Below are 57,671 nucleotides of genomic sequence, written 5' to 3' on the forward strand. Positions count from 1 at the left end.
GCGACTCGCTCAACAGCTTGCCATCGACCTTCAGGTCCTTGTCATCGAAGGCTACTTTCAATTCTGCACGAATCTCTTCCAGCGATTTCATCTTGATTCTCCATGGGATGGCAGCAACCATCGCGCCGGCGTGGCCGCCGCAACATCGGTTTTCAATGCACGGGCTGTTGCGATATTCAGGATGGTGGGATCAACAGGGTTGCGTCGGAATCCTTAGGGTTCGGCACGTCGACAGTTTCATCGGCCTCTACCCAGATCGCGCTCGCGCTGAAGTTGTCGTTGCCCGCTCTCGCGTGAGCGCGGACATGCGCGGCCAGCGCCTCCAGCCACGCGCGCGGGCTCGCGGCCTGCGCGAGCGTCTCGAGCATGGTGGCCTCTTCTACGTACTCCCAAAGACCATCGGTGCAGATCAGGAACGCGTCGCGTGCGCATAGCCCGAACGTGCCGGGCCGCGCCGCGATATTTAGCCCTTCGAGCGTGCCGAGCGCCGAGAACAGCACGTTGCGGCGCGGGTGATGGCGCGCGTCCGCGGCGCTGATGAGGCGCGCGTCCACCATGTCCTGCACCATGCTGTGGTCGCGCGTCTGCGCGACGATCTCGCCCGCGCGGAAGCAGTAGAGCCGCGTGTCGCCGCAATGCGCCCAGGCCGCGGTGCGCCGTTCGCGGTCGATCGCGAGCAGCGTGGCCGTGGAGCGCATGTCGCGCAGCGCAGTGCCGCCGTGCGCCTGCTCTTCCACGATGTTGGCGTTCGCATGCGCGAGCGCGTTGGCGAGGCGCTCGCCCGTGGGCGGCAACTCGGCAAGCGTGAGATAGCGCAGGTCGGCGAGCACTGTGTCGACCACGATGGCCGATGCGGTGTCGCCGCCGCCGTGGCCGCCCGCGCCATCGGCGACCACGCAGTAGAACAGCCGCCCGCTCGACCAGTCGCCAAGCGAGTCTTCGTTGCGCTGCCGCCCGCCCGGATCGGTCAGGCTTGCGAAGGCCAGTTGCACTTGCGCTCCCGTCTCGTTGCGGGCTTCCCCGTGGTCACTCGTGAAGTTCGTGGTTGCAATGCGGGTCATGCATCGGCGCGCACTGTTGCGCCGGGGCCGGCACCGGTGCCGCACGCGCGCCGTGCTCGTGCCGCGCGCGCGGCGCGCCCTGCGCGAGTTGCGATTGCTCCGCGAGAATGCCGAGCACGGCGAGCAGCGCAATGCGGTTCTCGACCGCGATCTCGATGCCCAGCGTTTCTTCGATCCAGCGTCCAATGCCGGTGCGCGCGAAGTCGGCGGGCATCGCCCCTTTGCGCAGCGTGACGCCCAGCTTGCGCGCGCGATGGTGATACGAGGCGATGCCGTAGCGTGCGGCGATTTGCGCAAGCCCGCCCTTTTCGGCGGAGAGCCAGCCGAGCGTGCCGGCGAGCAGCAGTCGCGCGGCTTCGTCGAGGCCGCTGATGAAGCGCACGGCCGAGGCGCGCACGCTGTCCTCGTCGAGGCCGTACTGGAACAGCGCGGCGCTGACCGGATCGGCGTGCATGGCGCTGCGCTGATCGAGTTCGGCCAGCACCTCGTTCTCGTCGATCGAAACGTTGCGCCGATGGCTCGCGCTGCGCAGGCAGTCGATCAGGTAGCGGCGGAAATAGCTGCACACGGCGTGGTTGTTCGAGGGCGCGCTATGCGCCGGAAAGCTCATTAATTCGGCTGCGGGCGTTTCGAGGCGAAAGACCTTGCTGAAGAGAAACTGCGAAATGAGCTCTTCCTTGTCTTCGGCCAGCGCTTGAAGCTCGAACGGGTGATAGCCGGTCAGTGCGCGCTGCACGATGGTATAGAGCGAAGCCATTTCTGCATGGTTCAGAGCAGTGCGCCGCTGCCAGAGATCGGGCAGCGTGCACGGATTGTCCATGCCCTCCATGAGCGCTGCGCTTTCGATGTTCGACACGTTTTCCCCTCGTATCGCGTTTTTAGGCTCGCTTCGCGTGGCGCGCATCCAGCATGCATGAATCGTTGGATTGGCTGTAGCGGGTTCACGTCGAGTCTATTAGCTGGCCGTGCGTATGACAAGCGTGAAAATCTGCAATGGCGTGTTTTAAAACATCTAGCCGTTCGGTGAATAAAAATTCTAAAAGATCGGCTCTAGTGGTTTACGCGATCAGAATAATGAATTCGGATTACGTGGCGATAAAGCGCACGCGCGTTATCGAACATGTGACGGAGAAGAGTCGATCGTTCGGTATCCTTCGTTAGCGAACGTCACGTGCTTCAAGGCATGGGATGACGCCAGGCGAGACTCACTTTTATAGTCATCCTGCATGATGGTTAACCCTTGGAAAATAAGGGCTGAAAGCGTCTGTGTGGGAGCGATTCCACTGCAGTAAGATGCGTCTGGATCGCGCGCCCGGACATGCCGGACAAGGCGAGATCGAGGTTTGGACGATTGCCTGCATGTCACAACGACTACTTGAAAGACAACTGGATTAAATGCGTGGCGAATTTATGAAAAATCGGGAACATGGTTTGCATCGAGGTGCGCTTTTCTTTTGTACCCGCCGTGCTATTCTGATAGCGACTCGTTAAGCTTCGAGCACCGATGGCGCTTGCGAATTCGGACTCCGCTGTACCAGGAAATATCAGAAATAGGTTCAGCCGCGCGCCATGCAATTTTTTATCCGCCTTAATACGCTTGCCCGGGCAGTAACCAGAACATAACCAATTCCACACGGACCACGGACCATGGCCATGCTAGATGCCGGGGCGCTGCTCGCGGAAGTGTCTTCCGCGTTGCCTTGCGGCGAGGACGTCGAATACGATCCGGCGTTTCTCGAACTCGAGCGCGTCGTGCACGGCAAGCCCGACGTGCAGTATGGCAGCACTGTGGTCGAGGCCGTTCCGCCCGACTGGAAGGAGGCGCAGGCGCTCGCACTGTCCCTGCTGGAGAAAAGCCGCGATCTGCGCGTGGCCGCGCATCTGGCGCGCGCGCTGCTCAATCGCACCGGCTTTGGCGGCTTTAGTGAAGGCCTCGACCTGATCGCCGGCATGCTCGAACAACGCTGGGCGCATCTGTATCCGCAGCTCGATCCCGACGACGACAACGATCCCACCGCGCGCGTGAACGCGCTCGCGGGTCTCGTCGACTCCACCACCACGCTGGCCGAGGTGCGCGAAGCGGCGCTCGCCATTTCGCGCGCGCACGGCGAGGTGACGCTGCGCGACGTCGAATACGCAACCGGCGAGATTGCCGTGCCGGCGGGCGTGACCGCGCCCACGCTCAGCTCGATCGATCTCGCGATCAGCGATGCGGGCGAGAACGCGCGCGAATCGCTCGCTGCCTTGCGGCGTGCGCTCGAGGCTGCGACGCGCATCGAGACGGTGATCATGAACAACGTGGGCGCGGCGCAGGCGATCGACATGGACCCGCTCACGCGGCAGCTGCGCCATGCCGTGGCATTTCTTGGCGAGCGCGTGCCCGAGGAGCAGGCATCCGCGCCAGCGGAGCTCGCGCAAGACGGCGCGCCTGGCGGGGCGCCCGCCGTGGCCGTTGCCGCAGCGCCCGCGCGCGCGCCGGGCGAAGTCGAGTCGCGCGAGGACGTGCTGCGCGCCCTCGATCGCATCTGCAAGTACTACGAAACGTATGAGCCGGGGAGCCCTGTGCCCTTGCTGCTCAAGCGGGCGCGTCGGCTCGTCGACAAGAATTTCATGGAGATTCTGGAAGATCTCGCGCCCGACGGGCTTGCGCAGGCGCGCCAGATCGGCGGCGTCCAGAGCGAGGAGTGACGTTAAGGGCCTGTTGTTCGTGTGAGCAGGCGCTGGTTTATCCGCAACGCCGCCCCGCGGCGCGCCCCAATGCGCGCCGCCGCGGCATCGACGAGGGGAAAGGCCGTGGCTAAAGAAAGCAGCCAGAAGTTCATCGCGCGCAACCGGGCGCCGCGCGTGCAGATCGAGTACGACGTAGAGGTATACGGCTCGGAAAAGAAGATCAATCTGCCGTTCGTGATGGGCGTCATGTCCGATCTGTCCGGGCAGCCTGCCGAGCCGCTTGCGCCCGTGGCCGAGCGCAAGTTCCTCGAGATCGATGTCGACAACTTCGATGAGCGCCTGAAATCGATGAAGCCGCGCGTGGCCGTGCAGGTGCCGAACATGCTCACGGGCGAGGGCAATCTTGCGGTGGAGATGACCTTCGAGAGCATGGACGACTTCTCGCCGGCCGCCGTCGCGCGCAAGGTGGATTCGCTCGCGAAGCTGCTGGAGGCGCGCGGCCAGTTGCAGAACCTCTTGACCTATATGGACGGCAAGACGGGCGCCGAGGATCTGATCCAGAAACTGCTCAACGATCCGGCACTGCTGCAGGCGCTGGCCTCCGCGCCCAAGCCGCAGGAATAGCGCCGCGCGCGGTGATGCGCGCACCCACCCGTTAGCTATCGTTGGCTATTTGTTAACTATCTAGTTAGCCATCCGTCGAGAGGGAGTCTGACATGGCCGAACCCAGTACCCAACAGCAGGAAGCCCGGCAGGGCGGCGAAGCACTCGAGGCGAGCGAGTTCGCGAGCCTGCTGGAAAAGGAATTCAAGCCCCGCAGCGACAAGGCGAAGGAGGCCGTCGAGTCGGCCGTGCGCACGCTGGCCGAGCAGGCGCTGCGCGACACCAACGTCGTGTCGGGCGACGTGCTCGCGACCATCGAGTCGCTGATCGCGCAGATCGACCAGAAGCTCACTGACCAGGTGAACCTGATCATCCACACCGAGGCGTTTCAGAAGGTGGAGAGCGCTTGGCGAGGTCTGCACTATCTGGTGAACAACACCGAGACCGACGAGACGCTCAAGATCCGCGTGATGAACATCTCGAAGAACGAGCTGCACAAGACGCTCAAGAAGTACAAGGGCACCGCGTGGGACCAGAGCCCGCTGTTCAAGAAGCTCTATGAAGAAGAGTACGGCCAGTTCGGCGGCGAGCCGTATGGTGCGCTGGTGGCCGACTATTACTTCGACAACAGCGGTCCGGATGTCGACCTGCTCACTCAGGTCGCCAAGGTCGCCGCCGCCTCGCACGCGCCGTTCATCACGGGCGCCGATCCTTCGGTCATGCTGATGGAATCGTGGCAGGAGCTCGCCAATCCGCGCGACCTCACGAAGATCTTCCAGACGCCCGAGCACGCCGCGTGGCGCTCGCTGCGCGAATCGGAAGACTCGCGCTATATCGGTCTCGCCATGCCGCGTTTTCTTGCGCGCGCGCCCTATGGCGCGAAGACCAACCCGGTCGACGAGTTCGCCTTCGAGGAAGACACCGCGGGCGCGGACAGCAAGAAGTATGCGTGGGCCAACGCCGCCTATGCGATGGCCACCAACATCAACCGCTCGTTCAAGCAGTACGGCTGGTGCTCGCGTATTCGCGGTATCGAATCGGGCGGCGCGGTCGAGAACCTGCCCGTGCATTCGTTCCCGACCGACGATGGCGGCGTGGACATGAAGTGCCCGACCGAGATCGCCATCAGCGACCGCCGCGAGGCCGAACTCGCGAAGAACGGCTTCATGCCGCTCGTGCACAAGAAGAACTCTGACTTCGCGGCGTTCATCGGCGCACAGTCGTTGCACAAGCCGGCCGAGTACGAGGACCCCGACGCCACCGCGAATGCCAATCTTGCGGCGCGCCTGCCGTATCTGTTCGCGTGCAGCCGCTTCGCGCACTACCTCAAGTGCATCGTGCGCGACAAGATCGGCAGCTTCAAGGAGAAAGACGACATGCAGCGCTGGCTGCAGAACTGGATCTTGCAATACGTGGACGGCGACCCCGCGCACTCGAGTGAGGAAACCAAATCGCGCCGCCCGCTTGCCGCAGCCGAAGTCGTGATCGAGGAAGTCGAGGGCAATCCGGGCTATTACACGTCCAAATTCTTCCTGCGTCCGCATTACCAGCTCGAGGGCCTCACCGTGTCGTTGCGGCTGGTGTCCAAGTTGCCGTCCGCCAAGGCGGCATAACGTAAGTCCGTGTGCATGGCCGCGTACCGGCGCGAACTGACGCAAACTTTCCAAGTGGAGAACAGAAATGGCCGTTGATATTTTCATCAAGATTGGCGACGTGGCGGGCGAGTCGCAGGACAAGACGCATGGGGGCGAAATCGACGTGCTCGCGTGGAGCTGGGGCATGTCGCAGAGTGGCACGATGCACCTGGGCACGGGCGGCGGCGCAGGCAAGGTGTCCGTGCAGGATCTTTCGTTCACGAAGTATGTCGACAAGGCCACGCCGGTGCTGATGGGCGCGTGCGCGAGCGGCAGCCACTATCCCACCGCGGTGCTCACGGTGCGCAAGGCCGGCGGCAAGTCACCGCTCGAATACTTCAAGATCACCTTCACGAAGGTGCTGATCTCGTCGATCAGTGAAGGTGGCTCGGGCGGCGAGGACCGCTTCACGGAGAACATCTCGCTGAACTTCGAGAAGTACCACGTGGAGTACCAGCCGCAAAGCGCCACGGGCGAGAAGGAAGGCGGCGTGGTCGAGACCAAGTGGGACATCGCGAAGAACGTCGCGGAGTAAGCCGCGGGACGGTGGCGGCGCGCGCGAGGGGCGTGCGCCGCCACATGTATTGCAGCCCCCGACCGACGCCCATGAATGCTGGCTTGACGGAGCCAATCGACAATGACAGCAGAAGAGAGCTTGCGCGCCGGTGACCTCGACGCGTGCCTGAAGCAGTTGCAGGACCAGGTGCGCGGCAACCCGGCCAACGTGTCGTACCGCGTGTTCCTGTTTCAGCTGCTCGCCGTGCGCGGCGCGTGGGAGCGCGCGCTCACGCAGCTCAACGTGGTGGGCGATCTCGACGCCGCCGCGCTGCCGATGGTGCAGCTCTATCGCGATGCGCTCCAGTGCGAGGCGCTGCGCGAGGACGTATTCGCCGGGCGGCGCGCGCCGCTCATTTTCGGCGAGCCCACTGCATGGCTCGCACTCCTGATCGAAGCGTTGCGTCTCGAGGGCTCGGGCGATTCCAGGGCGGCGGCCGCGTGCCGCGCCAATGCACTCGAGCAGGCGCGCCCCACGACGGGCACGCTCAACGGCGTGCCGTTCGCGTGGATCGCCGACGCCGATTCGCGCCTCGGCCCCACGCTCGAAGTGATTCTCAACGGCCGCTATTACTGGGTGCCGTTCGAGCGCATCCGCCATATCGAGCTCGAAGCGCCGGACGACCTGCGCGACCGCGTGTGGATGCCGGCCGTATTCACGTGGGCCAACGACGGCCAGGCGGCGGGACTGATTCCGGCGCGCTATCCCGGCACCTTGACCGCGAATGTGACCCACTCGGCGTCCGATGCCAATGCACTGGCGCTCGCTCGCGCAACTGAATGGACCGACGCGGGCAGCGGGGAATTCGACGAGGCGCGCCCGGTCGGGCAGCGCATGTTCACGACCGACGAGAACGACTACGCGCTGTTCGACGTGCGCACGCTCGTGCTCGATGCAGAGGCGCCTGCGGGCGAAGCGACGCAAGACCGCGCGCAAGACCATGGCTGAGCTGACGGGACGCGACCGGCTGCAGCCCTCGCTGCTCGACCGCCTGACCGATCTCGAGCCCGGCACGAAGGTCGAGAGCCGCGAGCGCCGCGTGCTCTCGATGCGCGCGCTGCGTCTGGGCGTGCAGCGCGATCTGGCGTGGCTGCTCAATGCGAGCGGGCTCGGCAGCGTGCAGGATCTCTCGGCATGGCCGCTCGTCGAGCGCTCGGTGCTCAACTACGGCTTTCCCGATATCGCGGGCAAGACGGCATCGGGCATGAACCTCGCGCGCCTCGAGCGGCAGATACGCGACGTGATCGTGGCGTTCGAGCCGCGCATTCTGCGCGACACGGTGAAGGTGACGGCAGTGCTCAAGGAGGAAACGACCGGGCACCACAACACGGTGGTGTTCGCGATCGAAGGGGACTTGTGGGCGCAGCCGTATCCGGAGCGGCTTTACTTTCGCACCGAACTCGATCTCGAGGGCGGCGAGGTGCGCGTGATCGACCAGGGCGCGGCGCGCTGAAAAACCACCACGCACAAGCAACGCACAAGCGACGATGAACCCCGACCTGATCCGCTACTACAACCAGGAACTCGCGCATTTGCGCGAGATGGGCAGCGAATTCGCGCGCGAGTTTCCGAAGGTTGCGGCGCGCCTCGGTCTCGAAGGGCTCGAATGCGCCGACCCCTATGTCGAGCGCCTGCTCGAAGGTTTCAGCTTTCTCGCGGCGCGCGTGCAGTTGAAAATCGACGCCGAGTTTCCGCGCTTCACCCAGCATCTCATGGAGCTGGTGTATCCGCATTACCTCGCGCCCACGCCGTCGATGACAGTGGTGCGCATGCAGCCCGATCTCGCACATCCGGCGCTTGCGGGCGGCGTGACCGTGCAGCGCGGCAGCGCGCTGCACGCGGTGCTCGACAAGAACGGTTCGACGCGCTGCGAATACCGCACGGCGCATGCGCTCACGCTGTGGCCCGTGGAGATCGTCGAGGCGAAGTTCTTCACGCATACCGGCGCGCTCGGCGGCGCCGACATGGCGCTACCGCCCGGTGTGAAGGCAGGCGTGCGGCTGCGCTTGCGCACCACTGGCGGCGTGAAGTTCAGCCAGCTTGCGCTCGATACGCTCACGCTCTATTTGCGCGGCGCGGATTCGCTGCCTGCGCGAATTTACGAGCGCCTGCTCGCCAGTTCCGTGGGCGTGGCGGTGCTGCCGGTCGCGCGGCCCGCGCCATGGCACCGGCTGTTGCCGAAGAGCGCCGTCAAGCCGGTCGGCTTCGACGACAGCGAAGCGCTGCTGCCCGTGAGCGGCCAGTCATTTCAGGGATTCCGTCTGCTGCAGGAATATTTTGCGTTTCCGCAGCGCTTTTTGTTCGTTGCCATCGACGGCTTGCAGAGCGCGCTGCGCGCGTGCGCCGAAAGCGAAGTGGAAGTGATCGTGCTGCTCGACCGCGCCGACCCGCTGCTCGAACAGACGCTCGACGCGAGCCACTTCTCGCTCCATTGCACACCAGCGATCAATCTGTTCGCGCGCCGCGCCGACCGTATCGCCTTCGATCCCGCGCAATTCGAGTATCAGGTGATTGCGGACCGCACGCGGCCGCTCGACTTCGAGATTTATCGCATCGAGGAAGTCACGGGACACGGCGCGGGTTCGAACGACGAGCAACGCTTCGAGCCCTTCTATCACGCGCGCGATTTGTCGGCGGCCGAGCAGGGCAGCGCGTACTACCAGGTGCGCCGCGAACGGCGCTTGCAATCTTCGCGCGCGCGCGAGCGCGGCCAGCGCACCAGTTACCTCGGCAGCGAAACCTTCATCGCACTCGTCGATGCGGCCAATGCGCCGTATCGCGCGGATCTGCGCCAGCTCGGCCTCAAGGTGCTGTGCACCAACCGCGATTTGCCGCTCACGTTGGCCACCGGCACCGGCGCATCGGATTTCACGCTCGGCGTGGAAGCACCCGTGGAGAGCGTGCGCTGCGTGAGCGGGCCGAGCCGGCCCTTGCCGTCGTTCGCGCACGGCGCGGTGGCTTGGCGGTTGCTGAGCCATTTATCGTTGAACTACGAGTCGCTGATCGATACGAATGCCTCCACAGGCGCGCGGGCGCTGCGCGACTTGCTGAGCCTCTATTGCCCCGTCGACGATCCGGCCGCGCAGCGGCAGATCGAAGGCGTGCGCTCGGTCGAGGCCAAACCGGTCACGCGCCGGCTGCCCGTGCCGGGGCCGATCGTGTTCGGGCGCGGCCAGCAGGTGAGCGTGACGTTCGACGAAACCGCCTTCGAGGGTTCGGGGGCCTTCGTGCTGGGCGCGGTGCTCGCGCGATATTTTTCACTGTACGTCTCGATGAATTCGTTCACCGAGACGGTGGTGCGCACCACGGCACGCGGCGAGATCATGCGCTGGCCTGCGAGGGCGGGACAATGCGTGACGCTCTGACCGTGCTGAAGCTGCTCGAAGACGAGGCGTACCGCTTCGACTTCTTTCAGGCCGTGCGCCTGATCGAAAACGCGTGGGCCGCGCAGCCGCGCGTGGGCGAGTCGCTGCGCCCGCGCGACGACGCCGTGCGCTTCACGCAGCGGCCCGAACTCGTGTTTCATCCGACCACGCTGGCCGCGTTCTCGCAGCACGATCATGGGGAAGGGGGCATGGCGCCGCGCCTGGCCGTGAACTTCTTCGGCCTGCTCGGGCCGCATGGCGCGCTGCCCACGCATCTGACCGAATATATCCGCGACCGCGAGCGCAACGCCGACGATCCCACCTTCGCGCGCTTTCTGGACTTGTTCCATCACCGCATGACGAGCCTGTTCTACCGCGCGTGGGCCAATGCCCAGCCGGCGGTGAGCCTCGAGCGCCCGGGACGCGACCGCTTCGCGATGTATGTGGGCTCGACTTTCGGCATGGGCGAGGAGGCGCTGCGCGGGCGCGATACCGTACCCGATTTCGCGAAGCTCCATTTCGCGGGGCTGCTCGGTTCGCGCACGCGCCCCGCCGCGGGCTTCGCGCTGATTCTCGCGCGCTTTTTCCGGCTGCCCGTGTCGATCGAGGAATGGGTGGGCCACTGGATGCCGCTGCCCGCCGAGACGCGCACGCGCATGGGCTTGCGCGACGGATCGTCGGCGCTCGGGGTTTCCACGCTGCTCGGCGCGCGCGTATGGGATTGCCAGCATAAGTTTCGCATCGTCATCGGCCCGCTTTCGATGGCCGATTACGAGCGTTTCCTGCCCGGCGGCGACAGCCTCAAGCGGCTCGCCGACTGGGTTTGCAACTATGTGCGCGACGGCCTCGACTGGGACGTGAACCTGCAATTGCGCGAGGCCGAGGTGCCGCGCCTGAAGCTGGGCCGCCACGCGCGGCTCGGGCTCACGAGCTGGGTGCTCAGCGGGGCGGCGCAAGGCGATCAGAAGCAGCTGAAACTCAATCCCGCAAGCGGCGCTGCCGCGCGCGAGCGGAAGCAGGAAGACGTGCAACGAGCGACGGAACACGCCGCAGCGCTCGACCTTCACCCGGGAGAATGAAGACATGGCCGAAATCAAGCGGGCAGCGCTCTTTGGCAAGCTCAACCAGCTAGGCTTTCGCGCGCTCGAAAGTGCGAACATGTTTTGCCGTTTGCGCGGCAATCCGTATATCGAGCTTGTGCACTGGTTTCATCAGATTCTCCAGTTGCAGGACTCGGACCTGCACCGGCTCGCGCGCCACTACGGGATCGATCCCGCGCGGCTCGCAAGCGATCTCACGGCGGCGCTCGACCGGCTGCCGCGCGGCGCGGGGTCGGTCACGGACATTTCCTCGCAGGTGGAAGAGGCCGTCGAGCGCGGCTGGGTGTTCGGCTCGCTGATGTTCGGCGAATCGCAGGTGCGCACCGGGCATCTAATGGTTGGACTCCTGAAGACACCTTCGCTGCGCAATACCCTCTATGGCATCTCGCGGCAGTTCGAGTTGATCAAGCTCGATGCGCTGTGTGAGGAATTCGACCGCCTGCTGCGCGATTCACCCGAAGCGGCAATGGGCGCGAGCGACGGCTTCAATGCGAACGCCAGCGCGGGAGCGGGCGCTGGAGCGGATGCTGCAGGCATGCCCCCGGCGGCGATGGGCAAGCAGGAAGCGCTGCGCCGCTTCACGACCGATCTCACCGAGCAGGCGCGCAGCGGCAAGCTCGATCCCATCGTGGGCCGCGACGAGGAAATCCGCCAGGTGGTGGACATCCTCATGCGCCGCCGCCAGAACAACCCGATCCTCACGGGCGAAGCCGGCGTGGGCAAGACGGCGGTGGTGGAGGGCTTTGCGCAGCGCATCGTTGCGGGCGACGTGCCGCCTTCGCTGCGCGATGTCGAACTGCGCGCGCTCGACGTGGGCCTGTTGCAGGCCGGCGCGAGCATGAAGGGCGAATTCGAGAACCGGCTGCGCCAGGTAATCGAAGAGGTGCAGGCCTCGGAAAAGCCCGTGATTCTCTTTATCGACGAAGCCCATACGCTGGTGGGCGCGGGCGGCGCGGCCGGCACCGGCGACGCCGCCAACCTGCTCAAGCCCGCGCTCGCGCGCGGCACGCTGCGCACCGTGGCGGCCACCACGTGGGCCGAATACAAGAAGCACATCGAAAAGGATCCCGCGCTCACGCGGCGCTTCCAGGTCGTGCAGGTGGGCGAGCCCGATGAGGAAAAAGCCATCCGCATGATGCGCGGCGTGGCTTCCACGATGGAGCAACACCACAAGGTGCAGGTGCTCGACGAGGCGCTGGAAGCCGCCGTGCGGCTTTCGCACCGGTACATTCCGGCGCGCCAGTTGCCCGACAAGTCGGTGAGCCTGCTCGACACCGCATGCGCGCGCGTGGCCGTGAGCCAGCACGCTACGCCGCCTTCCGTGGACGATGCGCGCAAGCGTATTTCAGCGCTGGAGACGGAGCTGGAGATCATCGGCCGCGAGAAGGCCGTGGGCATCGAGACGCGCGAGCGCGAAGCGGCGGCCGGCGAAAAGCTCGCGGTGGAGCGCGAGCGTCTCGTGGAACTCGAAGCGCGCTGGGAGAAGGAGAAGGCACTGGTCGAGCGCATTCTTTCGTTGCGCGCGCAACTTCGTGAGAAAACCGGCAAGGTGGAAGACGGTGCGGATGCCGCGAGCGCAGCCGCCGCGCCGGCAGTCGAAAATGCGGCGGAAAGCGCGGCGAGCGCAGCGAGCGCGGAGAACGGCGCGGGCGCCGCCACCGCGCAGATCGACCCCGAAGCGCTGCGCGCCGAATTGCGCGAATTGCAGGCGCAGCTCGCGAGCCATCAGGGCGACGATCCGCTGATCCTGCCCACCGTCGACCGCCAGGCCGTGGCCTCGGTCGTGCAGGACTGGACCGGCATTCCCGTGGGCCGCATGGTGCGCAACGAGATCGAGAACGTGCTCAAGCTCGCCGAAAATCTCAACAAGCGCATCATCGGCCAGGGCCACGCCACCGAGATGATCGCGCGGCGCATCCAGACCTCGCGCGCGGGCCTCGACAATCCGAACAAGCCGATCGGCGTGTTCATGCTCGCGGGCACCTCGGGCGTGGGCAAGACCGAGACCGCGCTCGCGCTGGCCGAGGTGCTCTACGGCGGCGAGCAGAACGTCATCACGATCAACATGAGCGAGTACCAGGAGGCGCACACGGTTTCGTCGCTCAAGGGCGCGCCGCCGGGCTACGTGGGCTACGGCGAGGGCGGTGTGCTCACCGAGGCGGTGCGGCGCCGTCCCTATAGCGTGGTGCTGCTCGACGAGGTGGAAAAGGCCCACCCCGACGTGCACGAGATCTTCTTCCAGGTGTTCGACAAGGGCTGGATGGAAGACGGCGAGGGCCGCGTGATCGACTTCAAGAACACGCTCATCTTGCTGACCACCAACGCGGGTACCGATCTCATCACGAACCTTTGCAAGGATCCCGAACTGATGCCTGATCCAGAGGGCATCGCGAAGGCGCTGCGCGAGCCGCTGCTCAAGGTGTTCCCGCCCGCGCTGCTCGGGCGCGTGGTGACGATTCCGTATTACCCGCTCTCCGACGAGATGCTGGGCGCGATCATCCGCCTGCAACTCTCGCGCATCGAGAAGCGGCTGCGCGTATCGCACAAGGTGCCGTTCCTCTACGACGACGACGTGGTCAAGCTCATCGCGAGCCGCTGCACGGAGCTGGAGAGCGGCGGGCGCATGATCGACGCGATCCTGACCAACACTTTGCTGCCGCGCGTGTCCACCGAGTTCCTCACGCGGATGATGAATGGCGACAGCGTGACGAAGGTGCAGGTGGGCGCGCACGACGGCGAGTTCGTTTATACGTTCGACTGAACAGGCGCTGGGAGAATTGCCATGCCTCAACAGGTCAGCATGGGGGCCACACTGCAATGCTCGTTCGGCGCCGCGCCGTCGAGCCTCGTAGTGCTGCCCGTCAACCAGGTGATGGGCGAAGGCCCGCCCGCCGCGAACATCATGGACCACATACCGATGGTCAACATCATGCCGTTCGGCGTGTGCTCGTCGATGGCCAATCCCACGGTGGCATCGGCCACGGCGGCGGCGCTCGGCGTGCTCACGCCCATGCCGTGCATTCCCGCGACCTTCTCGCCGTGGGCCCCCGGCGCGCCGACCGTGCTGCTCGGCAACCAGCCCTCGCTCGATAACGTCTCGAAGTGCATGTGCAACTGGGGCGGCGTGGTGTCGATCGTGAATCCGGCCACCGTCAACACGATGATTCCCTGACTGATTGCTTGAGATGACTTCGCAAGATACGAACCGCAACGTAACAATGAGTTGCAAGGGAACCGGGGCGAACCTGCTGTTTCTGCGCATGACCGGCAGCGACGAACTGGGCCGCCTGAGCGAATACCGCGTGGACCTGCTGTGCGAGCAGAACAGCGTCACGCCCGCGCAGGTGCTCGGCCAGGACCTGTCGATCGCGCTCGCGCTGCCCGCGGGCGGAGAGCGCCAGTTCAACGGCATCGTGACGGTGTTCCGCATGACTTCGCCGGGCAACCAGCAGTACGGCAGCATGGCCGGCTATCAGGCCATCGTGCGCCCGCGCCTGTGGCTGCTCACGCGCGGCTCGCATTGCCGGTTCTTCTACCAGAAGACCGTGCCCGAGATCGTGATGAGCGTGCTCAACGACTACAACGTGGACGTGACCAACCGCTGCACGGCAACGTATCCAGCGCGCGAGCACTGCGCGCAGTACCGTGAGACCGATTTCGACTTCGTGAGCCGACTCATGGAGCACGAGGGCATCTACTACTATTTCGAGCACGCAAATGGCCGCCAGACCCTGGTGCTCGCCGACGCGGGCGACGTGCACGCGCCGATCCCGAACTACCGCGGCGTGCCGTATCGCGACCGCGACGCGGCCGCGCGCGAGGACATGGAGTGCGTCTACGAGTGGTTCTCGGGCGGCGAGCTTCAGACCGGCTACTACGAAACCAACGACTACGACTTCGAAAAGCCTTCGTCGAGCCTGCAAGGCGGCTTGCGCTCGCGCGCCACGCGCACCCAGCCTTACGACGCGCCAAGCTACACGATGCAGGAGCACCTCACGGGCCATACCGCGCCTGCCGACGGCGACCGCTACGCGCGCGTGGGCGTGGAGATCCGCCAGACGCGCAACGACAGCATCGAAGGCCGGGCTTCCATGCGCGGCATCTGGCCGGGCGGATTGCTGCAACTGAGCGAGCATCCGCTCGACGACTGCAACGACGGGTATCTGGTCGTTCGTGCGACATACGAAATCAATTCGGATACCTATGTGTCTAGTCGCGTGGCGCAAGGGCAGAGCAAGATGCCGTTCTTCGACTGCGCGTTCAGCGCGTTGCGCAAGGACAACCAGTTCCGCGCGGAGCGGCTCACGCCGCGCGCGGTGGTGGGTGGCCTGCAAACGGCAGTGGTGGTGGGCGACGCCGGCTCGGAGATCTGCACCGACGAATACGGCCGCATCAAGGTGCAGTTCCACTGGGAGCAACTGTACGAGAACGAAAGCAGCGAGGTCACCGACCGCTGCTGGGCGCGCGTCTCGCAGGGCTGGGCGGGCAAGACCTGGGGCATGTTCTTTCTGCCGCGCGTGGGGCAGGAGGTGATCGTCGAGTTTATCGAGGGCGACCCCGATCATCCGCTCGTCACGGGCAGCGTCTACAACGCGAGCCTGATGCCGCCGTACAAGCTGCCCGCCAATTCGGCCTTTGCCACCATCAAGAGCAATTCCACGCCCAATGCCTCGGGCAACAACGAGGTGCGCTTTCTCGACAAGGCTGGCGGCGAGCAATTGTTCTTTCATGCGCAGAAGGACCACGAAACCTGGGTGGTCAACGACGCGCTGATGAACGTGGGCAACGACCACCACCTGAAGGTCACCGGCAACGAGTACGTGCAGGTGAGCGGCGAGCGCCACGACCACGTGAGCGGCGCGCAGAACGCCAAGGTTGACGGCACGGCTTCGCTCGACGTGGGCGGCAAGCTTCAGGAGAAGGTCGGCACCGACTACGCCATCGACGCGGGCAAGAACATTCATATCAAGGCGGGCATGAACGTGGTGATCGAGGCGGGCATGAGCATCACCTTGAAGGCGGGCGGCGCGTTCGTGGTGATCGGGCCGAGTTCGGTCGCGGTGTCGGGCATGCCGATCCAGCTCAATTCGGGGGGCTCGGCGGGCTCGGGCGACGGCTCCTCACCCACCGCGCCCACCGACCCCAAGGACGCCGACGATGGCACGAAGAAAGTGGAATCGTGAGGTGTCTCGTGGCGTTGTTGATAGATATGCAATCCTGATGAAATGACGGGGGGAAGGGTAATGCGCAGGGTAATGCGATGCAACTGACCAATCCGATTCTCACGCTGCGCGTGGCGAAGTACAACGACGAGCCGCTTGCCGAGCCGATCGCGGTGCGCTTCGGCCCGGACGGCGGCACGATCGGCCGCGCCACCACCTGCACGCTCGTGCTGCCCGACCAGCAGCGCGCGATTTCGCGCGTGCATGCGCGCGTGGAGTGCCGGGGCGGCGAGTATCTGCTGTGCGATCTCGGTGCGAATCCGAGCGTGCTGAACCAGCGCGCGCTGGGCGGCACGCGCGAGGCGCGGCTTGCGCACGGCGATCAGCTGATGATCGGCGCGTATTTGCTGGAGGTGGCGCTGGCCGAGGCCACGGCGCAGGAGGAGGCGAGGCCGTTCGGGCGCGATCCGCTCGCGGGCGTGCAGGTGTTGCGCGGCGCGCCGCTGGCTGAGGGGGCGGCGTTGCCCGAAAATCCGTTCGCGCCTGGGGCACGCAGCTTTACAGGCAACGCGGGGAGCATCGGCGGGATGGGTGGCATGGGTGGCATGGGTGGCATGGGTGGCATCGGGGCAGGCGGTCTCGATGCGCTCGGCGAGGCACTGGGGGCGGGCGGACGCATGGCCGCGCGGCCCGGCTACACAGGATCGGAGAGCGACCATGTATCGCCCGAGTCGCAGGCGCTCGCGCCGCCTGCGCTTGCGCCCGCTTCGTTCGGTGCGGCAGGCGGCATCCCCGACGACTACGATCCGCTGGCCGATGTGCATGGCGCGTCGACGCCCGGCGTAGCGACGCCCGGCGTAGCGACGCCCGGCGCTTTTTCCCAGCATGCCGCGCCTGCGATGACGCCGGTGTCGCCGCCGATGCCCGCCGCGCCCGCGCAGGCGTTCGCGGCCATGCCTGGCGTAGCCGATCCGCTCGGTCTTGGCGCGCAGGGGCCTACCGGCCTGCCCGCGAGCCTGCTTGGCGACGCCGCGCCGCTCGGTGCGACGCCGTTCGACGATCTTTTTTCACCGGCTGTTCCCGCTGCGTCAGCTAACCCCGCTGCGTCAGCTAACCCCGCTGTACCGGCTAGCGTCGCGCCACAAGAGCAAGCGCAGCCGCAAGCGCATCAGATGCTGCCATCGGTCACGCAGATCTTTGTGCCGGACGCACCAGCCGCAACTGCCGTGGCGGCGCAGCCCGATTTGCCGCTGCCCATGCCCGCCAGGGCCGAAGAGCCGTCATTGTCTCCGCCTTCGCCGCCGCAACAGGAGCCGCAGCGACAAGGCGCGCCCGCCGTTGCGCCAACTCTCACGCCGGCTCCAGCCCCCACCGCGCCAGCCACGCCCGCGTCACCGCAAGACCAGGCCGTGCTCGCCGCGTTGCTCGAAGGCCTGGGCATCGAACCGGGCCGGGCGCCGAACCTGCCCGCCGCCGATCTCGCGCGGCTCGTCGGCACGATGTTGCGCGACTCGCTGCGCGGGACCATGGCGGTGCTGCGCGCGCGCTCGATGACCAAGCGCGAAGCGCGGCTCGACACCACGCTCATCGTGGCGCGCGACAACAACCCGCTCAAATTTTTCCCCGACGTGGACAGCGCGCTCGCGCAAATGCTCACGGGCCGCGCGCAAGGCTACTTGCCGCCGGCCGAGGCGGTCGCGCGGGCGTTCGTCGACATCGAATCGCATGAACTGGCCGTGCTCGTGGGCATGCGCGCGGCGCTTGCGCATGTGCTCGCGCGCTTCGATCCGGCCACGCTCGAGGCGCAGTTGAGCGAGCAGGGCATGCTCGACCGCGTGCTCTCGAACCGCAAGGCGAAGCTCTGGGACCGCTTCGTGGAATTGCGCGCGGGCATCGCGCGCGAAGCGGAGGACGACTTCCAGAAGCTTTTCGGCAAGGCGTTCAACGACGCATACGAGGCGCAGGTGGACGCGCTGCAACGCGCGCGCGAGGACGCCGCGGCCAAATCGGACAAATCGGATAAACCGGAAACGCGATCCGCCTGAAGCGGCGGCCCCTTTAAACCTAGACGATACACACGACAACGAGAACAACGTGTCCTGGAACAGCAAAATCATCTGGTCGGAAGGCATGTTTCTGCAGCCGCATCATCTGCAGCAGCATGACCGCTATTTGCAGGCCCAGCTCGAGACGCGCGCGGGCGGCCTGCGCCCTTATGCATGGGGCTTCGCGTCGCTGGAAATCGACGAGCAGCTGCTCAAGCTCGGCAAGTTCGCGTTGCTGTCGTGCTCGGGCGTCTTTCCCGACGGCACGCCGTTCAACCTGCCTGCCGACGACGATTTGCCCGAGCCGCTCGACATTCCCGAAGGCACGCGCGGCGTGCTCGTGACGCTCGCGTTGCCGGTGCGCAGGCCCGGCGTGCCGGAAACCGGCAATGAGGATAGCGAAGAAAATTTCGCGCGCCATCGCCGCGCGGAAGTCGAAGTGGCCGACAGCAACGACCCGAACGCGAGCGCGGCGCTGGTGGAAATCGGCAAGCTGCGCGTGCGCCTCGCGCTGGAGCCCGACGTGGCGAATGCCTACGCCACGGTAGGCGTGGCGCGCGTGATCGAGCGGCAGCCCGACAACCGCGTCGTGCTCGAAGCGGACTACAGCCCGCCCTGCATGGACTATCGCGTGGCGCCGCGTCTGCGTGCGTTCGCCGACGACCTCGTGGGCCTGCTGCACCAACGCGGCGAGGCACTGGCCGCGCGCCTCGTGCAACCGGGCGTGACGGGCGTGGCCGAGGTCTCCGACTTCCTGCTGCTCGAACTCATCAACCGCGCGGAGCCGCTCGCGGCGCACTTCTCGACGATGACGGGCCTGCATCCCGAATCGCTCTATTGCATGGTGGTTCAGCTAGCGGGCGAATTGGCCACGTTCAGCCAGAAGAACAAGCGCCCCAGCGCATATCCGGTCTATCGGCATGACCGCTTGCGCGAAACCTTCGCGCCCGTGATCGACGATCTGCGCGCGGCGCTCAGCATGGTGATGGACCCGCACGCGGTGCCGATCCCGCTCGAAGAGCGCAAGTTCGGCCTGCGCGTTGCGCTGGTGCCCGACAAGAACCTGTTCGCCTCGGCCACCTTCGTGCTGGCCGTGCGCGCGCAGATGCCGGCCGAAGCCATCCTCACCGGCTTCGCGCCGCAAGTGAAGATCGGGCCGATCGAGCGCATCCGCGACCTCGTGAATCTGCAATTGCCGGGCATCGGCTTGCGCGCGCTGCCGGTGGCGCCGCGCCAGTTGCCGTTCCATGCGGGATTCACGTATTTCGAGCTCGACCGCGGCAACGAACTGTGGAAGCAGTTCGCCGCCTCGGCGGGCATGGCATTGCACGTCGCGGGTGAATTTCCCGGCCTCGCGATGGAATTCTGGGCGATCCGCCGCTAACCGCGCCTGGCGCCGCGCCATCGATTGAGGAGGACGTGCACCGTGTCACCCGACGACTCACCCATGAGCGCCGATCCCGGCGCCACCATCCTGATTCCGACGCCGGGCGGCGCGCGCGCGCCGTTCGTGGCGGCGGCCACCTCGGTCGCGCCGATTCCGGCCGGCGCGGGCGGCCTGAATCCGCTGCTGCGCGCGGCCAATCCGCTGATCGATCTCGCGCTGCCGTTGCGCCAATTGCCCACGCACCCCGACATCGAACAGTTGCGCACGCAACTGATTCAGATGATGCGCGGGTTCGAGACGCAAGGGCGCGCGAGCGGCTACGACGACGAAAAGCTCGGCGCCTCGCGCTACTGCCTGTGCACGTTCCTCGACGAGGCGATCTCCAGCACGCCGTGGGGCGCGGGCGCATGGGCGAGCCGCAGCCTGCTCGTGACCTTCCATAACGAGGCCTCGGGCGGCGAGCGCTTCTTCCTGATTCTCCAGCGGCTCGCGCAAAATCCCGGCGCGAACGTGGACATTCTCGAACTCATGTACGTGATACTCGGCCTTGGCTTTGAAGGGCGCTACCGCCTGATCGACGGCGGGCGCACGCAACTCGATCAGGTGCGCGAACGGCTCGAACAGATGATCCGCGCGCAGCGCGGCGCGCTCGAGCGCGAGCTCTCTGCGCACTGGCAGCCCGTGAACGCGGAGCGCAAGCCGCTGCTGCAACTCGTGCCGCTGTGGGTGGCGGCGGCGGTGGCGTGCGTCGTGCTGGTGGGCGCGCATCTGGTGCTGAGCTTCCGGCTCAACGACGCATCGGATGCGGTGTTCCAGGCGCTGCACGCCGTGCGCGTCGCGCCACCGCCGGTGCTGGCGGCGAAGATGGAAGCCGCGCCCAAGCCCGCGCCGAAGCTGTCGAAGTTCCTCGCGCCCGAGATCGCCCAGGGCCTCGTGCGCGTGACCGAGCAGCCCGACCGCACGATTGTCGAGGTGAACGGCGACGGCCTGTTCGCCTCGGGCAGCGCGGAGCTCACATCGACATATCTGCCGATCGTCCAGCGCATCGGCGACGCATTGAAGGACGTGCGCGGCAACGTCGTGGTCATCGGGCATACCGACAATCAACGGCTCATTTCCGCGCGCTTTCCGTCGAACTGGCACCTCTCGCAGGCGCGTGCGGAAACCGTGAAGGACCTGCTGATCGCGCGCACCGGCGCGCCCGCGCGCTTCACCTCCGAAGGGCGCGGCGACACCGAACCCATCGCGCCGAACGACAGCGCGGCCAACCGCGCGCGCAATCGCCGCGTGGACATTGCCGTGCTCGCACCGGGAGCCACGCCATGATCAAGAAACTGGTGGACTGGCTGCGGCGCAAGATCGTGCTGTCGTTTCTCGGCGTGCTTGCGCTCGCGCTGATCGTCTGGATCGAAGGGCCGCTGTTCGCGTGGGCCGGCAGCGCGCCGCTCGAAACGAGCGCGAGCCGCTGGATCGTGATCGCGGCGCTGTTCCTGCTGTGGGCGCTTTACTGGTTCGCGCGCTGGCTGCGCGCGCGCCTCGCGAACGTGAAGTTCACGCGCGTGGTGGCCGAAGGCGCGGGCGAAATGCCGCCCGGTAAGGAGCAATCGGACGCGGACGTGAACGCGCTGCGCAAGCGCTTCGAAGAGGCCATGGCCATTCTGCGCAGGTCGCGCGTGAAAGGGCGCTTCGGCAACCAGTACGTGTATCAGCTGCCGTGGTACATGTTCGTGGGCGCGCCCGGCACCGGCAAAACCACGGCGCTCACGCACTCGGGCCTGAAATTTCCGCTCTCGACGCAACTGGGCGGTCGGGCCGTGGGCGGCGTGGGCGGCACGCGCAACTGCGACTGGTGGTTCACCGACGACGCGGTGCTGTTGGATACCGCGGGCCGCTTCACGACCCAGGACAGCTTCGCTGCTGCCGATCAGGCCGCGTGGGGCGGCTTCCTGCAACTGCTGCGCAAATACCGGCCGCGCCGTCCGCTCAATGGCGTGATCGTCGCGGTGTCGGCGCAGGACCTGCTGCAGCTCTCGGACACGCAGCGCGCGTTGCAGGCTCAGGCCGTGCACGAGCGCCTGAAGGAGCTTTATGAGCGGCTCGGCACGCATTTCCCGGTCTATGTGCTGGTGACGAAGTGCGATCTGCTGGCCGGCTTCGCCGAGTTCTTCGATGATCTGGGCCGCGACGAACGCGAGCAGGTCTGGGGCATGACGTTCGCATTCGACGAGGGAGGAAGTCCGGACAAACCAGGCAATCCGAACGATGTCGCAGCGCAGATCTCGACTCAATTCCCGGCCGAGTTCGCCGCGCTCTCGCAGCGCTTGCAGGCGCGCGTGCTGCATCGCATGCAGCAGGAGACGGATACGCGGCGGCGCGCGCTCGTCTACGGTTTCCCGCAGCAGTTCGCGGGGCTCGAAGGCGTATTGCAGGCGTTCCTCAACGACGCATTCAGCGCGTCGCGCTATGAAAAGCCGGTGCTGCTGCGCGGCGTCTATTTCACGAGCGGCACCCAGGAAGGGCGGCCGATCGACCGTGTCATGAGCGCGGTGGCGGCCACGCTCGGCCTGCAGCAGCAGGTCCTGCTGCCGGACGCCTCGGCGGGCCGCGCGTACTTCATCACGCGGCTCATGCGCGACGTGATCTTTCACGAGGCGGGGCTCGCGGGCACCAATCGCGGGCTCGAGCGGCGGCGCGCGTGGATTCAGCGCATCGCGCTCGGTGCCATCGCGCTGCTCACGGTGCTGGCGCTCGGCGCGTTCTTCATCAGCTATCAACGCAATGAAGCCTGGGTGGCCCAAGCGGCGCAGCAGGTCGACGCGCTCAAGCAGCTTGCGCAGGCCACCCCGGCCACCGACAATCCGCTCACCCTGCTGCCGCTGCTGAACGCCGCGCGCGACTTGCCCGGCGGCTATGCGCAGCGCAACGCGAGTGTTCCGTGGCCCTCGCGTCTCGGCCTCTATCAAGGCGACAAGCTCGGGCTCGAAGCGCAGGCGAGCTACCGCCGGCTGCTCGCGCAAACGCTGCTGCCGCTCGTGGTGCGGCGCATGGAGGAAGAGCTGCGGCGCGGCGATGCGAACAACGGCGAGTTCCAGTACGCGGTGCTGCGCGCGTACCTGATGCTCGGCGACCCCTCGCACTACGACGCCGACGCGGTGCGCCTGTGGGCCGACGTCGACTGGCAGCGCGGCCCGTTGCGCGATGCGAGCGATGCGCAACGCAGCGACCTCGACGGCCATCTCGCGGCGCTGTTCGACCCGGCGTTCTTCGATCCCTCGCTGCCGCTCGACAAGAACCTGATCCAGCAGGCGCGCATGAACCTCGCGAAAATGCCGCTCGCGCAGCGCATGTTCGAGAGCGTGCGGCGCGATCTCGACGCCCAGCATCTGCCCGATTTCAGCGTGGCGGGCGCGGGCGGCCAGAACGCCGCGCTCGTGCTGGTGCGCAAGAGCGGCGCGCCGCTCACGCGCGGCGTGCCGGGCGCGTTCACGCTCGCGGGCTATGCGAAGTTCCTCGCGGCGCGCGATGCGGCGGTGCTCGACGTGGCGCGCGATAACTGGGTGCTGGGCCGCGACGAACAAGTGCTCACGCCCCCGGCGGCCAGCGACCTCAGGGCTGCGATGACGCAGCTTTACTACGACGAATATATTCGCCAGTGGGATGCGCTGCTCGGCGATATCGCCGTGGTGCCGTTCGACGGCGTGGACAAGGGCGCGCGCGTGGCCTACGCGCTCGGCAATGCCGATTCGCCGCTGCGCGCGGTGATGGTGGCGGCGGCGCGCGAAACCACGCTTGGCAATCTCGGCCTGGGCGGATCGATTGGCGCGCAGGCTGGGGCGCTCATCAACGGCAAGATCGAGGCGATGAAGAAGAAGCTGGAGAGCGCGCTCGGCAACGCGCCCGACGACGCGGCCAACAGCGTGCCCGCGCAGGTCAATCCCGTCGATGCGCATTTTCAGCCGCTGCATGACCTCGTGGGCAAGCCCGGCGCACCCGGGCCGTCGCCGCTCGATACCCAGCTCGCGGCGCTCAAGGACGCGGCCACTTACCTCCAGGCGGCCGATACCGCACGCCGGCAGGGCCTCGCGCCGCCGCCCGGCGACGCCATCGGCAAGCTCAAGCTCGCCTCGCAGGGCGCGCCCGCGCCGCTCGCGGCGGTCGTGAACGACGTCTCGAACGGCGCCACCGCGCTGATGGCGGGCGGCGAGCGTGCGCGCCTGAATGCCCTCTGGATGGCGAACGTCGGGCAGTTGTGCAAACAGGCGCTCGACGGGCGCTATCCGCTCGTGCGCGCCTCCACGCGCGACGCCGCGCCCGACGACTTCGGCCGCCTGCTCGCGCCGGGCGGCCTGATCGACGACTTCTTCCAGAAGAATCTGCAGAATTTCGTCGACATGTCGGGGCCGGCGTGGCGCTGGCGGGCCGGAACCGAATCGCCCGGCATTCCCGATGATGTGCTCGTGCAGTTCCAGCGCGCCGCGCAGATTCGCGATGCGCTGTTCCGCGCGGGCGGACGCGATGTCTCGGTGCGCTTCACGGTCAAGCCGATCGCGATCGATCCGTCCATCACGCAGTTCACGCTCGACGTGGACGGTCAGCAGTGGGTCGTCAAGCCGGGCGCGAACGAGGGCATGGGCTTCCAGTGGCCGAGCGGCAAAGGCACGGGGCAGGCGCACGTGGAATTCGCGCCGCCCGGCGGCGGCGACGCCCCGCGTGCCGACGGACCGTGGGCGCTGCTGCGTCTGATGGACAAGGCGCAGATGCAGCAGATGGGCCAGCCCGACCGCTTCAAGATCGATTTCGTTTCGGACGGCCGCCACGTGCAGCTGGAACTGGACGCGAGCAGCGTGACGAATCCGTTCCGGCGGGGCATGATCGATCAGTTTCGGTGCCCTGATCATCTATGAACGAGACGGGTTTCTTCGGCAAGGTGCGCACGCATGGCGACTTTGTCGCGCGGCGGCTGCCGGCGGCGTTTATCGAGCCGTGGGACCGCAGCGTCCAAGCTGGCATGCTGGAGGCGCGGGCGCGTTATGGCGCGCAGTGGCTGTCGCTCTATCTGAACGCGCCGGTATGGTGTTTCGCGCTCGGCGAGACCCTGTGCGGCGCGTCGGCCTGGGCCGGCGTGCTGATGCCGGGCGTGGACCGCGTGGGCCGCTATTTCCCGTTCACGCTCGCGCGGCCGGTGGCGCCCGGGCTGCTCGCGAACTGGCTGCACGGCGCGCAGCCATGGTTCGAGATGGCGGTGGCGCTCGCGCTCTCGACGCTTGCACCGTCTTTCGATCTGGAGCGTTTCGGCGATCAGGTGCGCATGCTCGATGGACTCGATGAAGAAGGGCGCACGCCCTGGCATCATGCTTGTGCGTGCGAGGGCGAGGAAAACGGCCTCGCGCTGGGCGAGTTCCTGGCCGCGCACGCGGTCGCGGGCGACAGCCTGTGGTGGAGCGAAGGATCAGCTGAGGTGGAGCCCACGCTGCGCGTCGCCACAGGGCTGCTCGACGGGCCGCGTTTCGCGGATTTGCTCGATGCGGCGCGAGCGCCGTGGAAGGCGGCGCTCGCGTTGCAGCGCGTTTGAAGCGCGCCATCAGACGCTCGCGCGTGGACAAGATTGCATTCAATGGAGAGATGACATGTTGGCTAACGTGAAGAACGTTTCGCAAGCGCGGCTGCGGCATGTGTGGCCCGCCGCGCTGGCCTGTTGCGCGGTCGTGCTCGCGGGCGCGATGCAAATCCCGGCCCATGCCCAGGTGATGAAGGAGAAGGACATCACCGAGCAGTCCGTCACCAGGGCGCTCACGCCGAACGAGACCGCCGGCGACGTGCTCACGCGCGGCTTCGTGCTGTCGAACCAGCAGCCCGGTGCGATGTCGGCGAAGGCGAAGCGGCCCGCGAAAGCGCCATCGGCGCAAATGCTCATTACCTTCGCCACCAATTCGACCGATCTGACGAGCACCGCGCGCGCGGCGCTCGACAAGGTCGCCCACGCGCTGCAATCCGACAAGCTCGCCGCGTACAAATTTCGCGTGGAAGGCCACGCCGACCCGCGCGGCAATCCGGACGCGAACATGACGCTGTCGCAGGGCCGCGCCCAGGCCGTGGTGGACTACCTCACGCAGCAGGATGGCATTGCAGCGGAGCGCTTGACCGCGATAGGCAAGGGGTCCGGCGAGCCGCTCAATACGCGCAATCCAGCCGCGCCGGAAAACCGCCGCGTGACGATCGTGACCGTTACCGATTGAACGGCGTGGCGTTCTTGCGCATCTCCGGCTGCCTGCCGGGAGCGGGTTCGCAGGCGCGTGCCGGCATCGCTAACGTTGCGTACGCAACGTTATTGGGTATGTGCGCCGGTTTCGCCTCGCCAGGCGTGTTTGCCTCGGGCGTGTCCAGCGCGCCGGCGGCAGTGCCCACGCTGAGCGCCGAGCTCGCCAGCGCGTTCGCGCCGAACCCCGAGGTCGTGCGCCTGCCGCTCGCGCAGCTTGCCGGCGCATTGCCGCCGGGCCCGACGCTGCGGCTCTATGCCATCACAGACCAGCCCGGCCTCTATGTGATGCATGCGCCGAGCCTCGCGGCGCAGGGCGCGATGTTCTCGCGCGTGGTCGCACTGATCGAACGGCGCGACATGCCGCACGACCGTGTGGTGTCGATGAGCGCCGTCGCCGCGAACGCGCGGCGCTTCGGCGAAGATCCCGCGGGGCTCACGGCGGGCAACAATTTCAGCGCGGCGCAGATTGCGCAGTTCTTCGAGGTGGCGCAGCGGCAGCGCGCGAGCCTGACTGAAGGCGAGCGTGCGTTGCAGGCGCTGCTCACGCAGTGGGGGCTCATCCATCGAGAGGCCGGTGAGGGCGGCACGGCGTGGCGCGCCGCGTCCTCGCGCGATTTTCTCGTGACGATTCCCGGTATGGGCAAGGGGCCGGCGGGCGAGGTGATCGACGCCGAAGTGCGTGCGGCGATCCTGAGCCACGAACTCGGGCATTGGCGCTTTTTCTCCGACGCCGCCTATGCCCATGCGTGCCGCGCCTTCTGGTGGCATCAGTTGACGTACACCGAGCGCGAGGCGCTGACCGGGGAACTGGCGGGCATGGGTTACGACCCGTCGGACCGCATCGTGATCGACGAAATGCAGGCCTATTTGCTGCACACGCCCGCGCGCTACATGCCGCTCGCCGATCAACCGGGCGCGGGCGGCGTGGACATCGCACGCGTGAAGCGCGGGCTCGAACTGAGCGTGCGCAGTGCTGGGCAAAACGCGCGACAATAGCGCCTTTGCCTGTTTCGTCACTACCTCGGCACCCCGGCCGTCACGCCAGCATGCAGAACGATTCCCACGCCAACGACCCTTCGATACCCAGCGCTCACGCCGATTCGTCTCGCCACGCGAACGCAGCACCGGAGCTCCCGGGCCGCGCGAGCTATACGCAGTTCGCGCAGCGCTACGCGCAAATGGCCCCGGAGAAACCGCACAACGCACTCTACGAGCGCCCGGCCACGGCTGCGCTGCTCGGTGACGTGGCGGGACTTCGCGTGCTCGACGCAGGCTGCGGCCCCGGCATTGTCAGCGCCGAACTGGCGCGCGCGGGCGCGCGGGTGCACGCATTCGATGTGACGCCCGCGATGGTCGAACTCGCGCAGTCGCATTGCGCGAGCCTGCCCGTGGAGGTCGCGCAAGGCGATCTGGGCCAGCCGCTCGCGTGGCTCGACGACGAGCAGTTCGACCGCATCGTCTGCTCGCTCGCACTCGACTATGTGGAGGACCTCGCGCCCGCCTTCGGAGAATTCCGGCGTGTAGCGCGGCCCGGCGCGCTGCTGGTGTTCTCGATGGCGCATCCGATGCGCGACTGGATCGACACGCGCACGCGCGGTGGCCGCTCGTACTTCGAGACCACGCGTTTTGGTCTGCACTGGGCCGGCTTCGGCGAACCGAAGCCTTATGTCGAGGCGTATCGGAGACCGCTTGCCGATATCGTCAATGCGCTGACCGCGAGCGGCTGGACGATCGAGCAACTGGTCGAGCCACAGCCGCAGCCGGAGATGAAGGCCGTGGCGCCCCGGCTCCATGCGGAGCTGGCGCTCGCGCCCGCGTTTCTCTGTGTGCGGGCGCGGCGCGCGTAGCGGCGCGCCTGGCCGCGTTCAGCTCAGCGGCGGCCAGCCGCCGAAAGCGACTCTTCCAGTGCGGCCACGCCGGCAGGCAAATCGACAGCCGCGCCCAGGTCGCACATCGTGCGGCCGAGCGCATGGACGGTGCGAAACAGATGGTGCTCGCGACATTGCTCGCCCATCTGCCCGATGCGCACGATGGGGAGTCCGAACGATCCGGCGATCTCCACCTGGTACTGCTGCGAGATATGGCTGCACACGTCGCGCGGCTTGACGCTCGCGGGCAGCGCGATGCCGACCACGGAGTTCAGGCGGCACGCCTCGGGCGTATAGAGTTCGAGACCGAGCGCCGTCACACCGCTCTGCAGCGCGAGCGAGCAGCGCTGATGCCGCGCGAAGCGCTTTTCCAGCGTCTCGGTGCAGACGAGCCGCAGTGCTTCGTGCAGCGCGAGCACGCCCGAAACCGGCGCGGTGTAGTGATAGCCCGCGTTGTGCCAGAAGTTTTCGGCGAGCATGGCATCGAGGCACCAATGCGTGTTAGGCACGGTGCGCGTGCGCACGCGCTCCCAGGCCGCATCGGAGAACGCGATCAGCGAAACGCCGGGAATCGACGACAGCCCTTTCTGTCCGCCGGTGATGACCACGTCGATGCCCCATGCGTCCATCTCCAGCGGCATCGTGCTCAGCGTGCAGACCGCGTCGACGACGACCAGCACGCCCGAGGCCTTCGCGATGCGCACGATGTCCTGCAACTGGCGGTTCCAGACCGTGTTGGAGGTCTCGCCGTGCACCACGGTGACGACTTCGGGGCGCGTGCGCTCGATGACCTGCGCGAGCGTGTCGAGCGAGACGATCTCGCGGTCGGCCACCTCGAGCGTCGTGACTTCGGCGCCCACGCGCCGCGCCATTTCCGCCATCCGTCCGCTGAAAAAGCCATTCACGATGGAGAGTACGCGCGTGCCGGGCCACGCGAGATTCGACACGGCCATTTCCATGGCCGCGGAGCCGGGGCCGGCCACGCCGAGCACCCAGTTCGAGCGCGTCTGGAACACGTAGCGCGCCATCGACTTCACCTGGTCGATTACGCGCGCCATGGTGTCGCCGAGGTGATTGATGACGACCGAGTTGGCCTTCGCGACCGCATCGGGAATGGGCACGGGGCCCGCACCCATCATGAGGAGCGGCTCTTCTGGCAGGATGCTGGTGAGCGGATCGACGCCCGGGCAGGGGACCGGCGCCGCGGCGGCCGCCGCCGCTGCCTGTTGCTGGGTCAGGGTGTCGGTGGGGCGCGTGGTGTCGGTCATGTCGAGGTCCTTTGCGGTGCTGGGAGAAAACGCGCGCGTGCGCGCGGTGGGAAAGAGTACAGTGTTTTCCGTGGCTGCCTATAAAACCATATACAGTTGCACGGATTTTTTCTGAACAGTGCACGGGCGCTGCCCGGGTCCGGGGGAAAGCCCTGGGGCTGCGGCCTATAATGGCGCGGGCCAAACCGGCACCGCACATCGACATCATCAAGGAGACCACGGCATGCCGCAATTCGCCGTCGACAACCCGTTTCTCGAAACGCTCGGCGTAAGCATCGCGCAGTGGCGCGAGGGCTATGTGGAACTGCTCATGCCGATCGACGCTTCGAAGCTCAACCGTCAGGGCGTGTTGCAAGGCGGCGCGATCGCCACGCTGCTCGACGCGGCGGCAGGATACGCGGGCCTGTTCGCGGAGCAGGGTCAGCCGCCGAGACATGGCTTTACGCTCTCGCTCACCACCAATTACCTGGACAAGGGGCTCGGGCAGCTCGTGCGGGCCAAGGGCTTTCTCGAGCGCGGCGGCCGGTCGGTGTTTTTCGCACGCGCCGAGGCGTGGGTGGATGAACGCTTGCTGATCGCGAGCGCACAGGGCACGTTCAAGTATTCGAAGACGGCTTGACGTTGTGTTTCGGCATGGCGCCGGATTTGGTTCGGATTCCTTTTCTCATTGCCGTAGGCGCAAAAACCCGCCAACCGTAAGGCTGGCGGGTTTTTGCGTTCGAGGCGTGCGCTGCGTTTGGCTCGTTTGGCCTCGCTTTCAACCCAGCAGCAGCGCGTCGTCGTCGAGCTTCTCGTGGCGCGTCTGCTCGAACATGCGCAGCAGGTCCGGCACATCGAGCCCACGGCGCTCGTCGCCGGACACGTCCAGCACCACTTGCCCCTGGTGCAGCATCACGGTGCGCTGGCCGTAGTCGAGCGCCTGGCGCATGCTGTGCGTGACCATCATGGTCGTGAGCTTCGCTTCTTCGACGATGCGCGCGGTCAGTTCCAGCACGAACGCGGCTGTCTTCGGATCGAGCGCGGCCGTGTGCTCGTCGAGCAGCAAGATGCGCGAGGGCTGGAGCGAGGCCATCAGGAGGCTCACTGCCTGGCGCTGGCCGCCCGAGAGCAAACCAATGCGGTCGGTCAAGCGGTTTTCGAGGCCGAGGTTCAGGAGGCGCAGCTTGTCGCGGAACAGTTCGCGGTCCTGCTTCCTGAGCGCGGGGCCGAAGCCGCGGCGCTTGCCGCGCGCCATCGCGAGCGCCATGTTCTCTTCGATCGTGAGTGCCTCGCAGGTGCCTGCCATCGGGTCCTGAAACACGCGCGCGACGAGGTGCGCGCGGTCCCACGCCTGCTTTTTCGTGACATCCTGGCCGTCGATGGTGATCTTGCCGCCATCGACCATCTGGTCGCCGCTGATGGCGTTCAGGAAGGTGGACTTGCCCGCGCCGTTCGAGCCGATCACGGCCACGAATTCGCCCGTGGGGATTTCCAGCGTGAGCCCGCGCAACGCGCGCGTTTCGATCGGCGTGCCGGGATTGAAAGTGAGTCTGAGGTCTTGTGCGCTGAGCATCGCTTAGGCCCTCCCGTTCTTGCGGGCGAAAAGTTTCTTGCGCGTGGCCGGCAGCACGAGCGCGATCGTCACGAGCACGGCGGTGACCAGATTCAGGTCCTGCGCCTTCAGGCCGATGAAGTCGCTATTGAGCGCGAGCGCAATGAAGAAGCGATAGAGAATCGCGCCGAGCACGGCCGCGAGCGTCGTGAGCACAAGGCGCCGAGCGGGCAGGATGCTTTCGCCGATGATGACCGCCGCGAGCCCGATCACGATGGTGCCGATGCCCATCGAGATGTCCGAGCCGCCCTGAGTCTGCGCGAACAGCGAGCCCGCGAGCGCCACCAACGCATTCGAGAGCGCCATGCCCGCGAGCGTCGCGCGGCCCGTGGCGATGCCCTGGGCGCGCGCCATGCGCGGGTTCGCGCCGGTCGCGCGCAGCGCGAGGCCGTATTGCGAGGAGAAGAACCAGTCGACGCCGAACTTGGCTGCGAGCACCACGACGAACAGCGCGAGCGGGCGCAACACATAGTCGGGCAGCCATGCGGGCTGAATCTTCGTGAAGACCGTGGCCTCGGAGATGAGCGGCACATTCGGCGCGCCCATCACGCGCAGGTTGATCGAATAGAGCGCGATCATCATGAGAATGCTCGCGAGCAAATCCATGATCTTCAGGCGCACGTTGAGCCAGCCGGTGATGAAGCCCGCGAGCGCGCCGGCGATCATCGCGCAGACGGTGGCGAGAAACGGATCGTGGCCGCTCGCGATCAGCGTCGCGGCGACGGCGCCGCCTAGCGGAAAGCTGCCGTCGACGGTGAGATCGGGGAAGTTGAGGATGCGAAACGAGATCAGCACCCCGAGGGCGACGAGGCTGAAGATCAGGCCGATCTCGAGCGCGCCCAGTAGCGAATAGAGGGACATGGGGAAATCCTGTTGCGGTCTGCGGCGCGCGGATGGTGGTTGCTGCGCCGGATCGTTCGCCGCAAGCGCGCGGCCCGGGTGAGGCGGCGCGCTTGCGGGCGCGGGGGCCCGTTCTGGGCCAGTAGTTTTTTACGGCTCGGCTGCGGTGTTGCGTGTGGCTTTTGCGTGCTGCTTTTGGGCGTTTCCCAGCGGCATGTTCGCGCTGGTTTCGCGCGGCCTTTCCGTTCGGAAACGGCCCGGTTTGCGCGCTGTTTCCGATCAGCAATGCCCCGCGCGCGGGGCGGGCGCGATGCTTGACGCGGTGGCGGGCGTTACTTCACGACCGTGGTGGCGTCCTTGAGCAGATCGTCGGAGAGCTTCACGCCTTGCTTCTGCGCGGCGGCCGGGTTCACGTACAGCTGCAGCTTGTTGCTGGTTTCCGATGCGATCGCGCCGGGTTTTTCGCCCTTCAGGATGCGCACGACCACCTTGCCGGTCTGATGGCCGAGGTCGCTGTAGTCGATGCCGAGCGCCGCGACGGCGCCGCGCTTCACGCTGTCCGTGTCGGCGGCAACGAGCGGAATCTTCGCGTCGTTGGCCACTTTCACGAGCGCCTCGTAGGCCGAGACCACGTTGTTGTCGGTGTTCGTGTAGATCACGTCGACCTTGCCGATCAGGCTCTTCGCCGCCGGGCCAATGTCCACGGTGCGCGGCGCAGCCGCTTCCTTGAGCGTCATGCCTTGCTGCGCAAGCAGGGTCTTGAGCTGCTTCACGACCACGACCGAGTTGGCTTCGCCGGGGTTATAGACCATGCCCACGTTCTTCGCATTCGGCACCACGCGCTTGATGAGCGCGATTTGCTTGTCGAGCGGGAGCTTGTCGGACACGCCGGTCACGTTGGTGCCGCTGGGCGCCCAGGTCTTCACGAGCTTTGCGGCGACCGGATCGGTCACGCCCGAGTAGACCACCGGCACCGTCTTGGTTGCGGCCACAACGGCCTGCGCCGAAGGCGTGGCGATCGCGACGATCGCGCTCGGGTTGTCGCCCACGAACTTGCGGGCGATCTGCGCGGCCGTGCCGGTGTTGCCCTGTGCGCTCTGGTATTCCCACTTGAGGTTCTTGCCGGCGTCGTAGCCGGCGGCCTTGAGCTCGTCGCGCACGCCGTCGCGGATTGCGTCGAGGGCGGGGTGTTCGACGATCGACAGCACTTCCACGGTGGTGGTTTCGGCCGCGTGGGCCGCGCCGGTGGCGAACGTGATCGCGGCAGCGCCGGCGATCAGGGTAAGGGTGGCGTTCTTGGCGGCTTGCGTGAAGCTTTTCATTGTCTCTGATCTCCCCCGAATGCTCGGTTCTTTCAATTCAGCACGGGTGTGTGCGGCGAGGCAGCGAGCATACCACTGCGCCGCGCGTGTCCGGAACGTGCGCAAGGCCGATGGTGCCCGGATGCGACGGTGCCGTGGCGGCGCGTAGTAAACCATGCCGGCGATTTTCAGGAAAAATCGGTGGGTTGCCGGAAGTTTTCCCGGATTCCAATTGGAAATAATGGTTCGATGTGTACTGGCGAGTTATGTGTTTGATATTTTTTTGATACGGCATTTCATTGAAATGAAAATGTAATTTTTCGCAATAAAATCAAGAGGTTGCGAGTATTTACATTTAGGGTTTTTACTTATTGCGCGAGGTGGCTGATCGGGTGGTTAGGTAAGTATCTAAAATGATCATCGGCGCAAATAAATATAATAGATAAGGTGCTGCAGCGATTTTTTAGAAAAAATCAGATTTTCTGATTGGAAATCCGTTTCTCCACACCGCCGCCAGACGGGCCTGTGGCGGCCTTCAGCCCTGCCTAACTCCCCGGGCCGCCGATATTTCAAGGGTTTTCCGCACATCCTGGGTGGTTTTCGTCAATTGACTTACGTCAATATAGCCATCGATATCCGAAAAAACCCTCGGTTGCGGAATGGGTAGGTTTATTGATAGCATCCGCGGGTCGCTGATTTTGGCCGGATCACCTTCCAGGTTTGAAATGCAGCGAACGGGGCAGGCGGATCGCTTGCGCAATAGGGGCCGTACTCACGGTCTCTCCGAACTGAAGCCGCTACCAGGCGGCCGATACATGCCGGGCCCCGTTGCGTCTGTTGTCTTTCTGGCCCGTCCTTGTTGTCCTCCCTGGCCACATTCTCGGGGTGCTGTTCGTTTGCGCAGGTCATGCCGCTTGCCCGGTTGACCCGAAAACAATCGAGGAGCTCCTGATGACGCCGCTGTCCTGTTTTAACCGTAACCGCCTTGCTTCCCTTTCCGTGGCCGCCGCGCTGCTCGCCTTTGGCGCCGCCGCGAACGCCGAAACCGTGAAGATCGCCATTGCCGGCCCGTTCAGCGGCCCGGTCGCCCAGTACGGCGACATGGTCAAGGCAGGCGCCCTGACCGCGATCGAACAGATCAACGCCGCCGGTGGCGCGAACGGCAACAAGCTCGAAGCCGTCATGATGGACGACGCATGCGAGCCGAAGCAGGCCGTCGCCGTCGCGAACAAGATCGTTTCGCAGCACATCCACTATGTGATCGGCCACGTGTGCTCGGGCTCGACGATTCCCGCTTCGGACATTTACGAGAACGAAGGCGTGGTGATGGTCACGCCGTCGGCAACCGCGCCGCAGCTCACCGAAGGCAAGAAGCGCCAGTACATCTTCCGCACGATCGGCCGCGACGACCAGCAAGGTCCCGCCGCTGCCGCGTACATCATCAACAAAGTCAAGCCGAAGAAGGTCGCGATCCTGCACGACAAGCAGTCGTACGGGCAGGGCATCGCCACTTCGGTCAAGGCCGCGCTCGACAAGGCACACATCCCGGTGGTGGTGTTCGAAGGCATCAACGCAGGCGATTCGGACTACTCGGCAGTCGTCACCAAGCTCAAGTCGCAGGGTGTGGACTTCGTCTACTTCGGCGGCTATCACCCGGAAATGGGCCTCCTGATGCGCCAGTCGCGTGAGCAGGGCGTGAAGGCCACGTTCATGGGACCGGAAGGCGTGGGCAACAAGGACGTGACGGCCATTGCTGGCCCCGCTTCGGAAGGCATGCTCGTCACGCTGCCGGCCGACTTCGCTTCGGACCCGGCCAACGGCAAGCTCGTGAAGGCGTTCGCCGACGCCAAGCGCGACGCGAACGGTCCGTTCCAGATGCCGTCCTACGCTGCGGTCGAAGTGATCGCCGACGGCATCGCGGGCGCCAAGAGCACCGATCCGACCAAGGTCGCGGCCTGGATGCACAAGAACGCGATGAGCACGCCGATCGGCAAGGTGGAGTACGACGCCCAGGGCGACCTGAAGTCGTTCCGCTTCGTCGTCTACACGTGGCACAAGGACGCCACCAAGACCGCCGCGAACTGATCCTGGCGCTGCGCTGCGGGCGCGGCGCGAACTTCCCGCTTTCCGCTATGGCGGGCGGGGCGTTCTTGCAACGCCCGCATGCGCGGCGAAATACAAAAACTCGGGTCGACACCGCTTTAAGGTCTCTCATCGGCTTCACGGCCGCGGGGCTTACGCATGAATGATTTTCTTCCGCAGTTCACCCAGCAGCTCGTCAACGGGCTCACGCTGGGCGCAATCTATGCGCTGATCGCCATCGGCTACACGATGGTCTACGGCATCATCGGCATGATCAACTTCGCTCACGGCGAGATCTACATGATCGGCGCCTATGTGGGCCTCGTCACGCTCACGGCGATCGGCACTTCGGCGGGCTATCCGCTGCCGCTCGTGCTGGGCGCGGCGCTCATCGTCTCGGTGCTCGTCACCGGGCTCTACGGTTTCGCGGTCGAGCGCGTGGCGTATCGGCCGCTGCGTGGCGGGCCGCGTCTCGTGCCGCTGATTTCCGCCATCGGCATGTCGATCTTTCTGCAGAACTACGTGCAGATCGGGCAGGGCGCGCGCGACGTGTCCGTGCCGCAGCTGATCTCCGGCGCGCTCGACTTCAACATGGGCGGCAACTTCGAAGTGACGATTCCGTACGCGCGCATGCTGATCGTCGGCGTGACGGTCGTGCTGATGATCGCGCTCACGCTCTTCATCTCGCGCTCGCGCATGGGCCGCGCCTGCCGCGCCTGCGCCGAGGACATGAAGATGGCCAATCTGCTCGGCATCGACACGAACCGCGTGATCTCGTTCACGTTCGTGCTCGGCGCGATGCTGGCCGCCGTGGGCGGCGTGCTGATCGGACTCACGATCGGCAAGCTCAATCCGTATATCGGCTTCATCGCGGGCATCAAGGCGTTCACCGCCGCCGTGCTCGGCGGCATCGGCAGCATTCCGGGCGCGATGCTCGGCGGTGTGCTGCTCGGTCTCGCCGAAACGTTCGCTTCGGCCTACATGCCGTCCGAGTACAAGGACGTCGTGGCGTTCGGCCTGCTCGTGCTCGTGCTGCTGTTCCGTCCCACCGGCCTGCTCGGCAAGCCGGACGTCGAAAAGGTGTGAGGTCGCCATGAGTCAGACTGTTTCGGTTCGCATGGCCGCTGAAGGCCCGTCGTCGTCGCAGACCGTGAAGGGCGCGCTCGCCGCGGCCGTCGCGACGATCATCCTCACCGCGCCCATCCTGGGTTTGCAGCTTACGCTCGACGGCTACCAGGTCGTGCTGCAGCAGCACTGGCGTCCCGTGTGGATCGCCGCTGCCGTGGTGTTCGTGTTCCAGCTCGTGAAGCCGATGTTTGTGCGCGCAACCAGTTCGGTGCGTCTGCCCAAGGCGCCGGCGCTCGGCGCGCGCCAGCAGCGCGCGGCGATCTGGGTGCTGCTCGCGTTCGGCGCCGTGTTCCCGTTCATGGGCTCGCGCGGCGCGGTGGACGTGGCCACGCTCGCGCTCATTTACGTGATTCTGGGCTTGGGCCTGAATATCGTGGTGGGCTTCGCGGGCCTGCTCGATCTCGGCTATGTGGGCTTCTACGCGGTGGGCGGCTATACCTATGCGCTGCTCAACCAGTATTTCGGCTTCACGTTCTGGGAATGCCTGCCGCTCGCGGCGCTTGCCTCGGCCACGTTCGGCTTCCTGCTCGGCTTTCCGGTACTGCGCCTGCGCGGCGACTACCTGGCGATCGTGACGCTCGGTTTCGGCGAGATCATCCGCCTGCTGCTCAATAACCTCACGAGCATCACGGGCGGCCCGGATGGCATCTCCGGCATCGCCAAGCCCACTGTGTTCGGCTACGAACTCGCGCGCCACGCGAGCGTGGAAGGCGCGAAGACGTTCAACGAGCTGATCGGCATCGAGTACAACGGCGTGCACATGGTGATCTTCCTGTACCTGCTCGCGCTGGTGCTGGTGGCGTTCACGCTGTTCGTCACGAGCCGTCTGCTGCGCATGCCGATGGGGCGCGCGTGGGAAGCGCTGCGCGAAGACGAAATCGCGTGCCGTTCGCTCGGCCTCAATCCCACCCGCATCAAGCTTTCGGCGTTCACGCTGGGCGCTTCGTTTGCGGGCCTTGCCGGTGCGTTCTTCGCGGCGCGCCAGGGGCTCGTCACGCCCGAGTCGTTCACTTTCATCGAATCGGCGCTGATTCTGGCCGTGGTGGTGCTGGGGGGCATGGGCTCGCAGCTGGGCGTGGTGCTCGCGGCGGTGCTGCTCACGGTGCTGCCCGAAGTCGCGCGCGGCTTTGCCGAATATCGCATGCTGATTTTCGGTCTGGTGATGGTGCTGATGATGATGTGGCGTCCGCAGGGCCTGTTGCCCGCAAGCCGTCCGCACGTGGAGTTGCCGCAATGAGCGCACAAGCGTTGTTGAAAGTAGCAGGCCTGCAGATGCGCTTCGGCGGTCTGCTGGCCGTAGACGGCATCGACTTCGATGTGCGTCCGAATGAGGTGTTCGCGATCATCGGGCCGAACGGCGCAGGCAAGACCACGGTGTTCAATTGCGTGGGCGGCTTCTACAAGCCGACCGCGGGCGACATCGTGCTCGACGGCCACGCCATCACGGGGCAGCCGAGCCATCAGGTCGCGCGCCGCGGCCTCGTGCGCACGTTCCAGAACATTCGTCTGTTCAAGCAGCTCACGGTGCTGGAAAACCTCATGGTTGCGCAGCACCTGAAGGTGAACCGCAACATGCTGAGCGGCCTGTTCGCGACGCCCGCATACCGCCGCGCCGAACGCGCCGCGCTCGAGCGCGCCGCGTACTGGCTCGATCGCGTGGGTTTGAAGCAGGTGGCCAACCGCGAGGCGGGCACGCTTTCGTATGGTCACCAGCGCCGCCTCGAAATCGCGCGCTGCATGATTACCGATCCGCGTCTGCTGATGCTCGACGAACCGGCCGCGGGCCTGAATCCGCAGGAGAAGATCGAGCTCCAGCAGATGGTGGACGGCTTGCGCAACGAGTTCGGAATCTCGGTACTCCTGATCGAGCACGACATGAGTCTCGTGATGGGTGTATCGGACCGCATCCTCGTGATGGAGCATGGCAAGCCGATCATGATCGGCCTGCCCGACGAAGTGCGCAACGACCCGCGCGTGATCAAGGCCTATCTCGGAGAGGACTGATGCTGAAGCTGGAAAAGGTCCATACCCACTATGGCGCGGTGGAAGCGCTGGCGGGCGTATCGATCGAAGTGAACAAAGGCGAGATCGTCACGCTGATCGGCAGCAACGGCGCCGGCAAGACCACGCTCATGATGACGGTGTGCGGCACGCCGCGCGCCTCGTCGGGGCGCGTGACGTTCGAAGGGCAGGACATCACGCGCAAGTCCACGCACGAAATCATGCGCATGGGCATGGCGATTTCGCCCGAAGGACGCCGCGTGTTTCCGAGCCTCACCGTGCTCGAAAACCTGCAGATGGGCGGCTTCTTCGCCTCGCCGCAGGAGATCGAGGCGGGCATCGAGCACGTCTTCAAACTGTTTCCGCGTCTGAATCAGCGTGCGAAGCAGCGTGCCGGCACGATGTCTGGCGGCGAGCAGCAGATGCTCGCGATCGGCCGCGCGCTGATGAGCAAGCCGCGCCTGCTGCTGCTCGACGAGCCCACACTCGGCCTCGCGCCGCTCGTGATTGCGCAGATTTTCGACATCATCCGTGCGATCCGCGAGGAAGGCGTGACGGTGTTCCTCGTCGAGCAGAACGCCAACAAGGCGCTGCACGTGGCCGATCGCGGCTATGTGCTCGAAACGGGGCGCGTGGTGCTCGCCGACAGCGCAGAGAACCTGCTCGCGAACGACAATATCAAGCGCGCCTATTTGGGCGGCTAAGCGCCCGCGCGTTCGTACTGAACGCGCGGGCTGTCACTTGGCTTCTCAGCTCATCGGGCATTCCGGCCCGCGCAATCCACCGCAATCGTGCGGCGGTTACGCGGGCCGTTTTCATTCCAGTGCCTGCCAAAAACTTTCAATTCATTTTCGATTGGCCGCGAATTTCTTTCTGATTGCAACATGCGTTACGAAGGCTGGACAAGCGGGCTGCGCTCACGATAATTGAGCGTCCCCTGCGTGCGGCGGCACGAGCCATGCGCAGTGCGCGGGGTATTCGAGTCACACCGGGGAGTGGTTGGATGTCTGAAGATTATGAAGTGCACGGCCCACACGATCATGCGGTCGAGCATGCGGCCGCGGGCCATGACGCGCGCGATCCGTTTCCGGGGCGCATGGCGGTCGTGACCGCGATTCTCGCCTCGATTGGCGCGATCCTCGCTTACCAGAGCGGCAACAGCGAAAATCTCGCGCTCTACTATAAGAACGAGGCGGCCATTCGCAAAACCGAGGCGGCGAATCAATGGGCCTGGTATCAGGCCAAGGGCGAGAAGCAGCACCTCGCCGAACTGGGCGCTGAGCTGGCGGCGCTCACGCCTGGCTCGACCGAAGCCCGGCGCCGCTTCACTGCCGAAGCCGATCGCTATCGCAAGGAGAAGGAGCCGATTCGCACCCAGGCGGAGTCGCTGGAAAAGCAGGTGGCACAGGACGATGCTCACGCGGAGGAACTGCTGCATGGCCACCATCGCTGGGCGCAGGCGACCACGCTGATCCAGATTTCGATCGCGCTCACGGCGATCACGCTGCTCACGCGGAGCAAGTGGCTGATGTGGGCTTCGCTGGGTGTGGGCGTGACGGGCGTGGTGCTGGGCGCTCTGGCGTTCTTTGCGTAGCGCGGGCCGTGGGCGTGGCGCGGCCGTTCTGGTGTGCCGTTTACCGGCCCTTACCCGCTGCTTAGCCGCCGCAGACGATGGCCGTGAGCAGCAGCGGCACGACCGACTGCACGGTCGCGTCGCTGTTGGCCTCGTGCACGCGCGTGCGGACCGATTCCGCCGGCGCGGAAACCACCACGCCATAAAGCGGGGCATCGATTTCCTTGCCCGCGCCGCGATGAAAGAGGGCGTCGTCGTGCGCGTAGCCGAGCACGACGTAAATGGGAAAGCCGAACGCGCTCAGGCGGTTGCCGTGCACGGGGCGAAAGGCGTTGACCGAATTCGCTTCCACCCGGCTCGGCTTCGGGTCGATGGATTTTTCTTCGATCAGCGCCGAAATGAACTCATGCGGGTTCGACTTGCAGTCGAACTGCTGGTCGTGCGTCCGGTCGTGTGCCGAGCCCTGCGATTGCGCCTTGGCGACGCGCGGCACGGCAAGAGCGGCGAGCCCCGCGCACAGCGCGCAAAGCACGATGAACAAGGGCATTACGGTGACTTGGCGCGGGTTCATGAGTGACGGGACAATCACTTGCGTTTCGCTTGATTACATTCGACACCCAAATGCCGTCGGTGTTCAAGGGGCGCGGCATGGAAATTGCGCAGTTCTGCGCCGCGCCGCACATTCAAGCCGAATATGGATGTGAGCAAGACGGCCACCTCGCGCGCATGGCCGTCTTGCAACTTCCGTTAAAGCATCGATCTCGCCTGAGTCAGGAGCGTGTCGCACACCTTTTTCTTGGCGGCTTCCTGGAGGCCGGCGCTCGAAAGGTCGAGCTGCTGGCCGTTGCCGGTCTGGAGGATGCCGTTGGCGCCCTGCTTGTAGCCGGGGTCCGTGCTCGACGCGCCGCCGGGCAGCTTGCCGAGCAGCGAGTTCTGCACGCTGCTGGCGGTATCGGCATTGAGGAAATTGTTCTGGACGCAGTACTGGATCAGGCCCGTGACGTTGCCGAGGCCGCCCGAGGTGAGCGAGGAACCGGAGAGCGCGCTGCCGAGGTTGCCCAGACTGCCGGCTGCGCCGGCGGCCGAGGTCGAGCCGCTGCTGCCCACCTGGTTGAGCAAGTTGCCGAGCTGGGCTTGCGCGGCATTCCACGGCGCGAGCAGAGCCGCGGCGACACCCGCCACGGCGATCAGAGCGCGCGCGCTGCGCAATGCGGAAGTATGCATACACGAATCTCCTGGATAACTGGCGATTTGATGATTAAAGCTTTCGTACTATAAACGCAATTGCCGCGCGGACTTTGCTGCGTGGCTGCGGCATAAAAGTCGGTTTCCGCGGTGCGTTCGCGGTCGTGTTCATGTGTGTGTCCATCGCCACAGATACGCATGCGCGAGGCATGAAGTGCAGGGTGAAGGCGCCAACGAAGCGGGATTTCATTCCCATGTCATTTGTTGCGTGCACAACTGAGTTTCCTGTAGCAGACGAAACGCGACGAGTCGATGAAAGAGGATAGGGGCCTCGGAAATCGAACGGGTCGATGCTGCACTGGGCAATATGCTTAATGATGCAGTCAGTCGAAGGTGTCGTCACGGGGTCGGGCACTTCGAGATGCATTTGCATGGCATCGAAGGATGGGGCAGGAAGATGAAGGACTTGGAGAAAGACCTCACGAAGACTTTGCGAGGGCGAAAAAGCCCTTGCTGCAAGGGGTTTTCGCAGTCGGGAAGGGGGCTCGAAGGCGCGTTTTGCAAGTGCCAATGGGCATAAATCGGGCCACAAAAAGCGTTACTTTGTTTCTAACCGTAACACTTATTACGGCCCTCCTCATCGGCTGGTCTCAGGTGGTATGCTTCCTGCACAAATTCTCCCTTGCACGAGTGAGACCACGTTCCTTGCGTCATTTCCGTGAACATACGCACTGTCAATGTGCAGCCGGGGATGCCAATGAACCTGTCATATAAACATATGGTGCAACCGAGCACGCCAACGCGGGCAGCAAGACCCGCGAGCGAAGGCTCCGTCACAGCAGCCCCGGTCCGGCTGCGTGGAGAACAGCATGAATTTCGAAGAACTGAGCGACGACGAGTGGGTGCTAGTGTCCTCGCTCGTATCCGATGAACCGCCCATACGCCTGAACCGCCGCGGTCGCCCGCGCGCGGAGCCACGTGTCGTGGCCAACGCCGTGCTGTGGATCTTGACGACCGGTGAGTCCTGGTCGCGTCTGCCTGCGCGCTATCCGTCCGGTCCCACCTGCCGGCGCCGTTTCGAGGAATGGCACATGAGCGGCACGCTCAACGAACTGGTCAAGCTGCTCGTCGAGCGTGGCCGCAGCTTCGTCTACGTGCCGGAGCCCGTGCAGGCCCAGGCGCCGGCGAACCACGCGCAGGCTTCGCAGTCCGTGGCTGCAGCCGTGGCGTCCGGAGTGTCGGTGGCCGAAGAAGTCGTCGAGGACGACGGCTTGCCCGCGGTCTACTGGAAGAGTCCCGAGGCATGGCAGGCGCCCGCTTCGGTGGCCGATGTGCCGCTGGCCGACCCCATCGAGAGCATGACCAGGCAACTCGTGAGCCAGGACGATGAGGGCCGCGCGCCGTTCCCCACGATGCATCAAACGCACAAGCAAGTGCCGCATCGTTCGCAGCCGACGCATTCGGGCGCTGTGCCGCGCCCGGCCGATGCGAGCGTGAGCGCGCCTGTTGTCAGCCGCACGGTCGCGCCGATCGCCGCCGAGCCCTCGGAGCACGCCACCGCGCCATGGACGAGCGCCACGCCGCCGGCCGTGCAGGTCGTGGAATGGGGCGGCTGCGAGATCCACCTGAGCGTGGAGCTCGCGCGCAACGACATGTATCGCGCGGCCGTGGAAATTCTCAAGGACGGCAAGCGTCTCGAGCGCTCCGGTCTGATCGGCCCGCCGTTCGAGAATTGCGAAGCGGCACGCCATTACGCGTTCGACTGGGCGTGCCAATGGATCGAGCGCGAAGTGCCTGCGTCCGCAGGTGCTTCGTCCGCTGGCAGCGCCAGCGCGTGCGCGAATGGTCCGGCTCTCGCCGTGCCGCCTGACCACGCAACGCATCACGCAACCAGCAGCGTGGTGACGCGCGCCATGCCCGCGGTCGCGGCCAACGTGGTGAGCACGGTGTCGTCCAATGCGGCGAACAACGTGCGCCTGGCAGCGCTGCAGCGCTACGCCTCGAACCCCGTGCTGCGCAACGGTGGCGAGGCACGCGACCCGGCCGCGGCAAACGGTGCGGGCGCTGAACGCCGCCACTACATCTCGCGTTACAGAACGCATCTGGGCTAGGGGCAGGGGCCGGCGCTCGCCGGCGCCTGCGTCCGCTCGCATCACCCGCATCATTGCCCGCTTCATTGCCGATTTCGCCGCTGCTTTTGCAGCGGTTTTCGTGTTCGTCGTGCGCGCATTAATTGCCGCACTAATTGCCGCATTATTCGCCGCAGTTGCCAGCGCATTGACCACGTTTAGCATGACCATCTCTTGCTCGTGCTTGCACTCACGGCCGTAGCGGCTGCGTCTTCAATCGCCGCCACGGCCGTCCGTGCTGTCTCCGTCCACATTGCTCATCGATTTTCTGCTTGTGCAGCGGGGCGCTCTGCGGCGCCCCTTGACCTGCATTGACTTGCCTTTACCGCATGACCTGCGTTACTGCCGGCCGTACTGATCGTCCAGACGCACGATATCGTCTTCGCCGAGATACGAACCCGATTGCACCTCGATGATTTCGAGCGGCATCTTGCCGGGATTCTCGAGGCGGTGCGAAACGCCCAGCGGAATGTAGGCCGATTCGTTTTCCGAAACGATGAAGCGTTCGTCGCCGCGCGTGACGAGTGCCGTGCCGCGCACGACGACCCAGTGCTCGGCGCGGTGATGATGCATTTGCAGCGACAGGCGTGCGCCCGGTTCCACCACGATGCGTTTCACCTGGAAGCGCTCGCCGCTGTCGACGCTGTCGTAGTGGCCCCACGGGCGATGCACGAGACGATGCGCGACCGCTTCGCTGCGGTGTTGCGACTTCAGGCGCTGCACGATCTTCTTCACGTCCTGGGCGCGCGAGCGGTCGGCCACGAGCACGGCGTCGGCGGTTTCGACGACCACCAGATTCTCGGTGCCGAGGCAGGCGATCAGGCGTCCATCCGAGTGCGCGAAGGTATCGTTCGCGCCTTCGAACATGACTTCGCCCTGGGCCACGTTGCCGGCTTCGTCCTTCGAAGCGACTTGCCACACGGTGTCCCACGAACCGAGATCGGTCCAGCCCGCCGCGAGCGGCACCACCACGCCGCCGGCCACGGTCGTGTCGCCGGAGAGCGGCTCCATCACGGCGTAGTCGATCGAGTTGGACGGCGAGCGCGCGAATGCTTCGCTGTCCACACGGAAGAAGTCGCCGTCTTCCTTGCCGTTCTGGACGGCGGCCGAGCAGGCTTCGTAAATAGCCGGCTCGAAATGGCGAATCGCCTTGAGCCACGTGCTCGCGCGCATGATGAAGATGCCGCTGTTCCACCAGTAGCGCTGCGAAGCGACGTACTGCTGCGCGAGCTCGAAGTAGGGCTTCTCGACAAATCCGTTCAGGCGTCGTGCGCCGGCCTCGTCGCCAGCGGCAAGCGGCTCGCCCACGTGAATGTAGCCATAGCCCGTTTCGGGGCGCGTGGGCACGATGCCCATCGTCACGATCTGGCCGCTGGCCGCATGACGCACGCCATCGGCCACGGCGGCCTGGAAGGCTTCGAGGTCGGCGAGCGCGTGGTCCGCGGGCATCACGACCATAATGCCGTCCTGACGTTCGGCGACCACGGACAGCGCGGCGAGGGTGAGCGCGGGCGCGGTGTCGCGCGCGAGCGGTTCGAGAATGAGACGCGCTTCCTTGCCTGCCGCGCGAACCTGGTCGGCGGTGGTGAAGCGGTGTTCCTCGTTGCAGACGATCATCAGCTTGTCGGCGAGGGTGACGCGTTCTGCGAGCGCGTCGAGACGGCCTGCCGTATCCGCGAGCAGCGAATGCTCGCCCACGAGGTTGATCATCTGCTTCGGGTACTGTTCGCGCGACAGTGGCCACAGCCGCGAACCCGCGCCGCCCGCAAGCACCACGGGGCAGACTTGCAGCGCGTTGCGCGATGCGGCGCGCGCGTCGGTTGCGCGTGCCGATGTCGTTGCGGAACCCGTATCCGTCATCTCATTCTCCAAAGGGGTTTCGGTTACGAGATTTGTAGCACGCTTAAAATCGATATAAATAGAATCGTAAAGAAGAAAACGGAAAATATTCTAATCAAATGGAAAATAATCAATCCGTCACAATGCGGCGCCAATAAAAAATCGAATAAAAATGGCGCGGCGGCTTCGCGCCGGATCTGGAAGCTAAAAAATTAATCAGGGTCCGGTGCGATGAATGCGGCAATTTTTGCTGCTCAGGCCGCGATGCCGCCGGCCCGGCAGGTGGGATTTCCGGCAAACGTTGCCGAAAAAATCACACAAAAAATAGACAGTTAGCAACGAAACATTTGGAGATACTTTTGGGCGTTGCGCTATCAATTTTTATCGTGCTTTATTAGGGTTTATTCGGATACGCTTCGTCTGCGCCGGGAGAGCCTGGTGCAACTTTCCCTGACTTCTGTATTTCCTGTTAGCGGCGGCCATGATGCATCGCGCGTGGCTGCGATTCATTTTTTCTAAACCGAGGTGCCGGACATGCTGAGCGTTCTAGCCAGAATCATCGATGTTGCCGCCATCGCCGCTGGCGCCCTGGTGGCCGCTGCCTTGCACCACGGTAAATTCACCGCGCTTTCCGATATGGAGAGCGTGGCGCTCGCGTTCAACTGCGTGCTCGCGATCTGGATGTTTCCGGCATTCGGCATTTACCAGTCGTGGCGCGGCAAGTCGCTCTACGTGCTTGCGGCCCGCGTGTGCGCCGCGTGGATCGCGGTGGAGTGCACCGGCATTCTGCTTTCGTTCAGCGTGCACCGCGCCGATTCGCTTTCCCGCATCTGGCTCGCGTACTGGGTCGTGGCATCGGTGGCGTTCCTGATCGTTTCGAAGACGATGGTGCACATGGTGCTGCGCGGCCTGCGCCGCGAAGGCTACAACCAGAAGGCGGTGGCCGTGGTTGGCGATCATCGCTGCTCGCGTTTCCTGATCGAGCAGATGAAGAGCCATCCCGAGGCAGGCTTTCATCCCGCGCTCGTGTTCGACGAGGACAGCGACGCCGATGGCGATGCGCAGCTCGACGGCGTGAAAGTCGAGCGCGACCTGCAAGCCACGCTCGAATACGTGCGTGAGCACGGCGTGCGCGAACTGTGGCTCGCGCTGCCGATCACGAAGGAGCGCACGATTCATCGCATCGTCACGGCGCTGCGCAACGATTTCGTGAACATCCGTTTCATTCCGGACGTGCGCAGCCTGTCGTTTTTCAGTCAGCCCGTGGTCGATCTGCTTGGCGTGCCGGCCATCAATCTGGCCGCTTCGCCGGTCACGGATCTGCGCGTGCTGCCCAAGCGCGTGTTCGACATTGCCTTTGCCGGCGCCGTGCTGGTGGCGCTCGCTCCGTTGCTGGCGGCCATTTCGATTGCAGTGAAGCTGACCTCGCACGGGCCGGTGTTTTTCAAGCAGCGCCGCAAGGGGCTCGACGGCAACGAGTTCGAGATCTACAAGTTCCGCTCGATGAAGGTCCATGCGGAGGTGGCGGGGCAAGTCACCCAGGCGCGCCGCAACGATCCGCGTGTCACGCGCGTGGGCGCTTTCCTGCGCCGCACGAGTCTCGACGAACTGCCGCAATTCATCAACGTGCTCAAGGGCGAGATGTCAGTGGTGGGTCCGCGCCCGCACGCGCTTGCGCACGACGACATCTACAAGGACCTCGTGCGCGGCTACATGGCGCGCTATCGCATCAAGCCCGGCATTACCGGCTGGGCGCAGGTCAACGGTTATCGCGGCGAAACCGACCGCGTGGAGAAAATGCGCGACCGTGTGCGTTTCGACCTGCACTACATGCAGCACTGGAGCTTCGGTCTCGATCTGCGGATCGTGGCGATGACCATGTGGAAAGGCTTCGCCGGCCAGAACGCATATTGAAGTGGACCGGGCGCGCAATCTGCGCATGCCGCGCTCATGCGTTTCGCATGAGTAGTGCGGACCGGATGGGCACCAACAGGCAATTACTTTTGAGGTGGGCATGAATCTGACGATCATTGGCAGCGGTTATGTGGGTCTCGTAACGGGCGCGTGTCTGGCCGACATCGGCAACGACGTGTTCTGTCTCGACGTCGACCAGCGCAAGATCGACTTGCTCAATCAAGGCGTCGTGCCGATTCACGAGCCGGGCCTGCAGGAGATTATCGAGCGCAACCGGCGCGCGCGCCGGCTCACGTTCTCGACCGACGTGGAAGCCGCGGTCGCGCACGGCGACGTGCAGTTCATTGCGGTGGGAACGCCCCCCGACGAGGATGGCTCCGCCGATCTGCAATATGTGCTGGCCGCCGCGCGCAACATCGGGCGCCACATGAAGGGCTTCAAGGTGATCGTCGACAAGTCGACGGTGCCCGTGGGCACCGCCGCGCTCGTGCGCGACGCGATTGCTTCCGAATTGCGCCAGCGCGGCGAGGATCACATGTTCTCGGTGGTCTCGAACCCCGAGTTCCTGAAGGAAGGCGCGGCCGTGGAAGACTTCGCGCGCCCCGACCGCATCGTGCTGGGCTGCGATGAAGACGTGCCCGGCGAGCGTGCGCGCGAACTGATGAAGCGCCTGTACGCGCCGTTCAACCGCAATCGCGAACGCACGCTCTACATGGACGTGCATTCGGCCGAATTCACGAAGTACGCGGCCAACGCCATGCTCGCCACGCGCATTTCGTTCATGAACGAACTCGCGAATCTGGCTGACCGCGTGGGCGCGGATATCGAAGCGGTGCGCCGCGGCATCGGCTCCGATCCGCGCATCGGCTACGACTTCCTCTATGCGGGCTGCGGCTATGGCGGCTCGTGCTTTCCGAAGGACGTGAAGGCATTGATGCGCACTGCAGAGGATTTCGGCGAGCCGCTGCAAATTCTGCGCGCCGTGGAAGCCGTGAATGACGCCCAGAAGGAAGTGCTCGCGCAGAAGATCGTCACGCGCTTTGGCTCCGACCTCACGGGCCGCACATTCGGCCTCTGGGGCCTCGCATTCAAGCCGAATACCGATGACATGCGCGAAGCGCCGAGCCGAACGCTGATCGCCGAACTGCTCGCGCGCGGCGCGCGTGTGGTGGCCTACGACCCGGTCGCGATGGAAGAGGCCCAGCGTGTGCTCGCGCTCGATCTGGCGAAAACTCCCGAGCAGCTCGAACGCCTCGTCTACGTGGAGGATGCGATGGACGTCGCGAGCGGCGCCGACGCGCTGGTGGTCGCCACCGAATGGAAGGTGTTCAAGGCGCCGGACTTCGAGACGCTCAAGCAGCAATTGAAGACGCCGATCGTGTTCGACGGTCGCAATCTCTACGATCCGCCCGCGATGCAGGAGCTCGGCATCGAATATCACGCGGTGGGCCGCGCGAGCGCCACGCAATCAGGCCGCGCGCGCGCCGAAGCGGCTGCGCAGACGCGCGTTCCGGCATAAGCCGCATCGAGCCCCGCGTTCGATGAAGCAATAAGCAAAACCGAGGAGCCATCGGGTCATGATCAAGGACGTATTGATCGTCTGCCATGCCAATGTCTGCCGCTCGCCTGCGGCGGAGCAACTGTTCCGCGCACGCTTTCGTGAACAAATGCGCGAGCACGCGGGACAGTCGGGGAAGCACGCGGGCGCGTTTCATTCGGCGGGCCTGCGCGCCCGCAACGGCGACGACATGGACCCGGTGATGCAGCGTCTGCTCGCCGAGCGCGGCGTGCAGGTGGGCGAGCATCGCTCGCGCCGCCTCACGCCGCGCCTCGTGCGCCGCGCCGACCTCGTGCTCGTGACGGAGCGCCACCAGGTGAGCGCCGTCGAGCGAATTGAGCCGTCCGCGCGCGGCAAGGTGTACGCGCTCGGAAATTGGGAAAACTCGGATGTCGCCGATCCGCATGGCCTCGATGAGGTCGCGTATCGCGAGAGTCTGGAGTTGATGGATCGACTGGTTAAGGGATGGCTGAGCCGAATATGCCAATGAGAAAACTCAATCTAATGACTGCTCTTGCGTTGAGCGCCTTCGTTGCTGCGTGCTCCACGGCGCCCGGCAACTACCTCGACACCTCGAACCTGAAGGAAGAGAAGAGCACTGAGCCGCAGAAGCAGTATGACGTGCATCTGATCACGTCGCAGCTCGTCATGCAGCAGGCGCAGGCCGCCGTATCGTCGCGTAACGCCGCGCTGCCGCCGAGCAAGTACGCGAGCACGGCCGACTACACGTATCACATCGCGCCGCAGGACATTCTTGGCGTGACGGTCTACGATCACCCCGAGATTTCGACGCCGCAAGGCTCGACCTTCTCGTCGGGCGGCAATACCACACAGACGGTGGGTCAGGCGCTCACGCAGCCGTACACCAACGCGCTGCCGGGCGAGGCCGACCCGTACGGGCAGACCGTGGCGAAGGACGGCACGATCTACTTCCCGTTCGTGGGCCGCGTGGTGGCGGCGGGCAAGACGCCTGGCCAGCTGCGCGATCGGCTGGCCTCGGGTCTCGGGCCGTACATCAAGAACCCGCAGGTTGACGTGCGCGTGCTTTCGTACCGCAGCCAGAAGGTGCAGGTCACCGGCGACGTGAAGACGCCGGGCCCGCTCGCGATGAGCGACGTGCCGCTCACGCTCGTCGACGCGATCACGCGCTCGGGCGGCACCACCGATGGCGCCGACATCAACCGCGTGCGCCTCACGCGCAACGGCAAGCTCTACGTGCTCGACGCGAACGCCTTGCTCGACGGCGGCGACACGAGCCAGAACGTGGTGCTGCAAGACGGCGACATCATCAATGTGCCGGACCGCAACGAGAGCCGCGTGTTCGTGATGGGCGAAGTGAAGACGCCGACCCAGACCACGCTGATCCGCGGCAAGCTCACCATTGCCGATGCGCTCACGACGGCCGGCGGCATTCTGGACACCGATGCGAACCCGCGCCAGATCTTCGTGATGCGCGGCATGAAGGACAACCCCACCCAGCCGGAGATTTACCGACTCGATATGACCAAGCCCGATGCGATCATGCTGTCGTCGCAATTCCAGTTGAAGCCGCTGGATGTCGTGTACGTCGGCACTGCCGCCTCGACCACCTTCAACCGTGTGTTGCAGCAGGTACTGCCGACCGTCCAGACGCTCTTCTACCTGAAGCAGCTCACGCGCTAAGCGCGCGAGAGCCGTCTTTTCTTGCAACATGAATCAAAACGGGATCGAAACGTGAGTACGCAACAAGCTATCAGTCAGCCGGCCCCGGCGGCCCGCACAGAGGAAGAGGACGTCGTCCTCGGCCAGTTGCTGCGCGTCATTTTCGACGACATCGGCTGGCTCATCATGATCGCGGCAGTGGTGATCGGCGCTGCGGTGTTCTACTGCTTCGTGGCCAAGCCAGTTTATACGGCCGACACGCAGGTCCGCGTCGAGCAGCAGGACTACACGTCCCAGGCGCTCACGCAGACGCAGTCCGGCGCGAACGTCACGAGCGGCCAGCAGGGCAGCCTGCCGACCGACGCCGAAATCCAGATGATCCAGAGCCGCAGCGTGCTCGAGCCGGTCGTCAAGCAGTTCAAGCTGAACTTCACGGCCGCGCCGGTTTCGCTGCCGGTCATCGGCAGCTTCGCCGCGCGTCTCGCGACGCCGGGTTCGCCCGCGCGTCCGTGGTTCGGCCTCAAGGACTACGCGTGGGGCGGCGAGGTGCTCAACATCGACTCGATCCAGGTGGCGCCCGAGCTCGAGAGCAAGAAGCTCACGCTGACCGCGCTTGACGACAACCGCTACGTGATTTCCGGTCCCGACGGCGGCCGCCTGCTCGAAGGCACGGTGGGCCAGCGCGTGCAGGGCGGCGGTGTCACGCTGCTCGTGAACGAACTGAAGGCGCGTCCGGGCGAGCGCTTCAAGGTCATGCGCCTGAACGATCTGGACGCGGTCTCGGCGTTCCAGAGCGCCGTCAAGGTGCAGGAGCAGGGCAAGCAGACGGGCGTGATCGACATCTCGCTCGAAGGCAAAGATCCGCAGGCGGCCGCCGATATCGCCAACGCGATTGCGCAGTCGTATATGCGCGAGCACGTGGCGAGCAAGCAGGCCGACGCAAGCAAGATGCTCGACTTCCTGCGCAGCGAGCAGCCGCGCCTGAAGGCCGATCTCGAGCGCGCCGAAGCGGCGCTCACCGCGTATCAGAGCAAGTCGGGTTCGATCAACGCGAGCGACGAAGCCAAGATCTACCTCGACGGCAGCGTGCAGTACGAGCAGCAGATCTCCGCGCTGCAATTGCAGATCGCCTCGCTCCAGCAGCGCTTCGGCGACCAGCACCCGGTGCTCGTCGCGGCGCGCCAGCAGCTCGCGCAATTGCAGGGCGAGCGCGCGAAGTACGACGCCAAGTTCCGCAACCTGCCAGGCACCGAAGTGAAGGCCGTGCAGTTGCAGCGCGATGCGAAGGTGGCGGAAGACATCTACGTGCTGCTGCTCAACCGCATTCAGGAGCTTTCGGTGCAGCGCGTGGGCACGGGCGGCAACGTTCATATCGTCGACGCCGCGATGCGCCCGGGCGCGCCTTCGAAGCCGAAGAAGCTGCTCATCGTCTCGGCGGCCACGATGCTCGGCCTGATTCTCGGCACCGGCTTCGTGCTGATGCGCCGGAACATGTTCAAGGGCATCGTCGATCCGGACCAGATCGAGCGTACCTTCGATCTGCCCGTCTACGGCCTCGTGCCGCTCTCGGCCGAGCAGGCCGCGCTCGAAAAGCGCGCCCCGACGCGCGGCGGCACGCGTCTGCGTGAAGTGCTCGCGAATGCAGCGCCCAAGGACCTCACGGTCGAGAGCCTGCGTTCGCTGCGCACCTCGCTGCAGTTCAGCGTGGCGGATGCGCGCAATCGCGTCGTTGTCCTGACCGGTTCGGTGCCGGGCGTGGGCAAGAGCTTCCTCACCGCGAACCTGGCCGTGCTGCTCGCCCACTCGGGCAAGCGTGTGCTGATGATCGACGGCGACATGCGCCGCGGCGCGCTCGAGCGTTACTTGGGCGGTTCGCAGGCCAATGGCTTCTCGGAGCTGCTCTCGGGCCAGATTTCGCTGGACGAGGCGATTCGCGCGACCGAAGTGGACAACCTGCACTTCATCTCGTGCGGCCGCCGTCCGCCGAATCCGTCCGAGCTGCTGATGTCGCCGCGCCTGAACCAGTATCTGGAAGGGCTCGCGAAGCGCTACGACATCCTGCTCGTGGACACGCCGCCGGTGCTGGCCGTGACCGATGCCGCGATCCTGAGCGGCCATGCGGGATCGACGTTCCTGGTGCTGCGTTCGGGCATCCACACGGAAGCCGAGATCGCCGATACGCTCAAGCGTCTGCGCAACGCGGGCGTGCACGTGACCGGCGGGGTCTTCAACGGGGTGTCGGCGCGCGCGCACGGCAAGTACGCCTACGGCTACGCAGCCGTGCAGGAATACCTGAGCGCCTGATCCTGAGCGCCTGATAATAACGGAGAAAAGCGCGATGAAAGTGACCGTGCTCGTGCCGACGTATCGGCGTCCTGAAGATCTGGCGCGCTGCCTCTCCGCGCTGCTGCGTCAGGAGCGCACGCCCGAGCAGATCGTGGTGGTGGCGCGCGCGGAAGACGAAGCCACGCACGCCTGCCTCGCGGAGCACGTGACGCCTCGCGTGCTCAACGTGGAGGTCGCGATCGTGGACGAGCCGGGGCAGGTGGCCGCGCTCAACCGCGGCATCGAAGCGGCGACGGGCGATGTGATCGCCATCACCGACGACGATGCCGCGCCGCACGCCGACTGGGTTGCGCGCATCGCCGCGCATTTCGAAGCCGACGAGACGCTGGGCGCGCTCGGCGGCCGCGACTGGGTGCATGAGGATGGCCGCGTGCTCGACGGCGAACGCGAACTCGTGGGGCGCGTGCAGCCCTCGGGCCGCATCGTCGGCAATCATCATCTGGGCGTGGGCGAAGCGCGCGAAGTCGACCTGCTCAAGGGCGCGAACATGAGCTACCGGCGCGCCGCGATTGGCGATCTGCGCTTCGACCGCCGCCTGCGCGGCACCGGCGCGCAGACGCATAACGACATGGCGTTCAGCATGGGCGTGAAGCGCGCGGGCTGGAAGCTCGTGTACGACCCGCGCGTGGCCGTCGACCATTTTCCGGCGCCGAGGCCCGGCGAAGATCCGCGCAATGCGCAGACGCTCGCCTCGATCCGCAACGCCGCCTACAACTTCCACCTCATCCTGCGCGGCAATCTTTCGCCGCTGCATCGCGAGGCCGCATGGTGGTGGTGGGCGCTCATCGGCAGCCGGGTGTATCCGGGCCTGCTGCATACGGGCCTAGGCGCATTGCGCGCCGGCTCGCCCGCGGCCGCGTTCGCGCGCTGGCGCGCCGTGCGCGGCGGCGCACGCGAGGCACGCCGCGCAATCGCCTGAAGCAACTGAGGTGCTTCTGGCGCACTTTGTAATCGATTCAACGGAGGACCTCGAATGAGCGGTACGCAAGTCCACGTTCACCTCTTTTATGGCGCCGATCCGCGCCGTTACCGCAAGGGTGAGAACATTGGCTCCCTTTACGGCTATCACCACGCCGAGTCGGCGGAATTCGCACTCAACTACGCACGGGACGTGAGCGAAAGCGCGCCAGTGCGTCTCGTGCGCCGCGCGCTGAAGGCGGCGCTCGGCTTCGACTTTATTCACGCATGGCGCAATCGCCGTGCGATTCTCGATTCGGACGTGATCTGGACGCACACGGAGCAGGAACATCTGGCCGTGGCGCTGGTGCTGCTGATGCACGCGAAGAAGGGCGGCGCGCGGCCGCTGCTGCTCGCGCAGAGCGTGTGGCTGCTCGACCGCTGGCCCGGTTACGGCGCACTGCGCCGCGCGCTGTATCAGCGCCTGCTCAAGCGTGCCGACTTGCTGACCACGCTCGCGAGCGAGAACGCTGCGCTGTGCGGCGACTTTTTCGGCCGTCAAGCGCGTCACGTGCTGTATGGCCTGAACACCAGGGATTTCCCGCTGCGTCCGCTTTCGCACTGGAAGCCGAATACGCCCGTGCGCGTGGCTGGCATCGGCAACGACCGCGACCGCGACTGGACCACGCTCGTGGGCGCGCTCGGCAACGACGCGCGCTATCAGGTGCGCATCGCCACGCGCAGACGCATGCCGGCTTCGGCGCGCGCGTCGAACGTGGAGATCGTGCGCGTGTCCGGCATCCAGCAGCAGCACGCGCTGTATGAGTGGGCGGACATCATCGTCGTGCCGCTGCGGCCCAATACGCACGCATCGGGCATCACCGTGATGCTCGAAGCGGCGGCGCTCGGCAAGCCGATGATCGTGACGAAGGTGGGCGCGCTCGAAGATTACTTCGACGAAAAGGCCGCGTTCTACGTCGAGCCGTTCAACACGGAGCAGCTGCGCGATGCCGTGAATGCACTCGTCGACGATCCCGCGCGTGCGCTCGCTCAGGCACGCGAGGCTTGCGAGCAACTCACTACGCGCGATCTCACCACCGAGAATTTCGCGCGTCAGCACGCGCAGCTCACGCGCGAGATGATGCGCGAGCGCGATCCGCGCGTGCCGCATCATGCGCACGCGCATGCGGGCGAGCATCCGATGGGACAGCCTGCGGGGCAGGCGGCACGGCAGGCTGTGAAGCAGACCGCAGGCCGGGTGTAATCATGCGTATTCCGTCCGCTGCTCCCGCACCCGCTCCGGCTCCACGCCAGCCTGTCCCGCGCGTCAACGCACCGCTCAGGCAGGCGGCGCCTGCAGCGCCTGCGCCGCGCCAGCGTTCGGCGCTGCGCCGCGCGATGGACCGCGACACGCTGCCCGTGGTCGCGCTGTGGGGCTTCACCGTATTGCTGATTCTCGCGCACCAGGGCACGGTGCTCACGCTCGCGTTTCCGGTGCTCGCCATTGCCGTGGGCTTCTGGCTCTACTTCGTGAATCCGGTCCGTTATATAGGCTTCATGTGGTGGCTGTGGTTCCTGAGCCCCGAAGTGCGCCGCCTCGCCGACTTCGGCAAGGGCGGCTTCACGCCCACGAGCCTGATTCAGGTCGCGCCGCTCGCGGTCACGATGATCAGCGGGCTGTCGCTGTTGCGCTACTACCCGGTGCTCGCGCAGCGCCGTGGACTGCCGATCGTGCTCACGCTGCTCGGCATCGGCTATGCATTCGTGGTGGGCGTGGTCGCGAGCGGCCCGGCTGCCGCTGTCTATGACCTCGCGAACTGGATCTATCCGATCCTGATCGGCTTTCACATCATGGTCCTCACGCGCCAGTATCCCGAGTGCCGCGAGACCATCGTGAACACCTTCATTTACGGCATGCTCGTGATGGGCGCCTACGGTCTCGTGCAGTTCTTCATCATGCCGCCGTGGGACGCCATGTGGATGATCGGCTCGGACATGAACTCGCAGGGCGATCCGGTGCCGCTCGGCGTGCGCGTGTTCAGCACGATGAATTCGTCGGGCCCGTTCGCCTTCGCGATGATGGGCGCAATGGTGCTCGTGATGGCCGCGAAGCATCGGGTGCGCTGGGTGGCTGCCGCGTTCGGCTTCTTCTCGTTCGCGCTGTCGCTGGTGCGCTCGACCTGGGGCGGCTGGGCGCTCGCGATGGTGATCCAGTTGGCGAAGTCGAACAACAAGGTGCGCATCCGCATCATCGTGAGCGCGCTCGTGCTCGCGGGCGTGTGCGTGCCGCTGCTCACCTTCGGCCCGGTGGCCGAGCGCATGCAGCAGCGTCTCGACACGCTCGTGAACCTGAAGGACGACCAGAGCTACGCAGCGCGTAACCAGTTTTACGCCGACTTCGCGAAAAAGGCCTTCACTGACGTGACCGGCGAGGGCCTGGGCGCCACCGGCGCATCGACCAAGCTTTCCAGCAGCAACGGCCAGCTCGGCCAGTACGGCAGTTTCGACAGCGGCGTGATGAACATACCGTTCGTGCTCGGCTGGCCCGGCACGCTGATGTATCTGTCCGGCGTGCTGTGGCTCATCGTGCGCGCCGTGCGCATCTCGCTGCGCATGCCCGAGGACCGCTATGTGTGCGCGTGCCTGAGCCTTACGGTGTCGATCTTTGCGATGCTCGTGTTCACTAACTCGCTGGTCGGCACGGGCGGTCTGCTGCTGTTTTCGAGTGTGTTTTCCATTCTCAGCGCGGGACACTGGAGCAAGCTGACTCGCCTCCAGACCCGCAACATGGAGGTCTCCGATTGAGAGTCGCAATCGTCACGCATGTGGTGCGCCACAACGACGGCCAGGGGCGCGTCAATCATGAAATCGCGCGCGCGGCCCTCGACGAAGGATTCGAGGTCACGCTAGTGGCTTCGCATGTCGCGCCGGAACTGGCGGCGCATCCGAAAGTGAAGTGGGTGCCGGTGCAGCCTTCGCGCCTGTGGCCCACGAATCTGCTGCGCCAGCAGGTGTTCGCGCTCAAGAGCGCGCTGTGGCTGCGCCGCCATCGCCGCGAATACGACGTGTTGCATGTGAATGGCTTCATCACCTGGGCCCATGCCGACGTCAACACCGCGCACTTCGTGCATGGCGGCTGGGGACGCAGCAAGTATTACCCGTTCGGGCTCACGCGCGGGGTATGGTCGGCGTACCAGTTCATCTACACGCGTGCGAATGCGGTGCTCGAGCGCTGGGCCTACCGGCGCTCACGCGTGATTGCAGCCGTGTCGCGCAAGGTCGCCGACGAGATCGTCGCCTCGGGCGGCAACCCCGTCGAGCGGCTCGACGTGATCTACAACGGCGTGGACACGCGCGGCTTCGCCTCGGCCAGCGCCGACCGCGAGAAGTTCAAACTGCCGGAAGACAAATTCTTCCTGCTGTTCGTGGGCGATCTGCGCACGCCGCGCAAGAATCTCGGCACCGTGCTGCAGGCGCTCAAGCAACTGCCCGAGCGCGTGCATCTGGCGGTGGCGGGCTACCTGCCAGGCAGCCCGTACCCGGAGATGGCGCGCGAGCTGGGCATTGCCTCTCGCGTACATTTTCTCGGGCTGGTGCGCGAGATGCCGGTGCTGATGCGCAGTGTCGACGCCTATGTATTTCCTTCGCGCTACGAAGCAATGAGCCTCTCGCTGCTGGAAGCGATGGCGGCGGGCCTGCCCGTGGTCACCGCGCAGACGGCGGGCGGGGCGGAAATCATCACGCCCGATTGCGGCATCGTGCTGGACGATCCGGATGACGCGCCGGCGCTGGCGAGCGCCATCCTGCAACTCGCCGCCGACACGCCGCGCCGCCTCGCCATGGGCGAGGCCGCCGCGACGCTCGCGGGCGAATTCGGCTGGGCACGCATGGCTGCGCAATACATCGCGCTCTATCGCCAGTTGGCGGGCGACGCGGGCGCCACTGTGCGCAACGAATCACGGGGCACCGAGCGTGGCTTCGCGGGGGCGCCGCTGCATGGCGGCCAGACGCTGCAACGTGCCGAGACTCCCTGAAACAAGGATAAAAGATGACGAAACATTCCATCCAATCGCTACAGATCGGCATGCACTGGTTTCCGGAACGTGCGGGCGGGCTCGACCGCATGTATTACTCGCTCGTGGGGGCGCTGCCCGGCGCGGGCGTGAGGGTGCGCGGCGTGGTGGCCGGCTCCCCCAAGGTGGCCGAGGACAGCAACGGAGCGATCAATGGATTCGGCTCGGCGGCGCGTTCGCTGCCGTTTCGCTTGATGGATGCGCGGCGCGCGCTGCGTCGCGAGATTCAAAGCCATCGGCCCGATGTGATTTCCTCGCACTTCGCGCTTTATACGTTTCCGGGGCTTGATGTGACGCGCGGTATTCCGCAAGTCTCGCATTTTCAGGGGCCGTGGGCCGATGAGAGTTTTGTCGAGGGCGCGGCCACGCTGAGCCAGCGCATCAAGCATTCGCTGGAACAATCGGTGTACGAACGATCGTCGCGGCTTATTGTGCTGTCGAAGGCGTTCGGCGACATTCTCACGAAGCGCTATGCGATTTCGCCCGAGCGCGTGCGCATCGTGCCGGGTTGCGTGGATACTGCTCAGTTCGATCCCGCCTGCACGCGCGCCGAGGCGCGTCTACGTCTGCAATTGCCGCAGAATCGCCCGATCGT

At 65.5% G+C, this 57,671-nt stretch carries 47 protein-coding genes (2 of these 47 cut by a window edge); 37 read left to right on the forward strand and 10 right to left on the reverse strand.

The features are described 5' to 3' along the window. The 3 genes from P5W98_RS23900 to P5W98_RS23910 form a co-directional block, all read right to left on the reverse strand. On the reverse strand, nucleotides 1-91 hold the 5' end (the start) of the coding sequence (locus tag P5W98_RS23900) for a LirA/MavJ family T4SS effector (RefSeq protein WP_421025649.1). Its footprint begins 860 nt before the window's first position; the window shows 91 of its 951 coding nt (coding positions 1-91); it begins with the start codon at nucleotides 89-91; its stop codon lies beyond the left edge, outside the window. A gap of 85 nt (nucleotides 92-176) precedes the next feature. Next, nucleotides 177-1,061: a PP2C family protein-serine/threonine phosphatase gene (locus P5W98_RS23905; protein WP_421025648.1), complete on the reverse strand. Its 885-nt coding sequence runs from the start codon at nucleotides 1,059-1,061 to the stop codon at nucleotides 177-179. Further along, nucleotides 1,027-1,917, reverse strand: coding sequence for a hypothetical protein (locus P5W98_RS23910; protein ID WP_421025647.1), 891 nt, complete (start codon nucleotides 1,915-1,917; stop codon nucleotides 1,027-1,029). The genes P5W98_RS23905 and P5W98_RS23910 overlap by 35 nt, the downstream gene beginning before the upstream one ends. Nucleotides 1,918-2,708: 791 nt before the next feature. Between P5W98_RS23910 and tssA the strand changes: the two genes are divergently transcribed. The 19 genes from tssA to P5W98_RS24005 all read left to right on the forward strand — a co-directional run bounded on the left by tssA (nucleotide 2,709) and on the right by P5W98_RS24005 (nucleotide 27,689). Next, nucleotides 2,709-3,749, forward strand: a complete 1,041-nt coding sequence (tssA, locus tag P5W98_RS23915) for a type VI secretion system protein TssA (protein ID WP_421025646.1) — start codon at nucleotides 2,709-2,711, stop codon at nucleotides 3,747-3,749. Between the two features lie 105 nt (nucleotides 3,750-3,854). Continuing rightward, nucleotides 3,855-4,355, forward strand: a complete 501-nt coding sequence (gene tssB / locus P5W98_RS23920) for a type VI secretion system contractile sheath small subunit (RefSeq protein ID WP_035521266.1) — start codon at nucleotides 3,855-3,857, stop codon at nucleotides 4,353-4,355. Nucleotides 4,356-4,447: 92 nt separating this feature from the next. Beyond that, a complete protein-coding gene (tssC, locus tag P5W98_RS23925; RefSeq protein ID WP_421025645.1) occupies nucleotides 4,448-5,947 on the forward strand; it encodes a type VI secretion system contractile sheath large subunit in 1,500 nt (499 codons plus the stop codon). 67 nt (nucleotides 5,948-6,014) lie between these two features. Then, the gene (locus P5W98_RS23930) at nucleotides 6,015-6,503 is read left to right on the forward strand and encodes an Hcp family type VI secretion system effector (protein ID WP_421025644.1); all 489 of its coding nucleotides are present in this window, start codon (nucleotides 6,015-6,017) and stop codon (nucleotides 6,501-6,503) included. A gap of 102 nt (nucleotides 6,504-6,605) precedes the next feature. Further along, entirely contained in the window at nucleotides 6,606-7,472 is an 867-nt protein-coding gene (locus P5W98_RS23935) for a type VI secretion system accessory protein TagJ (protein ID WP_421025643.1), read from the forward strand. Next, a complete protein-coding gene (tssE, locus tag P5W98_RS23940) occupies nucleotides 7,465-7,977 on the forward strand; it encodes a type VI secretion system baseplate subunit TssE (RefSeq protein WP_421025642.1) in 513 nt (170 codons plus the stop codon). Before P5W98_RS23935 ends, tssE begins: the two co-directional genes overlap by 8 nt. Before the next feature lie 34 nt (nucleotides 7,978-8,011). After that, nucleotides 8,012-9,889, forward strand: a complete 1,878-nt coding sequence (tssF, locus tag P5W98_RS23945; protein WP_421025641.1) for a type VI secretion system baseplate subunit TssF — start codon at nucleotides 8,012-8,014, stop codon at nucleotides 9,887-9,889. After that, nucleotides 9,874-10,968 (forward strand): type VI secretion system baseplate subunit TssG, encoded by a 1,095-nt coding sequence (gene tssG / locus P5W98_RS23950; RefSeq protein ID WP_421025640.1) that lies wholly within the window; start codon nucleotides 9,874-9,876, stop codon nucleotides 10,966-10,968. The genes tssF and tssG overlap by 16 nt, the downstream gene beginning before the upstream one ends. Nucleotides 10,969-10,972: 4 nt before the next feature. Beyond that, entirely contained in the window at nucleotides 10,973-13,750 is a 2,778-nt protein-coding gene (gene tssH, locus P5W98_RS23955; RefSeq protein WP_421025639.1) for a type VI secretion system ATPase TssH, read from the forward strand. Nucleotides 13,751-13,771: 21 nt separating this feature from the next. Next, nucleotides 13,772-14,161, forward strand: coding sequence for a DUF4280 domain-containing protein (locus P5W98_RS23960; protein WP_421025638.1), 390 nt, complete (start codon nucleotides 13,772-13,774; stop codon nucleotides 14,159-14,161). Between the two features lie 46 nt (nucleotides 14,162-14,207). After that, a complete protein-coding gene (locus P5W98_RS23965; protein ID WP_421025637.1) occupies nucleotides 14,208-16,172 on the forward strand; it encodes a type VI secretion system Vgr family protein in 1,965 nt (654 codons plus the stop codon). A gap of 77 nt (nucleotides 16,173-16,249) precedes the next feature. Next, nucleotides 16,250-18,196 carry a type VI secretion system-associated FHA domain protein TagH gene (gene tagH / locus P5W98_RS23970; protein ID WP_421025636.1) on the forward strand — a complete coding sequence of 649 codons (1,947 nt, stop codon included), beginning with the start codon at nucleotides 16,250-16,252 and terminating at the stop codon, nucleotides 18,194-18,196. A 49-nt stretch (nucleotides 18,197-18,245) separates the two neighbouring features. Then, complete coding sequence (tssK, locus tag P5W98_RS23975) at nucleotides 18,246-19,580, forward strand: type VI secretion system baseplate subunit TssK (RefSeq protein WP_421025635.1); 1,335 nt, start codon at nucleotides 18,246-18,248, stop codon at nucleotides 19,578-19,580. A 63-nt stretch (nucleotides 19,581-19,643) separates the two neighbouring features. Next, on the forward strand, nucleotides 19,644-20,909 hold the full coding sequence (tssL, locus tag P5W98_RS23980) for a type VI secretion system protein TssL, long form (RefSeq protein WP_421025634.1): 1,266 nt from the start codon (nucleotides 19,644-19,646) through the stop codon (nucleotides 20,907-20,909). Beyond that, on the forward strand, nucleotides 20,906-24,487 hold the full coding sequence (tssM, locus tag P5W98_RS23985) for a type VI secretion system membrane subunit TssM (RefSeq protein ID WP_421025633.1): 3,582 nt from the start codon (nucleotides 20,906-20,908) through the stop codon (nucleotides 24,485-24,487). Before tssL ends, tssM begins: the two co-directional genes overlap by 4 nt. Next, nucleotides 24,484-25,155, forward strand: a complete 672-nt coding sequence (gene tagF, locus P5W98_RS23990; protein WP_421025632.1) for a type VI secretion system-associated protein TagF — start codon at nucleotides 24,484-24,486, stop codon at nucleotides 25,153-25,155. The genes tssM and tagF overlap by 4 nt, the downstream gene beginning before the upstream one ends. A gap of 55 nt (nucleotides 25,156-25,210) precedes the next feature. Next, on the forward strand, nucleotides 25,211-25,819 hold the full coding sequence (locus P5W98_RS23995) for an OmpA family protein (protein WP_421025631.1): 609 nt from the start codon (nucleotides 25,211-25,213) through the stop codon (nucleotides 25,817-25,819). A gap of 98 nt (nucleotides 25,820-25,917) precedes the next feature. Further along, nucleotides 25,918-26,838, forward strand: coding sequence for a hypothetical protein (locus P5W98_RS24000; protein WP_421025630.1), 921 nt, complete (start codon nucleotides 25,918-25,920; stop codon nucleotides 26,836-26,838). A 50-nt stretch (nucleotides 26,839-26,888) separates the two neighbouring features. Further along, nucleotides 26,889-27,689, forward strand: a complete 801-nt coding sequence (locus P5W98_RS24005) for a class I SAM-dependent methyltransferase (RefSeq protein ID WP_421025629.1) — start codon at nucleotides 26,889-26,891, stop codon at nucleotides 27,687-27,689. Nucleotides 27,690-27,712: 23 nt separating this feature from the next. Here P5W98_RS24005 and P5W98_RS24010 read toward each other — a convergent pair whose 3' ends face one another. Next, nucleotides 27,713-28,849, reverse strand: a complete 1,137-nt coding sequence (locus P5W98_RS24010; protein ID WP_421027017.1) for a pyridoxal-phosphate-dependent aminotransferase family protein — start codon at nucleotides 28,847-28,849, stop codon at nucleotides 27,713-27,715. 352 nt (nucleotides 28,850-29,201) lie between these two features. Between P5W98_RS24010 and P5W98_RS24015 the strand changes: the two genes are divergently transcribed. Continuing rightward, entirely contained in the window at nucleotides 29,202-29,597 is a 396-nt protein-coding gene (locus tag P5W98_RS24015) for a PaaI family thioesterase (protein WP_421025628.1), read from the forward strand. A gap of 138 nt (nucleotides 29,598-29,735) precedes the next feature. Here the strand turns inward: P5W98_RS24015 and P5W98_RS24020 are convergent, their stop codons facing one another. From P5W98_RS24020 to P5W98_RS24030, 3 genes are all read right to left on the reverse strand, one after another. Then, nucleotides 29,736-30,530, reverse strand: a complete 795-nt coding sequence (locus P5W98_RS24020) for an ABC transporter ATP-binding protein (protein WP_421025627.1) — start codon at nucleotides 30,528-30,530, stop codon at nucleotides 29,736-29,738. A 3-nt stretch (nucleotides 30,531-30,533) separates the two neighbouring features. Further along, complete coding sequence (locus tag P5W98_RS24025) at nucleotides 30,534-31,430, reverse strand: ABC transporter permease (RefSeq protein ID WP_213302438.1); 897 nt, start codon at nucleotides 31,428-31,430, stop codon at nucleotides 30,534-30,536. A gap of 311 nt (nucleotides 31,431-31,741) precedes the next feature. Then, nucleotides 31,742-32,731, reverse strand: a complete 990-nt coding sequence (locus P5W98_RS24030) for an ABC transporter substrate-binding protein (protein WP_421025626.1) — start codon at nucleotides 32,729-32,731, stop codon at nucleotides 31,742-31,744. A gap of 930 nt (nucleotides 32,732-33,661) precedes the next feature. Here P5W98_RS24030 and P5W98_RS24035 point away from each other — a divergent pair. From P5W98_RS24035 to P5W98_RS24060, 6 genes are all read left to right on the forward strand, one after another. Further along, nucleotides 33,662-34,795: a branched-chain amino acid ABC transporter substrate-binding protein gene (locus tag P5W98_RS24035; protein WP_421025625.1), complete on the forward strand. Its 1,134-nt coding sequence runs from the start codon at nucleotides 33,662-33,664 to the stop codon at nucleotides 34,793-34,795. A gap of 156 nt (nucleotides 34,796-34,951) precedes the next feature. Continuing rightward, the gene (livH, locus tag P5W98_RS24040) at nucleotides 34,952-35,878 is read left to right on the forward strand and encodes a high-affinity branched-chain amino acid ABC transporter permease LivH (protein WP_175195655.1); all 927 of its coding nucleotides are present in this window, start codon (nucleotides 34,952-34,954) and stop codon (nucleotides 35,876-35,878) included. A 7-nt stretch (nucleotides 35,879-35,885) separates the two neighbouring features. Further along, nucleotides 35,886-37,157 carry a high-affinity branched-chain amino acid ABC transporter permease LivM gene (locus P5W98_RS24045; RefSeq protein WP_421025624.1) on the forward strand — a complete coding sequence of 424 codons (1,272 nt, stop codon included), beginning with the start codon at nucleotides 35,886-35,888 and terminating at the stop codon, nucleotides 37,155-37,157. Then, on the forward strand, nucleotides 37,154-37,924 hold the full coding sequence (gene livG / locus P5W98_RS24050) for a high-affinity branched-chain amino acid ABC transporter ATP-binding protein LivG (RefSeq protein ID WP_035521223.1): 771 nt from the start codon (nucleotides 37,154-37,156) through the stop codon (nucleotides 37,922-37,924). The genes P5W98_RS24045 and livG overlap by 4 nt, the downstream gene beginning before the upstream one ends. Continuing rightward, on the forward strand, nucleotides 37,924-38,625 hold the full coding sequence (locus P5W98_RS24055; protein ID WP_421025623.1) for an ABC transporter ATP-binding protein: 702 nt from the start codon (nucleotides 37,924-37,926) through the stop codon (nucleotides 38,623-38,625). Before livG ends, P5W98_RS24055 begins: the two co-directional genes overlap by 1 nt. A gap of 299 nt (nucleotides 38,626-38,924) precedes the next feature. After that, nucleotides 38,925-39,515 (forward strand): DUF4337 domain-containing protein, encoded by a 591-nt coding sequence (locus tag P5W98_RS24060; protein WP_421025622.1) that lies wholly within the window; start codon nucleotides 38,925-38,927, stop codon nucleotides 39,513-39,515. A 61-nt stretch (nucleotides 39,516-39,576) separates the two neighbouring features. Here P5W98_RS24060 and P5W98_RS24065 read toward each other — a convergent pair whose 3' ends face one another. Further along, on the reverse strand, nucleotides 39,577-40,065 hold the full coding sequence (locus P5W98_RS24065; RefSeq protein ID WP_421025621.1) for a hypothetical protein: 489 nt from the start codon (nucleotides 40,063-40,065) through the stop codon (nucleotides 39,577-39,579). Between the two features lie 176 nt (nucleotides 40,066-40,241). Continuing rightward, the gene (locus P5W98_RS24070) at nucleotides 40,242-40,718 is read right to left on the reverse strand and encodes a DUF2501 domain-containing protein (RefSeq protein WP_421025620.1); all 477 of its coding nucleotides are present in this window, start codon (nucleotides 40,716-40,718) and stop codon (nucleotides 40,242-40,244) included. 830 nt (nucleotides 40,719-41,548) lie between these two features. Here P5W98_RS24070 and P5W98_RS24075 point away from each other — a divergent pair. Beyond that, nucleotides 41,549-42,790, forward strand: a complete 1,242-nt coding sequence (locus tag P5W98_RS24075) for a transposase (RefSeq protein ID WP_421025619.1) — start codon at nucleotides 41,549-41,551, stop codon at nucleotides 42,788-42,790. 357 nt (nucleotides 42,791-43,147) lie between these two features. Here the strand turns inward: P5W98_RS24075 and P5W98_RS24080 are convergent, their stop codons facing one another. Next, complete coding sequence (locus P5W98_RS24080; RefSeq protein ID WP_421025618.1) at nucleotides 43,148-44,668, reverse strand: mannose-1-phosphate guanylyltransferase/mannose-6-phosphate isomerase; 1,521 nt, start codon at nucleotides 44,666-44,668, stop codon at nucleotides 43,148-43,150. A gap of 513 nt (nucleotides 44,669-45,181) precedes the next feature. On the opposite strand from P5W98_RS24080, the gene P5W98_RS24085 reads away from it, so the two are divergent. From P5W98_RS24085 to P5W98_RS24130, 10 genes are all read left to right on the forward strand, one after another. Continuing rightward, the gene (locus tag P5W98_RS24085; RefSeq protein WP_421025617.1) at nucleotides 45,182-46,561 is read left to right on the forward strand and encodes an undecaprenyl-phosphate glucose phosphotransferase; all 1,380 of its coding nucleotides are present in this window, start codon (nucleotides 45,182-45,184) and stop codon (nucleotides 46,559-46,561) included. 100 nt (nucleotides 46,562-46,661) lie between these two features. After that, nucleotides 46,662-48,080 (forward strand): UDP-glucose dehydrogenase family protein, encoded by a 1,419-nt coding sequence (locus P5W98_RS24090; RefSeq protein ID WP_421025616.1) that lies wholly within the window; start codon nucleotides 46,662-46,664, stop codon nucleotides 48,078-48,080. Between the two features lie 58 nt (nucleotides 48,081-48,138). Next, nucleotides 48,139-48,609, forward strand: a complete 471-nt coding sequence (locus P5W98_RS24095; protein ID WP_421025615.1) for a low molecular weight phosphotyrosine protein phosphatase — start codon at nucleotides 48,139-48,141, stop codon at nucleotides 48,607-48,609. Continuing rightward, the gene (locus P5W98_RS24100) at nucleotides 48,606-49,781 is read left to right on the forward strand and encodes a polysaccharide biosynthesis/export family protein (protein ID WP_421025614.1); all 1,176 of its coding nucleotides are present in this window, start codon (nucleotides 48,606-48,608) and stop codon (nucleotides 49,779-49,781) included. The genes P5W98_RS24095 and P5W98_RS24100 overlap by 4 nt, the downstream gene beginning before the upstream one ends. Nucleotides 49,782-49,832: 51 nt before the next feature. Then, nucleotides 49,833-52,064, forward strand: coding sequence for a polysaccharide biosynthesis tyrosine autokinase (locus tag P5W98_RS24105; protein WP_421025613.1), 2,232 nt, complete (start codon nucleotides 49,833-49,835; stop codon nucleotides 52,062-52,064). Between the two features lie 34 nt (nucleotides 52,065-52,098). Then, nucleotides 52,099-53,025 carry a glycosyltransferase family 2 protein gene (locus P5W98_RS24110; RefSeq protein WP_421025612.1) on the forward strand — a complete coding sequence of 309 codons (927 nt, stop codon included), beginning with the start codon at nucleotides 52,099-52,101 and terminating at the stop codon, nucleotides 53,023-53,025. A 54-nt stretch (nucleotides 53,026-53,079) separates the two neighbouring features. Continuing rightward, the gene (locus P5W98_RS24115) at nucleotides 53,080-54,267 is read left to right on the forward strand and encodes a glycosyltransferase (protein WP_421025611.1); all 1,188 of its coding nucleotides are present in this window, start codon (nucleotides 53,080-53,082) and stop codon (nucleotides 54,265-54,267) included. 134 nt (nucleotides 54,268-54,401) lie between these two features. Further along, nucleotides 54,402-55,808 (forward strand): glucose-6-phosphate isomerase, encoded by a 1,407-nt coding sequence (locus P5W98_RS24120; protein ID WP_421027016.1) that lies wholly within the window; start codon nucleotides 54,402-54,404, stop codon nucleotides 55,806-55,808. Beyond that, on the forward strand, nucleotides 55,805-57,037 hold the full coding sequence (locus P5W98_RS24125; protein WP_421025610.1) for a glycosyltransferase family 4 protein: 1,233 nt from the start codon (nucleotides 55,805-55,807) through the stop codon (nucleotides 57,035-57,037). Before P5W98_RS24120 ends, P5W98_RS24125 begins: the two co-directional genes overlap by 4 nt. A gap of 14 nt (nucleotides 57,038-57,051) precedes the next feature. After that, nucleotides 57,052-57,671: the 5' portion of a glycosyltransferase family 4 protein gene (locus tag P5W98_RS24130; RefSeq protein ID WP_421025609.1), read on the forward strand. Its footprint extends 550 nt past the window's final position; the window shows 620 of its 1,170 coding nt (coding positions 1-620); it begins with the start codon at nucleotides 57,052-57,054; its stop codon lies beyond the right edge, outside the window.

This window comes from Paraburkholderia sp. A1BS-2L (assembly GCF_051125205.1).
Taxonomy (GTDB): domain Bacteria; phylum Pseudomonadota; class Gammaproteobacteria; order Burkholderiales; family Burkholderiaceae; genus Paraburkholderia.

Bases quoted from the DNA above. Each gene is read 5' to 3' on its own strand.
- tssF (WP_421025641.1), top strand. From the start codon at position 8,012: ATGAACCCCGACCTGATCCGCTACTACAACCAGGAACTCGCGCATTTG.
- tagH (WP_421025636.1), top strand. From the start codon at position 16,250: ATGCAACTGACCAATCCGATTCTCACGCTGCGCGTGGCGAAGTACAAC.
- P5W98_RS23960 (WP_421025638.1), top strand. From the start codon at position 13,772: ATGCCTCAACAGGTCAGCATGGGGGCCACACTGCAATGCTCGTTCGGC.
- P5W98_RS23995 (WP_421025631.1), top strand. From the start codon at position 25,211: ATGTTGGCTAACGTGAAGAACGTTTCGCAAGCGCGGCTGCGGCATGTG.
- P5W98_RS24000 (WP_421025630.1), top strand. From the start codon at position 25,918: ATGTGCGCCGGTTTCGCCTCGCCAGGCGTGTTTGCCTCGGGCGTGTCC.
- P5W98_RS24075 (WP_421025619.1), top strand. From the start codon at position 41,549: ATGAATTTCGAAGAACTGAGCGACGACGAGTGGGTGCTAGTGTCCTCG.
- P5W98_RS24055 (WP_421025623.1), top strand. From the start codon at position 37,924: ATGCTGAAGCTGGAAAAGGTCCATACCCACTATGGCGCGGTGGAAGCG.
- P5W98_RS24015 (WP_421025628.1), top strand. From the start codon at position 29,202: ATGCCGCAATTCGCCGTCGACAACCCGTTTCTCGAAACGCTCGGCGTA.
- P5W98_RS24030 (WP_421025626.1), bottom strand. From the start codon at position 32,731: ATGAAAAGCTTCACGCAAGCCGCCAAGAACGCCACCCTTACCCTGATC.
- tssM (WP_421025633.1), top strand. From the start codon at position 20,906: ATGATCAAGAAACTGGTGGACTGGCTGCGGCGCAAGATCGTGCTGTCG.
- livG (WP_035521223.1), top strand. From the start codon at position 37,154: ATGAGCGCACAAGCGTTGTTGAAAGTAGCAGGCCTGCAGATGCGCTTC.
- livH (WP_175195655.1), top strand. From the start codon at position 34,952: ATGAATGATTTTCTTCCGCAGTTCACCCAGCAGCTCGTCAACGGGCTC.
- P5W98_RS24045 (WP_421025624.1), top strand. From the start codon at position 35,886: ATGAGTCAGACTGTTTCGGTTCGCATGGCCGCTGAAGGCCCGTCGTCG.
- P5W98_RS23935 (WP_421025643.1), top strand. From the start codon at position 6,606: ATGACAGCAGAAGAGAGCTTGCGCGCCGGTGACCTCGACGCGTGCCTG.
- P5W98_RS23930 (WP_421025644.1), top strand. From the start codon at position 6,015: ATGGCCGTTGATATTTTCATCAAGATTGGCGACGTGGCGGGCGAGTCG.
- P5W98_RS24035 (WP_421025625.1), top strand. From the start codon at position 33,662: ATGACGCCGCTGTCCTGTTTTAACCGTAACCGCCTTGCTTCCCTTTCC.
- tssC (WP_421025645.1), top strand. From the start codon at position 4,448: ATGGCCGAACCCAGTACCCAACAGCAGGAAGCCCGGCAGGGCGGCGAA.
- tssH (WP_421025639.1), top strand. From the start codon at position 10,973: ATGGCCGAAATCAAGCGGGCAGCGCTCTTTGGCAAGCTCAACCAGCTA.
- P5W98_RS24025 (WP_213302438.1), bottom strand. From the start codon at position 31,430: ATGTCCCTCTATTCGCTACTGGGCGCGCTCGAGATCGGCCTGATCTTC.
- P5W98_RS24080 (WP_421025618.1), bottom strand. From the start codon at position 44,668: ATGACGGATACGGGTTCCGCAACGACATCGGCACGCGCAACCGACGCG.
- P5W98_RS23905 (WP_421025648.1), bottom strand. From the start codon at position 1,061: ATGACCCGCATTGCAACCACGAACTTCACGAGTGACCACGGGGAAGCC.
- P5W98_RS24110 (WP_421025612.1), top strand. From the start codon at position 52,099: ATGAAAGTGACCGTGCTCGTGCCGACGTATCGGCGTCCTGAAGATCTG.
- tssG (WP_421025640.1), top strand. From the start codon at position 9,874: ATGCGTGACGCTCTGACCGTGCTGAAGCTGCTCGAAGACGAGGCGTAC.
- P5W98_RS24085 (WP_421025617.1), top strand. From the start codon at position 45,182: ATGCTGAGCGTTCTAGCCAGAATCATCGATGTTGCCGCCATCGCCGCT.
- P5W98_RS24065 (WP_421025621.1), bottom strand. From the start codon at position 40,065: ATGAACCCGCGCCAAGTCACCGTAATGCCCTTGTTCATCGTGCTTTGC.
- P5W98_RS24020 (WP_421025627.1), bottom strand. From the start codon at position 30,530: ATGCTCAGCGCACAAGACCTCAGACTCACTTTCAATCCCGGCACGCCG.
- P5W98_RS24010 (WP_421027017.1), bottom strand. From the start codon at position 28,849: ATGATGGGTGCGGGCCCCGTGCCCATTCCCGATGCGGTCGCGAAGGCC.
- P5W98_RS24005 (WP_421025629.1), top strand. From the start codon at position 26,889: ATGCAGAACGATTCCCACGCCAACGACCCTTCGATACCCAGCGCTCAC.
- P5W98_RS24115 (WP_421025611.1), top strand. From the start codon at position 53,080: ATGAGCGGTACGCAAGTCCACGTTCACCTCTTTTATGGCGCCGATCCG.
- tagF (WP_421025632.1), top strand. From the start codon at position 24,484: ATGAACGAGACGGGTTTCTTCGGCAAGGTGCGCACGCATGGCGACTTT.
- P5W98_RS24120 (WP_421027016.1), top strand. From the start codon at position 54,402: ATGGACCGCGACACGCTGCCCGTGGTCGCGCTGTGGGGCTTCACCGTA.
- P5W98_RS24060 (WP_421025622.1), top strand. From the start codon at position 38,925: ATGTCTGAAGATTATGAAGTGCACGGCCCACACGATCATGCGGTCGAG.
- P5W98_RS24090 (WP_421025616.1), top strand. From the start codon at position 46,662: ATGAATCTGACGATCATTGGCAGCGGTTATGTGGGTCTCGTAACGGGC.
- P5W98_RS24100 (WP_421025614.1), top strand. From the start codon at position 48,606: ATGAGAAAACTCAATCTAATGACTGCTCTTGCGTTGAGCGCCTTCGTT.
- tssA (WP_421025646.1), top strand. From the start codon at position 2,709: ATGGCCATGCTAGATGCCGGGGCGCTGCTCGCGGAAGTGTCTTCCGCG.
- tssE (WP_421025642.1), top strand. From the start codon at position 7,465: ATGGCTGAGCTGACGGGACGCGACCGGCTGCAGCCCTCGCTGCTCGAC.
- P5W98_RS24095 (WP_421025615.1), top strand. From the start codon at position 48,139: ATGATCAAGGACGTATTGATCGTCTGCCATGCCAATGTCTGCCGCTCG.
- tssL (WP_421025634.1), top strand. From the start codon at position 19,644: ATGAGCGCCGATCCCGGCGCCACCATCCTGATTCCGACGCCGGGCGGC.
- P5W98_RS23965 (WP_421025637.1), top strand. From the start codon at position 14,208: ATGAGTTGCAAGGGAACCGGGGCGAACCTGCTGTTTCTGCGCATGACC.
- P5W98_RS24070 (WP_421025620.1), bottom strand. From the start codon at position 40,718: ATGCATACTTCCGCATTGCGCAGCGCGCGCGCTCTGATCGCCGTGGCG.